60 protein-coding genes, 1 tRNA gene, 1 other RNA gene and 1 riboswitch (1 of these 63 only partly in view) are annotated in these 56,063 nt (G+C 41.2%); of the genes, 25 read left to right on the forward strand and 37 right to left on the reverse strand.

The window, feature by feature from the left end:
• The 4 genes from QZT69_RS07505 to QZT69_RS07520 form a co-directional block, all read right to left on the reverse strand.
• Nucleotides 1-717: the 5' portion of a histidine kinase gene (locus QZT69_RS07505; RefSeq protein ID WP_294672505.1), read on the reverse strand. Its footprint begins 2,199 nt before the window's first position; the window shows 717 of its 2,916 coding nt (coding positions 1-717); the start codon lies at nt 715-717; its stop codon lies off the left edge, out of view.
• The gene (locus tag QZT69_RS07510; protein ID WP_294672508.1) at nt 714-1,499 is read right to left on the reverse strand and encodes a response regulator; all 786 of its coding nucleotides are present in this window, start codon (nt 1,497-1,499) and stop codon (nt 714-716) included. The genes QZT69_RS07505 and QZT69_RS07510 overlap by 4 nt, the downstream gene beginning before the upstream one ends.
• A 216-nt stretch (nt 1,500-1,715) precedes the next feature.
• Nucleotides 1,716-2,465 carry an alpha/beta hydrolase gene (locus QZT69_RS07515; RefSeq protein ID WP_294672511.1) on the reverse strand — a complete coding sequence of 250 codons (750 nt, stop codon included), beginning with the start codon at nt 2,463-2,465 and terminating at the stop codon, nt 1,716-1,718.
• On the reverse strand, nt 2,465-3,760 hold the full coding sequence (locus tag QZT69_RS07520) for an aminopeptidase P N-terminal domain-containing protein (RefSeq protein ID WP_294672514.1): 1,296 nt from the start codon (nt 3,758-3,760) through the stop codon (nt 2,465-2,467). The genes QZT69_RS07515 and QZT69_RS07520 overlap by 1 nt, the downstream gene beginning before the upstream one ends.
• Before the next feature lie 184 nt (nt 3,761-3,944).
• On the opposite strand from QZT69_RS07520, the gene QZT69_RS07525 reads away from it, so the two are divergent.
• The 3 genes from QZT69_RS07525 (at nt 3,945) to QZT69_RS07535 (ending at nt 5,735) form a co-directional block, all read left to right on the forward strand.
• A complete protein-coding gene (locus tag QZT69_RS07525) occupies nt 3,945-4,265 on the forward strand; it encodes a hypothetical protein (protein ID WP_294672517.1) in 321 nt (106 codons plus the stop codon).
• Between the two features lie 96 nt (nt 4,266-4,361).
• On the forward strand, nt 4,362-5,006 hold the full coding sequence (locus QZT69_RS07530; RefSeq protein WP_294672519.1) for a hypothetical protein: 645 nt from the start codon (nt 4,362-4,364) through the stop codon (nt 5,004-5,006).
• A 57-nt stretch (nt 5,007-5,063) separates the two neighbouring features.
• The gene (locus tag QZT69_RS07535) at nt 5,064-5,735 is read left to right on the forward strand and encodes a hypothetical protein (protein ID WP_294672521.1); all 672 of its coding nucleotides are present in this window, start codon (nt 5,064-5,066) and stop codon (nt 5,733-5,735) included.
• On the opposite strand, the gene rnhA is transcribed toward QZT69_RS07535, so the two are convergent.
• From rnhA to QZT69_RS07580, 9 genes are all read right to left on the reverse strand, one after another.
• A complete protein-coding gene (rnhA, locus tag QZT69_RS07540; protein ID WP_294672523.1) occupies nt 5,732-6,205 on the reverse strand; it encodes a ribonuclease HI in 474 nt (157 codons plus the stop codon). The genes QZT69_RS07535 and rnhA overlap by 4 nt on opposite strands.
• Before the next feature lie 412 nt (nt 6,206-6,617).
• On the reverse strand, nt 6,618-10,340 hold the full coding sequence (locus QZT69_RS07545) for a PKD domain-containing protein (protein ID WP_294672526.1): 3,723 nt from the start codon (nt 10,338-10,340) through the stop codon (nt 6,618-6,620).
• A 111-nt stretch (nt 10,341-10,451) separates the two neighbouring features.
• Nucleotides 10,452-13,118, reverse strand: a complete 2,667-nt coding sequence (gene metH / locus QZT69_RS07550) for a methionine synthase (protein WP_294672529.1) — start codon at nt 13,116-13,118, stop codon at nt 10,452-10,454.
• Complete coding sequence (locus QZT69_RS07555) at nt 13,115-14,122, reverse strand: homocysteine S-methyltransferase family protein (protein WP_294672532.1); 1,008 nt, start codon at nt 14,120-14,122, stop codon at nt 13,115-13,117. The genes metH and QZT69_RS07555 overlap by 4 nt, the downstream gene beginning before the upstream one ends.
• A gap of 61 nt (nt 14,123-14,183) precedes the next feature.
• Nucleotides 14,184-14,297, reverse strand: a riboswitch (SAM riboswitch).
• Between the two features lie 211 nt (nt 14,298-14,508).
• Nucleotides 14,509-16,983, reverse strand: coding sequence for a DUF5686 and carboxypeptidase regulatory-like domain-containing protein (locus QZT69_RS07560; protein WP_294672535.1), 2,475 nt, complete (start codon nt 16,981-16,983; stop codon nt 14,509-14,511).
• A 96-nt stretch (nt 16,984-17,079) separates the two neighbouring features.
• Nucleotides 17,080-17,298: a hypothetical protein gene (locus QZT69_RS07565; protein ID WP_294672538.1), complete on the reverse strand. Its 219-nt coding sequence runs from the start codon at nt 17,296-17,298 to the stop codon at nt 17,080-17,082.
• A gap of 77 nt (nt 17,299-17,375) precedes the next feature.
• Nucleotides 17,376-17,924, reverse strand: a complete 549-nt coding sequence (gene lptC / locus QZT69_RS07570; protein ID WP_294672541.1) for an LPS export ABC transporter periplasmic protein LptC — start codon at nt 17,922-17,924, stop codon at nt 17,376-17,378.
• Nucleotides 17,925-19,283 carry a hypothetical protein gene (locus QZT69_RS07575; protein WP_294672545.1) on the reverse strand — a complete coding sequence of 453 codons (1,359 nt, stop codon included), beginning with the start codon at nt 19,281-19,283 and terminating at the stop codon, nt 17,925-17,927. It abuts the gene before it with no gap.
• Nucleotides 19,252-20,001, reverse strand: coding sequence for a type III pantothenate kinase (locus QZT69_RS07580; RefSeq protein WP_294672548.1), 750 nt, complete (start codon nt 19,999-20,001; stop codon nt 19,252-19,254). The genes QZT69_RS07575 and QZT69_RS07580 overlap by 32 nt, the downstream gene beginning before the upstream one ends.
• A gap of 92 nt (nt 20,002-20,093) precedes the next feature.
• Between QZT69_RS07580 and QZT69_RS07585 the strand changes: the two genes are divergently transcribed.
• Both QZT69_RS07585 and QZT69_RS19155 read left to right on the forward strand, forming a co-directional pair.
• Nucleotides 20,094-20,166, forward strand: a tRNA-Phe gene (locus tag QZT69_RS07585).
• A 186-nt stretch (nt 20,167-20,352) separates the two neighbouring features.
• Nucleotides 20,353-20,652 carry a GIY-YIG nuclease family protein gene (locus tag QZT69_RS19155; RefSeq protein ID WP_367242030.1) on the forward strand — a complete coding sequence of 100 codons (300 nt, stop codon included), beginning with the start codon at nt 20,353-20,355 and terminating at the stop codon, nt 20,650-20,652.
• Nucleotides 20,653-20,933: 281 nt separating this feature from the next.
• On the opposite strand, the gene QZT69_RS07590 is transcribed toward QZT69_RS19155, so the two are convergent.
• Nucleotides 20,934-22,016, reverse strand: coding sequence for a Gfo/Idh/MocA family oxidoreductase (locus QZT69_RS07590; RefSeq protein WP_294672552.1), 1,083 nt, complete (start codon nt 22,014-22,016; stop codon nt 20,934-20,936).
• A 92-nt stretch (nt 22,017-22,108) separates the two neighbouring features.
• On the opposite strand from QZT69_RS07590, the gene QZT69_RS07595 reads away from it, so the two are divergent.
• A complete protein-coding gene (locus QZT69_RS07595; RefSeq protein ID WP_294672555.1) occupies nt 22,109-22,489 on the forward strand; it encodes a helix-turn-helix domain-containing protein in 381 nt (126 codons plus the stop codon).
• A gap of 181 nt (nt 22,490-22,670) precedes the next feature.
• Here QZT69_RS07595 and QZT69_RS07600 read toward each other — a convergent pair whose 3' ends face one another.
• Complete coding sequence (locus tag QZT69_RS07600) at nt 22,671-23,366, reverse strand: LytTR family DNA-binding domain-containing protein (protein ID WP_294672557.1); 696 nt, start codon at nt 23,364-23,366, stop codon at nt 22,671-22,673.
• A gap of 2 nt (nt 23,367-23,368) precedes the next feature.
• Nucleotides 23,369-24,169: a sensor histidine kinase gene (locus QZT69_RS07605; protein WP_294672560.1), complete on the reverse strand. Its 801-nt coding sequence runs from the start codon at nt 24,167-24,169 to the stop codon at nt 23,369-23,371.
• Nucleotides 24,170-24,372: 203 nt separating this feature from the next.
• Between QZT69_RS07605 and QZT69_RS07610 the strand changes: the two genes are divergently transcribed.
• The 3 genes from QZT69_RS07610 to QZT69_RS07620 all read left to right on the forward strand — a co-directional run bounded on the left by QZT69_RS07610 (nt 24,373) and on the right by QZT69_RS07620 (nt 26,467).
• Complete coding sequence (locus QZT69_RS07610; protein WP_294672563.1) at nt 24,373-25,545, forward strand: metallophosphoesterase; 1,173 nt, start codon at nt 24,373-24,375, stop codon at nt 25,543-25,545.
• A 194-nt stretch (nt 25,546-25,739) separates the two neighbouring features.
• Nucleotides 25,740-26,156 (forward strand): hypothetical protein, encoded by a 417-nt coding sequence (locus QZT69_RS07615; protein ID WP_294672566.1) that lies wholly within the window; start codon nt 25,740-25,742, stop codon nt 26,154-26,156.
• Entirely contained in the window at nt 26,153-26,467 is a 315-nt protein-coding gene (locus QZT69_RS07620) for a hypothetical protein (RefSeq protein ID WP_294672568.1), read from the forward strand. The genes QZT69_RS07615 and QZT69_RS07620 overlap by 4 nt, the downstream gene beginning before the upstream one ends.
• A 202-nt stretch (nt 26,468-26,669) precedes the next feature.
• Here the strand turns inward: QZT69_RS07620 and QZT69_RS07625 are convergent, their stop codons facing one another.
• Nucleotides 26,670-27,005: a hypothetical protein gene (locus QZT69_RS07625; protein ID WP_294672572.1), complete on the reverse strand. Its 336-nt coding sequence runs from the start codon at nt 27,003-27,005 to the stop codon at nt 26,670-26,672.
• Nucleotides 27,006-27,224: 219 nt separating this feature from the next.
• On the opposite strand from QZT69_RS07625, the gene QZT69_RS07630 reads away from it, so the two are divergent.
• Entirely contained in the window at nt 27,225-27,815 is a 591-nt protein-coding gene (locus tag QZT69_RS07630) for a hypothetical protein (protein ID WP_294672574.1), read from the forward strand.
• Nucleotides 27,816-28,174: 359 nt separating this feature from the next.
• On the opposite strand, the gene QZT69_RS07635 is transcribed toward QZT69_RS07630, so the two are convergent.
• From QZT69_RS07635 to QZT69_RS07645, 3 genes are all read right to left on the reverse strand, one after another.
• Nucleotides 28,175-29,626: a hypothetical protein gene (locus QZT69_RS07635; RefSeq protein ID WP_294672577.1), complete on the reverse strand. Its 1,452-nt coding sequence runs from the start codon at nt 29,624-29,626 to the stop codon at nt 28,175-28,177.
• Nucleotides 29,627-29,683: 57 nt separating this feature from the next.
• Nucleotides 29,684-31,150, reverse strand: coding sequence for a hypothetical protein (locus QZT69_RS07640; RefSeq protein WP_294672579.1), 1,467 nt, complete (start codon nt 31,148-31,150; stop codon nt 29,684-29,686).
• A 91-nt stretch (nt 31,151-31,241) separates the two neighbouring features.
• Entirely contained in the window at nt 31,242-31,598 is a 357-nt protein-coding gene (locus QZT69_RS07645) for a four helix bundle protein (RefSeq protein ID WP_294672582.1), read from the reverse strand.
• Nucleotides 31,599-31,784: 186 nt separating this feature from the next.
• On the opposite strand from QZT69_RS07645, the gene QZT69_RS07650 reads away from it, so the two are divergent.
• Nucleotides 31,785-32,585, forward strand: coding sequence for a rhomboid family intramembrane serine protease (locus QZT69_RS07650; RefSeq protein ID WP_294672585.1), 801 nt, complete (start codon nt 31,785-31,787; stop codon nt 32,583-32,585).
• On the opposite strand, the gene QZT69_RS07655 is transcribed toward QZT69_RS07650, so the two are convergent.
• Nucleotides 32,533-33,039, reverse strand: a complete 507-nt coding sequence (locus QZT69_RS07655; protein ID WP_294672588.1) for a histidine phosphatase family protein — start codon at nt 33,037-33,039, stop codon at nt 32,533-32,535. The two genes, QZT69_RS07650 and QZT69_RS07655, sit on opposite strands and share 53 nt — an antisense overlap.
• A 108-nt stretch (nt 33,040-33,147) precedes the next feature.
• Between QZT69_RS07655 and QZT69_RS07660 the strand changes: the two genes are divergently transcribed.
• The 4 genes from QZT69_RS07660 to rnpB all read left to right on the forward strand — a co-directional run bounded on the left by QZT69_RS07660 (nt 33,148) and on the right by rnpB (nt 36,693).
• The gene (locus QZT69_RS07660) at nt 33,148-33,723 is read left to right on the forward strand and encodes an RNA polymerase sigma factor (RefSeq protein ID WP_294672591.1); all 576 of its coding nucleotides are present in this window, start codon (nt 33,148-33,150) and stop codon (nt 33,721-33,723) included.
• Nucleotides 33,720-34,982 (forward strand): outer membrane beta-barrel protein, encoded by a 1,263-nt coding sequence (locus QZT69_RS07665; protein WP_294672593.1) that lies wholly within the window; start codon nt 33,720-33,722, stop codon nt 34,980-34,982. Before QZT69_RS07660 ends, QZT69_RS07665 begins: the two co-directional genes overlap by 4 nt.
• Nucleotides 34,983-35,182: 200 nt before the next feature.
• Nucleotides 35,183-36,259: a T9SS type A sorting domain-containing protein gene (locus tag QZT69_RS07670; protein ID WP_294672596.1), complete on the forward strand. Its 1,077-nt coding sequence runs from the start codon at nt 35,183-35,185 to the stop codon at nt 36,257-36,259.
• A gap of 14 nt (nt 36,260-36,273) precedes the next feature.
• Nucleotides 36,274-36,693, forward strand: an RNA gene (rnpB, locus tag QZT69_RS07675) — RNase P RNA component class A.
• 548 nt (nt 36,694-37,241) lie between these two features.
• Here rnpB and QZT69_RS07680 read toward each other — a convergent pair.
• The gene (locus QZT69_RS07680; protein WP_294672599.1) at nt 37,242-38,099 is read right to left on the reverse strand and encodes a hypothetical protein; all 858 of its coding nucleotides are present in this window, start codon (nt 38,097-38,099) and stop codon (nt 37,242-37,244) included.
• 47 nt (nt 38,100-38,146) lie between these two features.
• Here QZT69_RS07680 and QZT69_RS07685 point away from each other — a divergent pair, with 47 nt between their 5' ends.
• Complete coding sequence (locus QZT69_RS07685; RefSeq protein ID WP_294672601.1) at nt 38,147-38,725, forward strand: hypothetical protein; 579 nt, start codon at nt 38,147-38,149, stop codon at nt 38,723-38,725.
• On the opposite strand, the gene QZT69_RS07690 is transcribed toward QZT69_RS07685, so the two are convergent.
• The 8 genes from QZT69_RS07690 to QZT69_RS07725 all read right to left on the reverse strand — a co-directional run bounded on the left by QZT69_RS07690 (nt 38,717) and on the right by QZT69_RS07725 (nt 44,742).
• Entirely contained in the window at nt 38,717-39,331 is a 615-nt protein-coding gene (locus QZT69_RS07690) for a deoxynucleoside kinase (protein ID WP_294672604.1), read from the reverse strand. The genes QZT69_RS07685 and QZT69_RS07690 overlap by 9 nt on opposite strands.
• A 174-nt stretch (nt 39,332-39,505) precedes the next feature.
• A complete protein-coding gene (locus tag QZT69_RS07695) occupies nt 39,506-40,318 on the reverse strand; it encodes a hypothetical protein (RefSeq protein WP_294672607.1) in 813 nt (270 codons plus the stop codon).
• A complete protein-coding gene (locus QZT69_RS07700; RefSeq protein ID WP_294672610.1) occupies nt 40,311-41,843 on the reverse strand; it encodes a GH3 auxin-responsive promoter family protein in 1,533 nt (510 codons plus the stop codon). The genes QZT69_RS07695 and QZT69_RS07700 overlap by 8 nt, the downstream gene beginning before the upstream one ends.
• 49 nt (nt 41,844-41,892) lie before the next feature.
• Complete coding sequence (locus QZT69_RS07705) at nt 41,893-42,033, reverse strand: hypothetical protein (RefSeq protein WP_294672613.1); 141 nt, start codon at nt 42,031-42,033, stop codon at nt 41,893-41,895.
• A 52-nt stretch (nt 42,034-42,085) separates the two neighbouring features.
• Nucleotides 42,086-42,796, reverse strand: a complete 711-nt coding sequence (locus tag QZT69_RS07710; protein ID WP_294672615.1) for a zinc metallopeptidase — start codon at nt 42,794-42,796, stop codon at nt 42,086-42,088.
• Between the two features lie 91 nt (nt 42,797-42,887).
• A complete protein-coding gene (locus tag QZT69_RS07715; RefSeq protein ID WP_294672618.1) occupies nt 42,888-43,619 on the reverse strand; it encodes a Bax inhibitor-1/YccA family protein in 732 nt (243 codons plus the stop codon).
• A gap of 1 nt (nt 43,620) precedes the next feature.
• Nucleotides 43,621-44,211 carry a GTP cyclohydrolase I FolE gene (gene folE / locus QZT69_RS07720; protein ID WP_294672621.1) on the reverse strand — a complete coding sequence of 197 codons (591 nt, stop codon included), beginning with the start codon at nt 44,209-44,211 and terminating at the stop codon, nt 43,621-43,623.
• Nucleotides 44,212-44,310: 99 nt separating this feature from the next.
• Complete coding sequence (locus QZT69_RS07725; RefSeq protein WP_294672624.1) at nt 44,311-44,742, reverse strand: 6-carboxytetrahydropterin synthase; 432 nt, start codon at nt 44,740-44,742, stop codon at nt 44,311-44,313.
• A gap of 165 nt (nt 44,743-44,907) precedes the next feature.
• Between QZT69_RS07725 and rfaD the strand changes: the two genes are divergently transcribed.
• From rfaD to QZT69_RS07745, 4 genes are all read left to right on the forward strand, one after another.
• Entirely contained in the window at nt 44,908-45,873 is a 966-nt protein-coding gene (gene rfaD / locus QZT69_RS07730) for an ADP-glyceromanno-heptose 6-epimerase (protein ID WP_294672626.1), read from the forward strand.
• Nucleotides 45,874-45,878: 5 nt separating this feature from the next.
• Complete coding sequence (locus tag QZT69_RS07735) at nt 45,879-46,262, forward strand: VOC family protein (RefSeq protein WP_294672629.1); 384 nt, start codon at nt 45,879-45,881, stop codon at nt 46,260-46,262.
• A gap of 143 nt (nt 46,263-46,405) precedes the next feature.
• On the forward strand, nt 46,406-47,386 hold the full coding sequence (locus QZT69_RS07740) for a T9SS type A sorting domain-containing protein (RefSeq protein ID WP_294672632.1): 981 nt from the start codon (nt 46,406-46,408) through the stop codon (nt 47,384-47,386).
• A 77-nt stretch (nt 47,387-47,463) separates the two neighbouring features.
• Nucleotides 47,464-48,267, forward strand: coding sequence for an energy transducer TonB (locus QZT69_RS07745; protein WP_294672634.1), 804 nt, complete (start codon nt 47,464-47,466; stop codon nt 48,265-48,267).
• A gap of 3 nt (nt 48,268-48,270) precedes the next feature.
• On the opposite strand, the gene QZT69_RS07750 is transcribed toward QZT69_RS07745, so the two are convergent.
• Nucleotides 48,271-48,705, reverse strand: a complete 435-nt coding sequence (locus QZT69_RS07750; protein WP_294672637.1) for a hypothetical protein — start codon at nt 48,703-48,705, stop codon at nt 48,271-48,273.
• Nucleotides 48,706-48,925: 220 nt separating this feature from the next.
• Between QZT69_RS07750 and QZT69_RS07755 the strand changes: the two genes are divergently transcribed.
• From QZT69_RS07755 to QZT69_RS07770, 4 genes are all read left to right on the forward strand, one after another.
• Nucleotides 48,926-50,668, forward strand: coding sequence for a tetratricopeptide repeat protein (locus QZT69_RS07755; protein WP_294672640.1), 1,743 nt, complete (start codon nt 48,926-48,928; stop codon nt 50,666-50,668).
• Entirely contained in the window at nt 50,665-51,399 is a 735-nt protein-coding gene (locus QZT69_RS07760; RefSeq protein WP_294672643.1) for a LytTR family transcriptional regulator DNA-binding domain-containing protein, read from the forward strand. The genes QZT69_RS07755 and QZT69_RS07760 overlap by 4 nt, the downstream gene beginning before the upstream one ends.
• 72 nt (nt 51,400-51,471) lie before the next feature.
• Nucleotides 51,472-51,927, forward strand: coding sequence for an SRPBCC family protein (locus QZT69_RS07765; protein WP_294672646.1), 456 nt, complete (start codon nt 51,472-51,474; stop codon nt 51,925-51,927).
• Between the two features lie 85 nt (nt 51,928-52,012).
• Nucleotides 52,013-52,531 carry an SRPBCC family protein gene (locus QZT69_RS07770; RefSeq protein ID WP_294672649.1) on the forward strand — a complete coding sequence of 173 codons (519 nt, stop codon included), beginning with the start codon at nt 52,013-52,015 and terminating at the stop codon, nt 52,529-52,531.
• On the opposite strand, the gene QZT69_RS07775 is transcribed toward QZT69_RS07770, so the two are convergent.
• Together QZT69_RS07775 and QZT69_RS07780 are read right to left on the reverse strand one after the other, a co-directional pair.
• On the reverse strand, nt 52,528-52,716 hold the full coding sequence (locus QZT69_RS07775) for a hypothetical protein (RefSeq protein ID WP_294672652.1): 189 nt from the start codon (nt 52,714-52,716) through the stop codon (nt 52,528-52,530). The genes QZT69_RS07770 and QZT69_RS07775 overlap by 4 nt on opposite strands.
• Complete coding sequence (locus tag QZT69_RS07780; RefSeq protein WP_294672655.1) at nt 52,703-53,173, reverse strand: peroxiredoxin; 471 nt, start codon at nt 53,171-53,173, stop codon at nt 52,703-52,705. The genes QZT69_RS07775 and QZT69_RS07780 overlap by 14 nt, the downstream gene beginning before the upstream one ends.
• A 409-nt stretch (nt 53,174-53,582) precedes the next feature.
• Between QZT69_RS07780 and QZT69_RS07785 the strand changes: the two genes are divergently transcribed.
• A complete protein-coding gene (locus QZT69_RS07785; protein WP_294672657.1) occupies nt 53,583-54,083 on the forward strand; it encodes a hypothetical protein in 501 nt (166 codons plus the stop codon).
• Between the two features lie 197 nt (nt 54,084-54,280).
• On the opposite strand, the gene rplI is transcribed toward QZT69_RS07785, so the two are convergent.
• From rplI to QZT69_RS07805, 4 genes are all read right to left on the reverse strand, one after another.
• On the reverse strand, nt 54,281-54,727 hold the full coding sequence (gene rplI, locus QZT69_RS07790) for a 50S ribosomal protein L9 (protein WP_294672660.1): 447 nt from the start codon (nt 54,725-54,727) through the stop codon (nt 54,281-54,283).
• Between the two features lie 31 nt (nt 54,728-54,758).
• A complete protein-coding gene (gene rpsR / locus QZT69_RS07795; protein ID WP_013685774.1) occupies nt 54,759-55,022 on the reverse strand; it encodes a 30S ribosomal protein S18 in 264 nt (87 codons plus the stop codon).
• 56 nt (nt 55,023-55,078) lie between these two features.
• The gene (gene rpsF / locus QZT69_RS07800; RefSeq protein WP_144333872.1) at nt 55,079-55,426 is read right to left on the reverse strand and encodes a 30S ribosomal protein S6; all 348 of its coding nucleotides are present in this window, start codon (nt 55,424-55,426) and stop codon (nt 55,079-55,081) included.
• Between the two features lie 122 nt (nt 55,427-55,548).
• Nucleotides 55,549-56,063: hypothetical protein (locus QZT69_RS07805; RefSeq protein ID WP_294672669.1), on the reverse strand; the 515-nt coding region annotated here is incomplete at its 5' end.

Genomic DNA, 56,063 nt, shown 5'->3' on the forward strand with positions numbered 1-56,063 from the left:
TGCTCCAATATAAAGATCTGTTGCCTGAACGGGAATCGAATCAAATTTTTTGAAGGTCATATCGGTTTTGAAAAGCCCTTCGAATGAAGTAGAAATGAAGACTTTGTTCTGAGCAAGTGCAATTCCGGAAATGCGACGGTCCCTGAACGCTTCTACACGATTAAAATTCGTGAGATCGTCAGTGAAATACAACCCGTCCCGAGTACCGATGTAAAGCTTTCCATGGATGATTTCCAAATCCCTGCAGGCAGATGCGTGGGGATTTTTCAAAGTGATTTTTGAAACATGCCCCTTTGAAAGAATATACAAACCGCTTCCTTCAGTGGAAGCAATGATTTTCCCCTGGTATTGAATAAAGTCCGTAACGATTACAGTTCGGTTATTATCTCCAAGTGAATAGGTCTGTGCTTTGTTGTTCTTGATTTCGGTAATTCCACCTTCATGACCGACCCAAATGGTTTTTTGAATAAACTGCAGGCAGGAGACACGGTTGTTGAACAAACCCTGTTCCAGTGAAAAGGTCGTAAATGTTTTTCCGTTGAATTTGGCCAATCCACCCAATGTTCCAACCCATAAATAGCCGTCGTCATCCTGTGTAATACACTGGACTTGTGATTGCGGGAGGCCTTGCCCGTTGGAGTATGTAATGAAAGAATAGTCTTGCGCCATTCCCAAAGTAGAAATGGCTGCAAAGACCATTAATGCGAGTAATCTCATCCTTCTTTCAGCATTTTCACAAAATCAGTCACTCGGTTTCTTGCCACGGGTATGCGCAATCCGTTTTTCAGCACCGCAAAATGACCGTCTTCATTAATGTATTCCGCAAGATTATTGAGATTAATGATATGCGATTTATGGATCCGGAAAAACTTGGCCGGATTCAGGATGTTTTCGTAAATCTTTAATGTTCTGGTGTCCAGGTAGCGTGTTCCGTCATTAAAATAGATCGTTGTACAGTTTCCGCTTGCCTCCAGATGAGAAATCGTATTGTCTTCCACGATTTTCAGCCCTTTGGTATGGCTGATTGCGATGCGGTTGTTCGGTTTGTTGCGAAGCAGTTGGTCGGACAGGTTGCGCAGACTTCGGAAATAAGTCACATAATTCTCCGGGTCTTGCCCGAATACATTATTTGCTTCCACCAGTTTTTCAACGGCAACCCGCAGGTCGTCAATATCGATTGGCTTCAGAAGGTAATAAACAGCACTTGCATTGAATGCACGGATCGCATAATCCTTAAAGGCCGTAACAAATACAACCAGGAAATTCTTTTCTTCTACTTCTTCCAGTAATTCAAATCCTTCTGCACCGCTCGGCATTCGGATATCCAAAAAGACCACGTCCGGTTTGCTGGCAGTGATCAGTGCTTTGGCTTGTTCTTTCCCGGAAGCTTCACCGATTACTTCGATTTCAGGACAGAAATCGTCCAGCATCATGATTAAATTTTTGCGTGCGTATTCTTCGTCATCAATGACCAAAGCACGAAGTCTTTTCGGTTCCATAATGTAGTTTGTTACGTGTTCTTACCGACAATTTACGAGTTCTTAGAAACTGAGTGATGGTTTTTAAACAGGATACACTCAAATTTAAACTGTTAAAATAAATAGCCTGTCAGTATAATCAAAAGTTATAACCGTTAAAATTATTTATTTTTTGCAGAATCAACTATTAAAACCAGGGGTGAAAATTTCTCACCTCTTTATTATTTTAATACCCGGTTAAAATATTGTTTGCAATAATTGAATGACTTCCTCGCGGTTCTCTTCATGGGACATATGTGCCGCATTTGGAAAAACAATGGAAGAGATTTTATGCTGTTTGCAAAACGAATCCAGCAATCCTACATTGACCAGTTTGTCGTTGTGCCCGCTGATGACTGTATACTTTTCAGGGTTCTTTTCCATCAGGTATGCGAGGTCGAAGCGGTTTTTCATTGCCAGGGCCGCCCATGCGATTGCCTTCGGGTCCATTTTGTCAGCAATTCGGATATAATGATCTATCGCGTCCTTCATCATTGCCGGATTGGAGAAGAGGTTCGGAATAGCTTCACGAATAAAAACAGGTGCTTTCGTGAGTACCAGGTTGGCAACCCGTTCGCGGTCCCGCTTTTTGTCTTCCGAGTCACTCCAGGGGTGTGAATGGAACAGGATCAGGTGTTCAATGCCGGGAATGAGCTTCGTCAATTCCATACCTACATATCCACCCATAGAATGTCCTATGATAATGGGGTGTTTCAGGTTTTCATGAAGAATGATTTGTTCCACTGCTTTGGCCATGGACAGGATGGAAGGAGCAGCGTTGAAATCTACGGGGCTCTTGCCGTGTCCGGGTAAATCAATGCAGACTGCTCTCACAGGGAGATGGGGGATTAATTCGTCCCACATACTGTAATCCTCCATGAAACCGTGCAAAAAAATTACAGGACTTCCATTTCCGGAAATCCTGTAATTCAATAATTGTTCGTTCATTATTTGCTGTTCATCAACGTTTCTATCTCATCCGCTTCAATAGGGATATTTCTCATTAAGTTAAAAGGTTCTCCGGAAGCCTGAACCACCAGGTTGTCCTCGATTCGGATTCCCAGCCCTTCTTCCGGGATATAGATTCCCGGTTCACAGGTAAATACCATGTTCGCTTCGATCGGGACATTCCATAAACCAACATCGTGCGTGTCCAATCCAAGGAAATGTGACGTTCCGTGCATGAAGTACTTTTTATATGCCGGCCAGTTCGGGTCCTGGTTCTTAATATCTGTTTGGTCCAGTAATTTCAATCCAAGCAACTCCGATTCCATCATGCGGCCCACTTCTTTTTGGTATTCAGCCAGCATCGTTCCCGGAACAAGCATTTTTTCAGCCTGTGATTTAACACGCAAAACAGCGTTGTAAACTTCTTTTTGTCTGGGAGTAAAACGTCCGTTAACCGGAATGCTTCTTGACATGTCCGAGGAGTAATTTGCATATTCCGCTCCTACATCCAACAGGATTACATCACCGTCCTGGCACTGCATGTTGTTTTCAATATAATGCAGCACACATGCATTTTTACCCGACGCAACAATCGGGGTGTAAGCCCATCCTTTGGAACGGTTGCGCAGGAACTCATGCGAAAACTCTGCTTCGATCTCGTATTCCCAAACGCCCGGTTTCACAAAGCCAAGAATTCTGCGAAATCCTTTTTCGGTAATATCACACGCTGTCTGCATCAAATCCAATTCGATCTTTTCTTTCACGGAACGGATCTGGTGCATGATTGGTGCGCTTTTGTGTACCTGGTGTGCCGGATAATCTTGTTTTACCTGGATGATGAAACGGTCTTCACGTGTCTGAACAGTTGTGTCGGCTCGTAAATGCTCGTTTGTGTTCAGGTAAATCCCTTCCGCTTCGGCCATTAACTGCTTAAAGATCGTTGGGAATTGCTGCAGCCAATAAACAGTTTTGATACCTGCTGTTTCAAATGCCTGGTCTTTATTTAGTTTAGCTCCTTCCCAAACTGCAATGTGATCGTTGGTCTCTTTCAGGAAAAGGACCTCGCGGTGCGCTTCATTACTTGCATCCGGAAATAGAACAAGGATACTTTCTTCCTGGTCCACTCCCGATAAATAGAAAATATCGCGGTGCTGTGTAAACGGAAGCGTACCATCTGCGCTAATGGGGTAAATATCATTCGAATTGAAAACAGCCAGGGTCTTTTTTGCCATTTTTGCCGTAAACTTTTTACGGTTTTCAATAAAGAGCTTATTGTCTATTGGGAAATACTTCATGTTCTTGATATGTGAGATCGTGAAATTACGAAAAATTCAAAAACGCAAAATTGAAAATTCAAACCCGGATGTACGGATATTTGAACCTTTTTGAACTCTTCGAACTTTTTTCATGCCGGGAAGTAGATCGTAAGTACTTTACGAACTACCGGGTGCAAATTTGTATCATCAAAGTTCAAACAGTATGAAAACAATATTCGACAGCATCTTACTAAACCGCATCCAATTTGAAAGTTCATCAACAGAAGTACAGCTGGATTGCTGCATCTATGAAAACGGAAATGCCTTTGAAAGCCAGATTTTTGTGAGTATGAGTGCATTCAACCAGTTAATGTGTGAATTAAGTGTTCGCGGAATAGACCTGGATATGGATGAGAATCTGGATACTATTGTTATCTCAGATTCCGAAGTCATTTATTCGATGGATTTAACAGCGAATACCGATAAGCCGATTTTCTTACCTTATTATTGTTTACCTGAACAGAATAAGTTGTTAAGAGCCTAGATGTGTGAGATTTTCAGAAATATCTTTGGAGTAAGAAAAAAAGTTGTATTTTCGAATTGTGTTCTTTGGAACATATTGGTTTGAAAAATAGTATCTATGAAAAAAGTTATTGCGCTTTTTGCGTTTGGGTCGGTCTTTTTAGCTGGCTGTCCGAAGCATGAAATTATTCCGGCACCGACACCAAAGGTGGAACTGGAATCAAGTTTTATTGGAATTGTAAATGGAAGTCAGTTGGAGTTGACACAAAATGTTGACGGATATTATTTGGATGCAACAAAAACAAAATTCATCCAGCCTTCACCTACACCTTCACTGGCTACTTATTACGCAAATATGAAGTCGTCCAATACATTGGTTTCGATTCGGGTAGGTTTGGGTTCACTTCAGTTTGACGGAAGTGCGAACAGTGATCCGAGTTTGTCTGTGTTTAACAACTTCTTTACCACGATGACTACTCCGACCTATGAAGCAAATGCTTACAATGGTTTTGAAGTGGTTTACCGGGATGGTTCAGGAAACGTTTGGAAATCTGATCCTGCATCAACTCCTCAGGACGTTGTTTTCACAGGAATTGTACAGGAATCTGACGGTTCGGGAGATTACTCGAAATTCACATGTACATTTAATTGTAATGTATATCGGAAAATACCGGACTTATCGACTCCGACTCCGCTTGATGACTCGGTAACGCTTATGCTGCCTATCGAAGACGCGGTTCTAAAGGGTTGGTTTAAAAGATAATTGATAATTTAAAGAAGCCATTTGTCAATCGACAGGTGGCTTTTTAGTTGATTCTGTATGCAGCAACTGAAAATTGGAATTATTGGGGATTTTAACTTTACCTTCAATACGCACCATGCAACAAATATGGCCTTAGACCATGCAGGTCGTTTTCTGGAAGTAGAGTTGTCTTATTACTGGATTAAGATCAACGAGATCATAAACATGAAGCCTCAGCAGTTATCAAATTATGATGGCTTTTGGTTTGCCCCGGGTCCATACCTCAATTTATTTTATCTCAATGGAGTAATCGATTTGCTGCTCCAACAGGAAGCACCTGTTTTTATTACCGGAGAAGGATATAAAGCCTTAATCGATGTATTGATTCACCGCAATAACCTCAGTGCAAACGGAGAAAAATTAATTTCGGATAACCTGGTAGACGGCAATCATTTCGAACGTGTTTACGTGGTGCCGCATTCTTCTGCACTCATCCATTTATATGAAACCCGTAATCCGGAAGAACTAACGGCTACACGTTATAGTTTGTACCCGCAGTTGATCGGAAGCCTTACGGAAACAGACCTGGATATTGAAGCTTACAACCAGTTTGAAGAGCCTGAAATTATTAGTTTGAAGAATCGCCGGTTTTTCCTGGCATGTGGATTCTGCCCGCAGATTAGTTCGACCCGGGAACTTCCTCATCCCTTAGTTTATACTTTTGTGAAATCCTGCTTTCTGAGCAATTAATCTTCGTGCCGTTGCACTTCTTCGAAGTATTGGTCGATCAGCAGGTTTTTTCCTAAAGCTGCTTCAACTGCCAATACATCGCAACGCTCATTTTCCGGATGTCCGTTGTGTCCTTTCACCCAGATAAATTCAATCTTGAAAGATTTGGCAACCGATAAGTAACGAAGCCACAGATCTTTGTTTTTTTTCTTGGCAAAGCCTTTTGCCTGCCAGCCGTAAACCCATCTTTTTTCGATAGCGTCTATTACATATTTGGAATCCGAATAAATTCGGACAGGAATTGTATTGGTTTTCAAACTTTCCAGGGCACAAACAACCGCAAGGAGTTCCATCCGGTTATTAGTTGTGAGCCGATAACCCTGGGAAATTTCCTTAACGGATTGCTTGTATTTCAATATGATTCCGTAGCCTCCCGGACCCGGATTCCCTCTGGCAGAGCCGTCTGTAAATATTTGAATGTATTCTGACACAAGGACAAAGTTATAAAAATCCGGCGTTTTAAAATTTCTAATAAATATTGTAGAAAAACCGATTTTAGCTAAATAGTTGTTAAAAATTCACCCTGGTGGATTTTTTAGGATTCCAATAGTCAGAACTGCTGAACAGGTCGATTATTCTTCCGAATGCACTAATTATACCGATAAATTGATGGTTTTTAATTCGGTAATAAGGTATTAACTTTCAAGAAATGTTGGAAATAGCAAAATTTGGGTTTTGAAATACATAATTTAATATGCAATTTTGTAATCGAAAAGGAGCTGATATCTTCAGTTTCTGATTCAGTGAATAGTGGTTAGGTTAGGTTAACGAAAAGCGGTCAGCAATGACCGCTTTTTGTTTTTTAAACCAGATACTATTTTTGAAGTTCAAACTAAAGTTTGTTTATTTGACAAGCTCAAGGAATCCGGCTTTTTCAATCGGATTGTTGTCCTTTAAAATACCGTTTAATTTATAGAAATAAACTCCTTCGCTGCAAGGATCTCCTCCCTGAGTTTTACCGTCCCAGAAAATCGTTCCTGTTACATTTTTTCCTTCGTGAACTACATTTCCCCAACGATTTACGATAAGGATGTCAAATGACTTGAAAATGTCTTTCTTGAAAGAGAAAACTTCATTCGTTCCGTCACCGTTAGGAGTGATGATATTCGGCATCTCGAAATCACCTGTAACGGTGATGACCGTCGTGTAAGTATCAAAACATCCGTTCGGATCTTCTACTGTTAATGTAACGGTGTATGATCCGGCAGAGTAATATGTAGGATAAATGGAAGCTCCCGAATTATTGATTACCTGGGGATTTGGGGCCATGTCCCAGGTCCAGGTAGAAATTCCACTTACACTGTTCGACTGGTCATCCAATTCAACGGTTGTACCTAAATCAATGTATGTTGGATTTACCACAAAGTAGGCATTCAATCCGATATCCGGAATAGTAATAGGATTCATCGGATAAACGACTTCACAGTTATTGCTGTCTGTAACAGTCAAAGTCGGATTATAGGTTGTTACATCATGATAGGTGTGCGTAAAGCTTGTAGAATCATTTACTGTTGTTCCGTCATCTAAAGTCCATAAGATGGTTTCCAGGAAGCTGGTTGCGCCTATAGTGAAATCAACATCCTGACCGCAACCACCCGCATTCTGTGTCCATGAAGGATTTGCTACCGGTCCGAAGATTGTCAGGTAATCAACATAGGTTGTATCTGAAGTACAGCCGAATTCATCGGTTATAGACAAAGTGAGGCTGTAAGTTCCCGGGAATACGTAAGTATTATTTGGATCTTCAAGCACGGAAGTTTTTCCATCCCCGAATATCCAGCTGTAATTGGTGATATCTCCATAAGTCAGGGAAGCATCTGTTAAATCAGCAAAAACAGGAGGACATAGGTAATCCCCGTTAGTGTTTGTTGCGGCCCCGCTGAATTGGTATTGCGGAATTGCCACCGGCGTAGAGATGGTTAATATCCTGGATGATGTGTCTTTACATCCGTTAGCGTCCGTCACAATTAATACATAGCCGTGTGTGAAACTGGAAGTGGAGTTGTTCAGATTTTCGTTGTAGGTATGTCCATAATCCGTTGTGGTACTTACCTGTGAACCATCAACAATCCATTGGTAAGTCAAAGGAGCGACACCGGAAGAACCATTCACCGTAGTAACATTTTCCTGGTTACAGATCACGGAATCAATTGTAAAGAGTGCCGTTGGTTTCGTTACGGTAACTGAAGTACTGGCTGGTGCAGAAACACAACCGAATTGGTCAGTAGCAACTAGAGTCGCTGTGAATGTTCCTTCGGTTGTATAAGTGTGGCTTACAGCTGTTCCTACGCTATTGGTTGTTTGTGTTGTACCATCATCATTAAAAGTAAACAGGAAAGAAGATAAAGCAACTCCGTTATTCTGTAAAGTCGATCCATTGGTGAAGTTCACCACGAAAGGAGCACAACCGGCATTGTCATCCGGGGTGATTTGAGCCAAAGGAAGTGCTAAGGCGATCATCGGGTTGAATGTAGCATTATCGGCACATCCCACGTTATTTGTTGCTGTTAAAGTAATGGTGTATGTTCCGAAACCCGGATAAGCATAACTCGGATTCGTTCCTGTGAGTATTTGTCCGTCTCCCATGCTCCAGGAATAAGTCCCGAATGGGTGATCTACCCAGGTTGTGGAGTTCTGGCCAAGTGTAAATGAAGAATTTACACAAACGGAGTCGTTTGATGGTGGTAATATTCCTGCTGTAACTGTCGATATATGTACCACCTGGGTGGTACTGTCCGCACATCCGGTAGTGTAATTGTAAATTACCTGTTCGATGGTATATGAACCATAGTTCGCATAATTGTGTGAAGTTGATCCCAGGTCGGCATCGTCGAAATCAGGATCGTCAAAAGTGGTTGTTGATCCGTCTCCCCATTTCCAGATCATTGTGCAATCATCCGAAAGTTTTCCAATGATGGATTGATCATTCACAGCTACGTTTACCGGTAAACTTGCCGGGTTGCAGTACAATGTTTGGGCCGGTTGGAATCTGCTGATAGGTGCTTTGATATAAACGGCATCCGGAATGGTAAGTGTGTCGCTGCAGCCACGGAAAGTAACAATCAAAGTCACATCAAAATAACCCGTGTCCTGGGAATAGGAATGGTCCGGGTTTTCAAGGGTAGAAGTCCCGCCGTCGCCAAAATTCCACAGATAAGTGACCTCATCGGGAGTGTGCGGGGTTAATACCTGCGATAAATTGTTGAAGTGAATGGATCTTTTAGCACATTCCGGGCTTTGATCAATGGTGAAGTTGACAAGGTCTACTTTACCTACTTCTATGTATGCGGGAATAGTAACAGTTCCCTGGCATCCCGATTGGGTGGTGATTGTTAAGGAAACATCGTAAACTCCAAGGTTGTATGTATGTGCAGGAGGATTTTGTCCCACAAAAGTGGTTCCGTCGCCAAATGTCCATAACCAGTTCGTAATAGGGACTATTGTTGAAGAAGTGTCGATGAATGTAACTGTAAGAGGTTCACATCCAGCTGTGTCTGTGCTGGTGAAACCTGCAAGTGGAGGGCTTAAGGTAACTGCATTTAAACTAATGGTTCCCGGACAGCCGTTCGCGCCGGTCATGGTTAGTGTTACCGTGTAGCTACCGTTGTTTGTATAATTATGTACCGGTGGATTTTGCCCGTTAAAAGTGGTTCCGTCGCCGAAATTCCATTGGAAATTCGTTCCGGCTGGACTTGTATTTGTAAAAGTAACTCCCTGCGGAGCACATCCTGTAGTTGGATTTGCGGTAAACGAAGGAATCGGAGTAGGTAATATGGTGATTTGTTTCGACGTAGATCCGGAACAGCCCAGACTTGTATTTTGTGCGTTTAAGCCAATAGTATATGTTCCAGGAGTTGAAAAAGTAACGGTGTTGTTTTGAGAGTTAGAGCTGGAAGGATTACCTCCCCCAAAAGTCCAGCCCCAGGAATTGGCACCTACTGTTGAATTATCCGTAATGGATACGGGGGTATTCTGACAAGCTGTAGCCGGAGCGTTTATACCGGCCTGGAAATTCGAAATAACGATTGGTTTGATCATCGTGTCTTTACACCCGAAACTATTGGTCGCAATAAGCGAGACGTTGTATGTGCCCGCAGTGGTATAATTGACTGCCGCAGGATTTTGAAGGGTTGACGTTTGACTATTCCCGAAATTCCAGTTGTAGGAAACAGCTCCGGTAGTAGTGTTTCCGAAAGTTACGCTTACCGGAAGACTGCAGCCGTTTGCTGTGGTCGTGAAATTCGAAACCGGCTTCGGGTTTACTGTCACATAGGCGGACTTTAACTCAAAATCGGCCTGACCGTTCGAAGCCTGAACGGTAAGTGTTACGGTATATGTTCCGGGAGCACTGTATACGTGGTCCGGATTCTGCTGGACAGATGCATTTCCGTCTCCGAAATCCCATTGATAGGAAGTGATAGGCGAACTTCCTGCCGTAGATTGACTGGTGAAATGGATACTTTGTTCCAAACACACAGTAAGTGGTGATGCAGTGAATTGAGCGGTAGGTGGTGTTTGAGATAATCCAAATGTGGAAATCATCAGGCAAAAAAGTAGTACGCGCATAATTAAGCTTAGTTTCAAGGTTCACACAAATGTGAGATTAGCATACCTTAGTTGTTAATTTACTAACAATTAGGCGGTAGAATCGTTAATCTTCCTTGTAAAGATGCTAAATTAATCAATAAGGTTGCTCGATAACCAGCGTTTCATTTCATTTACATCCATCTTTTTTCTCGAAGAAATGTTATCTACCTGATCTATAGTTATTTTTCCCAGCCCGAAATACTTGGAGTCGGGATGTGCGAAATACCACCCCGAAACGGATGCTGCCGGCCACATAGCTAAGGTCTCGGTTAAAGAAACACCACTTAGTTCTTCCGCATTTAAAAGTTTGAAAAGGTTTGGTTTTTCAGTGTGGTCGGGGCATGCCGGATAACCCGGTGCAGGACGTATTCCTTTGTATTCTTCGGCAATCAATGCGTCGTTGTCCAACGTTTCGTCATTCGCATAACCCCAGGTTTCTCGTCTTACTTTTGCATGCAGGTATTCGGCGAAAGCTTCTGCTAAACGATCAGCAAGTGCTTTGATCATAATGGAATTGTAATCGTCGTGATCTGCTTCGAAGCGTTTCACATGTTCATCGATTCCGTGACCGGCTGTAACGACAAAGGCTCCAAGATAATCAATCATCCCACTTTCTTTCGGCGCAATGAAATCGGCTAATGAAAGATTGGGTTGTCCGGCTGCTTTTTTCGTCTGCTGGCGCAATGAATGTTGAATTCCCAATACCGAAGTGCGTTGCTCGTCTGAGTAAATCTCAATATCGTCATCTATACTGTTTGCCGGGAAGATACCGTAAGCTGCCTTAGCAGTCAGCCATTTTTCGTCCACAATCTGCTTCAGCATTTTCTGAGCGTCCTCGTAAAGCTGCGTAGCTTCTTTTCCAACAACCTCGTCTTTCAAAATGCGCGGATATTTTCCATGCAGTTCCCAGGTTTGGAAGAAAGGTGTCCAGTCAATATAGGGAACTAATTCCGCCAAGTCCTGTTGTTCAATAACCCGGACTCCTAATTGACGGGGTTTTTTGATGGTCTCGGAATTGAATTCCAAAACCAGTTTATTCTTTAATGCATCTGCATAGCTCAATACCTGCTTTGCTCCGCGGTGTTTTTCATGGTGCTCACGGACTCTTGCATAATCTGCCTGTACGTCTTTGACAAACTGTTCTTTCTTGTGTCCCAGCAATTGTTCTACTACGGTTACCGAACGGGAAGCATCCAATACGTGGACAGTTTGACCTTTATGGTAATTCTGTTCGATCTTAACGGCTGTGTGTACTTTGGAAGTTGTAGCTCCTCCGATCAAAAGAGGAATGGAAAGGTTTGCGCGTTCCATTTCTTTGGCAACGTGTACCATTTCGTCCAGGGATGGCGTGATTAATCCGCTTAGTCCGATTACATGGGCGTTTTCATCGATTGCTGCCTGGATAATCTTTTCAGCAGGGACCATTACGCCGAGATCCACGATTTCGTAATTATTGCAGCTTAAGACCACAGCAACAATGTTTTTACCGATGTCGTGCACATCTCCTTTTACGGTTGCCATGATCACTTTTCCTGCCGATGAGGATTTTCCATCTTTCTCAGCATCGATAAACGGAAGAAGATAAGCGACGGCTTTTTTCATGACGCGGGCAGATTTTACTACCTGGGGAAGGAACATTTTTCCGCTGCCGAATAAATCACCCACGATGTTCATTCCGTCCATCAGCGGACCTTCGATGACCATGATTGGCCGGGGAAACTGGTGCCGGCATTCTTCAACGTCTTCATCGATGAAATCCACAATTCCCTTTACCAATGCATGCGCTAAACGTTCGTTCACCGGGGCGTTTCGCCACTCCAGGGAAACTTCTTTCTTCTTGTCTTCTCCTTTGAAGTTTTCTGCGAAATCCAGCAGACGTTCCGTGGCATCTTCTCTTCTGTTGAGAAGCACGTCTTCTACGTATTCCAATAATTGCTTGTCAATATCGTCATAAACTTCCAGCATGGATGGGTTCACGATTCCCATATCCATTCCATGCTTTATGGCATGGTAAAGGAATGCCGAATGCATGGCTTCACGAACCGGGTTATTTCCCCGGAAAGAAAAGGAAACATTGGAAACTCCGCCGGAAACATGTGCTCCCGGAAGATTTTCACGAATCCATTTGGCAGCCCGGAAGAAATCCAGGGCGTTGTTATTGTGTTCTTCCATTCCGGTTGCTACCGGGAAGATATTCGGGTCGAAAATAATGTCTTCAGGTGCGAATTTGACCACGTCTACCAAAATGCGGTAAGAACGCTCACAAATCTCTATACGTCTTTCGTAGCTGTCGGCCTGACCTTGTTCATCGAATGCCATGACTACCGTTGCCGCACCGTACCGTTTGATCAGTTTTGCCTGGCGGATGAAATTTTCTTCACCCTCTTTCAGGGAAATGGAGTTCACGATCCCTTTTCCTTGAATACATTGTAACCCGGCTTCGATAATTTCCCATTTGGAACTATCGACCATGATCGGAACGCTTGAAATATCTGGTTCAGCAGCAATGAGATTCAGGAATTTCACCATGGCTTCTTTCCCGTCGATCATTCCTTCGTCCATGTTAATGTCGATCACCTGCGCACCACCTTCCACTTGTTCGCGTGCTACAGAAAGTGCCGCTTCGTAATCGTTTTCCTTGATCATTCGAAGAAAAGCCCGCGATCCTGTCACGTTGGTTCGTTCACCGATGTTTGTAAAGTTACTTTCAGGTGTGATGGTAATGGCTTCTAAGCCCGATAAGCGTAAATGGTTCATGCGTTTGCTGTTTCGCTGATTTTTCTGGGTGAGTATTTAGCGGCAATTTCAGCCATCTTACGAATGTGGTCGGGAGTTGTTCCGCAGCACCCCCCGATAATATTGATCAATCCTTCCTGCAGGAATTCTTCAATTTGAGAACCCATCATTTCAGGAGTTTCGTCATACTGACCGAATTCGTTTGGCAATCCTGCGTTCGGGTGTGCACTTACGGCAAATGGAGCCTGGTTTGACAATACCTGTAAGTAAGGTCTCATGGCATCTGCTCCCAAAGCGCAATTCAAACCAATGCTCAAGAGCGGCATGTGGGAAACAGAAACCAGGAATGCTTCGGTAGTCTGACCGGTTAATGTTCGTCCGCTTTGGTCAGTGATCGTTCCTGAGATCATGATAGGGATTTGAATACCTCTTTCCTCGCTCAATTCATCAATGGCGAACATCGCAGCTTTGGAATTCAGGGTATCTGTAATGGTTTCTACTAACAGGAAATCTGCTCCACCGTCCATTAATCCTGTAGCCTGTTCTTTGAATGCAACAACCAGTTCGTTAAAGGTAATTGCTCTGAATCCCGGATCGTTTACATCCGGAGACATGGAAGCCAATTTTGTTGTTGGTCCCATAGAACCTGCTACGAAGCGTGGTTTATCCGGATTTTTAGCTGTGAATTCATCACATACCTCGCGTGCAATTTTTGCTCCGTGGTAGTTAATATCGTAGACCGCTTTTTCCAAATGATAATCTGCCTGTGCAACCGATGTTGCTCCAAAAGTGTTGGTTTCGATAATATCTGCTCCTGCTTCCAGGTATTGAGCGTGAATTTCTTTAATGACGTCGGGGCGTGTCAGAACAAGGATGTCGTTATCGCCTTTCAATTTGTGCGGATGATCTTCAAACCATCCTTTACGGAAATCGTCTTCCTCCAGGTTGTAACGCTGGATCATGGTTCCCATCGCTCCGTCAAGGATGAGAATTCGTTCTTTTAGTAATTGCTTGATGTCTTTCATAGCTTTATTTATACTTTGCAAACTATGAAGTAGGGGAAGTAGTTTCGAAAAACTACTGGTATACTTATCTTTTCCAGACGATGACGTCAGGATCGGATTTGGCACCTTCTCGCTTTAAAAACGGCAGGTTGCCAAGGTTTCACAGGGCCTGTCCCTCCACCTTTCTTCATAAGTTATCTCAAAGATCTGCGACAAAGATAACCAGTAGATTTGATTTTCACAAGTGTGTTTAACCACATAGGTGCATAGGTCACATAGATTTTCTTATTGTTTGCAATTAGGTACAGGACTTAAATCGTATTCAAAATAAGGTGAGTAGTTTAAGTGTGAAATGGTTTTTTCCTATGTTTCTATCTGTGCTATGTGGTTTATAACCAGAAATGTACTTAGAAGTTGAACTTCATATTCCGGTCATCCAGAACGGCAAATGAAATTTTCCCGGTCCATCTTGGTGAAATGTTGTTTCCGTCTGAGAATACACCGTATAAACCAATGCGCAGTCTCCGCTTCGAGAATTTAAAATTACGCTCAATACCGGCCAGTACCTCATAGTGCCTCCAGTTATACTCGGCAACGTATAAAGCTCCACACCCGAAAACCAGTCCGATTCCCGTTTTCTTCATGAAGGGGATTTTATTCATGATCGAACCGTTATCGTGGTGGATAAAGTGCGCTTCGATATAGTAATCGCGAGAGGGAAGGGAGGAATCCTGGTCCTGGAAAGAGTATAAAGGATTGGAGAACCAAATAGGATCACTGCGCCGCTGGTACTTGAAATCAGCATCCTTCAGGTTTTTGGAGCTCAGGAATTTTCCCGATTTGATGTGGTAGGAGGATGTTCCCAGGGTTCCCAGCTGGAAATTCTGGTAAATCCCTATTAATCCGTATTCATGGTCCACGTCACTGCCGAATATTTTGGGAATTCCCCGCTCGTAAGTAGCATAAACGGTTGGCCATTTGGAGCCGAGTACCACTTTCCGATGAGGCTCGCGCATGTATTTTTGGCCAGGGGTGTAACTAATGGTTATCTGTCCGATCAATGCCTGGTATCCCTCGAAAGGTTTGAAATCATCGTTTGGAATAACACTGTCCAGGAATCCCAGTTTTTTGTAGCCGTTGATGGACCTGCGTTCCGTAAATTCGAAATCAATATCGGCATAAAGACCATTGAGATACTCTTGTGTGTGGCCAATGCTGAGTGAAGTGGCCTCAATGAAATTACTTCGTTTATAGATCTGGGTAATCGCATCGTAGGAGATGACGGCATCAAAATCGTGATCGAATCCGCCCCTGATCCTGGCCTGCCTGAATGGGTCGTAGAGGTAATTACCGTTGATGTTTCCTTTGATATCGTGGTTTAGGAAACCATAAGAAAGTTCGGTGCCGACATCCAAGGTGCGCTGATCGTTCCATTTTTTGAAATAACTGAATCCAGGTGCAACACGCGGACCGGCAGGATATAAAGGCCTTGCCATAGCAGCAAGTGAACTGATAGACCACTGGGTCTTTTTCGGGCGGTTGCGGTGTTCGACCCCAAACCAGAGTACCTTCAGAAAAGTAACTTTGTTAAATACCTTATCAATCGAATCCAGGTATTCCTTCCGGTTCAAAGCATCGTGAATGCTGTCTCTGACAATGATAAACCGTTGCTCTTCAGGGGTTAATGAAACGGCACGTTGTTCTTTCCAGAAACTGGTATCCTTTTCATAAGCTTCTTCGGTTGTGACAGCCAATTCATTATTAAAAAATTTCGGGGTAAAATTCGGTTTGAAGTTGTAATTGGTGAATTTGGCAACCGTTTTACAGGCAGAACTCTGGTCTTTGTATTTTACTCCGTAATCCAATACCTGTTCGCGCAACACACACATCGAATCTCCCGGAAGGTCAAATTCCTGGTGGATGGAAAAATAATCGTACATGAAAAGATTTCCTTTTTCCATGGTAAGATCCAGTTTTTGGATCAGCCAGAGGGAATCTACAACATAAATGTATCCGGTGAGTGTTGAAGTAGAACTCATGCGGGGAAGGATCTTGATCTTATGGATCTTTCTGCCGTTCTCTTCGTATTGTGCTTCCAGCCTGTAGCGGTAGGAAAGGATTCCGGGAGTAGAGATCGGACTCATAACCGGAGTGCTGTGCAAATCTTCCAGGTAAAGCAGGTTTTGAAAGAAATTGAAATTCGATTTGACCGTTGTGGTGTAATACAGTGTTCGTTCATCACCTCTTAATTCATACGCATTCCGGATCTCTTTCACTTTATTTGGAGGCGCATAATGGCGTGTCACCTGGATTTCCGCAAAATTCATATTCCCGGCCAGCTTTTCCATTTTCCGCTTCTCTTCTTCGAATGGATCTGCTTCCTGGCGGTCATTTTTCTTTTCCGTCTCGGATTTCTCTTTGCGTGTGATCGCTTCCGTAGCTTTGATATAAACATCGGTGGAATGGGCGTAAGACCACGGATTGATCTGGTCGCGTTTCTTCACAACCTCGAGCATGATGTCTCTTCCGGGATTGCTGCGTTTGGTGACAATTTCTACATCGTCCAGTTCGCTGATCTTGATCGGGAACAGCTGAATATCTTTTACAGCGCCCTTGTTGGAAATAACCACGTAGGTTTCACGTTCCTGGTAACCGGTGGCATTGACAATCAGAAAATATTCCCCGTCGAAAAGCTGCAGCGAGAATTTTCCGTTCTCATCCGTTTGTGTACGCAGATCTGTATTATTCTTGACATACACATTCGCGAACGGAATAGGAAGCTTTTTTTCATCCAGCACCGTACCGCTCAGATTCCATTGAGCAAACGAAATTGCGGGAATGCAGATCAAAAAGAATAGGAAGACGACCTTCAAAAGCTTCATGTAGACCGGAGTGTTTTTTAGTGAAGCGAAAATAAGGATATTTGGATGCTAATTCTCTGAAAATTAGTTAAAAACCGGGGTTTTTGGGATGAGTGGTTACTTCTGCTTTTGACTATTCAAAAAATCCTGGTGTTTTTCCATGCGTTTTCGCATGTATCTTCTCAGGAAATAAGTTCCCAAAGCCATGAATGCAAAAGCATAATAAACCGCCCAGCTACTGAAACTTTCTTTCAGGCACATTACTGTTACCATGATAATGATGATAATTCCTACCGCCAGCCAAAATAGCTCCATAATGCGATTGTATAGTTTCATGTCTTTATTATATTTAATTATAGCTCGCTCACGAGTAATCTTCAGGTCACATTTATCGAAAAGCAGTGCTTTCTCTTCTACTTTTGAATGGAAATACGACCCTGTGGTTCCAAAAACTCATACCAGGAAAAATCTTGTCTGGCACGGATACCTTTTCCGTAAATGAGTTCAGTGGGACTTTTGATCATAACCATTTTGTCTGTAAAGATAAGACTATCTTTTTGATCCCAGTAAAGTGCTTCCGTATACATGGTTTGTTTGCGTTCCGGGTTGTGAAGCTGCACAGAATCAAGTACGCGCATGGTTCCTTTCGTTTCATTGATCTCACCGTAAAGCCCGGTAAGGGTAGATTCCGGATTTCCGTCGTTGTCAAAGAATTCTACTTTGATCCCCTCTTTGAACTTGGTAACCTGTTCCGGTTTGGAATAAGCTTCTGCCAAAGGTGCATACAGCCTGAATTGAGGAAAGCCACCCTCGGTTTGCAGTACGTATAATTCCTCTGTTTTTTGTTCGGGATCTGTTGATTTAAAAGTAATCTGCTTGATCTTGTCAATATCGTTCACACAGGAACCCAACATCATTGCACCGGCAAAGCAAAAATGGAATAATGTCAGTCCGACCTTCATTTAGTCCAGTTTGTACTTTTTAAACCATTTCTCGTAAGAAGAAGGAGCAATGATAATCCCGAAATTGATCGAATAGAATTTTTCCTTCAGGTCAGCTGCATTTCCAGTACCTGTTGAACCATATTGGAAACTGAAATTCAAAGACGAATTGGTCTTTTGGCTCAGGAATGGGAACCCGAATCCGATCGTTGCCGAAGCAGCTTTTAATTGTCTTCCGTTCATGGAGTTTGGCAATAGGCCATATTGACCTCCGATGCGGTATTTGATTTTAGAAAAGTATTTTATACCCTTTGTTTTTTTGGTCGCATCAATACTTGGAATGAACTGCAACCCAATGCGTGACATATAAGTATTGGAGAAAGTCTGACTTGTTGTTGAGTGGGTTTCGAACTTTTCAGCGTAATCCTTCCACTGCATCATATCTACTTCCGCAAATACACCCAATTGGTATTTCATGCGGTCAGCCATCTTTGTGTCCGGAGTGAAAGTATACCCGGCACCGAAAGTTTGCTTGCTGGGAAAAGTGATCTTTCCTTTGCTATTGTCAACATAGGTGACTGTATCGAGAAACGAAAGTTCGTTGGTTACATCCTGCGCATAGTATAAACCATAGTCGCGGAATGAATTAATGGAAATTTTCGGAGTGTAAACTGCTGATAAGAATAATTGTTTGCGTTTATCGACATCGAGGAAACGCTGGTAACTTGCACCAAAAGAATAGTGAACAGACTTTAAACGGAAAGTTGTTTGGTCCACACCCCCGGCAGGAGCACTTGCATCAAATACACTGCTTCTCTGATTGGTTACTGAACCGAATAAATACCCCAGGTTAAATCCTACGCTTAAATAAGACCGCTCATTCTTGATGATGGAATAGGCCAATCCTACAAAAAGCAGGTTTGTTGAACCGAAACCTTTGTAATTGTAAGTTACGGAATCATCGTATGCATATGAACGCTGCGCCAAATCATAGCCTTTCCGGCTGTAAGGTTTTAATCCCAAAGCAATTCCGAAATATTTCCCGATGGGAATGGCCATTGTAATGTTTGAAATCCCGGTTGTTTTTCCCTGGAAACTTCCCGCATTGTTGCTGTAAGTCGAAAATTTAGAGGAAATACCCACTGAAAACAAGGGTTGCCCGAAAGACATTAACGAATAACTGGAAGGATTGTACGTATTGATCAACGTGGAGTCAAAACAAATAGCGGAAATATTTCCCATTCCTCCGTATTGTGCTTCGGGAAGAGCACCTTCTTCACCGATTCCAGTTGTACTGTAAGGTGATGATGAGGTGGTTTGTGCCCACAGTGTGAAACACGAAATAGTACTAAATACTAGAAGAATGAAATGTTTGGGCATGTAAGAGTGCTATTAATAATCCTTTTAAGGTCAAATTCTCGTCGGCAAATATGCCATATTTATTACCTAATTCAAAATATTGACTGTCGCCACCAGTGAGAAAAATTGTTAATTCGGGGTAAAGTCTTCGATATTCTTCGATAAAACCCACCATTTCCAAATGCATTCCGTTCATTACACCGCTCCGCATTGCGTCAAGTGTGTTTTTCCCAATGAACGGTCCTTGTATCCGGTCTTCGATCAGGGGTAATTTTCCTGTAAACTGGTTCATTGAACGATACCTTAATTCAATTCCGGGAGAAATGCTTCCGCCTTCATAAATCTTCGGATAACGGACAAAATCGTATTTGATACAGGTTCCAACATCAATCACTAACGCATTTTTCTCAGAAATATTGGCTGCAGCTATAGCATTTGCCAGCCGATCAATTCCTAATGTATGCGGAGATTCATAATTGTTTACAAGTGGAACAGGTAACTGATTCGTGAACAAAATGGCATTCGGAAGCAGTCCTTTGATCCATTTGGTGTTCTTATCCGATCTCACGGAGCTGATAATTCCACGAATATTTTTGTGTTTGATCAAATAGGACTTGAGCTTATCAAGTTCATCATTTGAAAATGCACGAACTTCCTGGATGTTAGAATCTTGGAACAATGCAGTCTTGATGCGGGTGTTTCCTGCATCAACAACAATTGATTTAATTCCTTGCTCCATCCGGAACAAAGATAGGATTGATTTAGAAAAAATTTCACTTTTTTTTAGGAGTAATGAATTCTATTACTATCTTTGCCCTCGCAATTGAGAACGGTGATGTAGCTCAGTTGGTAGAGCAAAGGACTGAAAATCCTTGTGTCGGGGGTTCGATTCCCTCCATCACCACAACCACAGAAGTAGAAAGAGGCTGTCCATTCGGATGGCCTCTTTCAATTCGTGGTAGTGTGGTGATGAGGTCCGTAGTGACTGACGAAGGAAAGTCTGCTACGGATAAAATCGAAACCTCTTTTCCTTTTCTTAAGAAATTTTCTTATTTTAAAGTTATGACACAACCATTACCCTATTGCACATATGTTCTTTTTAGTGAGAAAGACGTCATGTTTTATAATCGGTTATTCATCAAATCTGGCAAATAGGATTGTGAAGCACAATTCCGGAGGGATGAAAAGCACCTGCAACAGACGACCTTTAAAATTAATCTTTTGTGAATTTTACTTGTTTGAAAAGGATGCGAGAAACCGGGAGATGTATTTCAAAACTACAGCCGGAAAGAAGGCCTTGAAATTCATGTTACGATCAACATTGCATACCTTGGGATATGCTGAAAAAGTGGCGTTTATTTTTTCAGAACAAGAAACAGACCGAATGTAGTTCCTGGTTCGAAGCTAGGATTGAGCTTCCTTCTTTTAAGAGCCTGTCCCGGCAATTCGGGAAGGAATGAGGAGGAGGATAAATCAAAATTTTCCGCAACCACTGATTTTATTAAGGTTTCCTAAAATTCACAGCGGTTTGATCCCCTTTGCTTAAAAGGCTTTTTATTCAGTTTTTTTGGTAGTATTGATCAACTAACGTGACGAAAACTATTTGCTAATCAGAATTTGTTTAAGGCTGCTGAATCCTTACTATCTCGCCCAGAGTTTAAGCCTATTATGTTAACTTTTTGATGATTGCTCAATATCATTTATTAGCTTTCCTAATACAACCGCGTCCTGAAAAGAAGGCGCTGTTTTCGTTTTATTTCTTATATCAGTAGCTACTCTTTTGTAAACCTGCACCACATTTCTAATTACCGGATCATCCGGCAGCCCCTCAACCATTTCATTTGGAATAAGCAAGGCTTGTAATTCCTTGTCTTTCCCTTTGGCTCCTCGAATTGTCAACGGAACAAACTGACCATGTCCAAGTGGTCCTGTAACCTGTATATCGCCTTCAGTTCCATTAATCTCCCACAATAGATTTGTGCCTCTTGAAACTCCACCCCGGTAGTGAATAGAAATTGCAGCCCCATTTTTTAATTGGCCTATTACCATAATCTGATCTTCAGTGGTCTTGGACTTTATTTCACCACTATCAGTAAGTTTTACGGTAGTGAAATTGGTTATCATTTTTGCAGTCAAAGTATCAAAGCCGCCTAAAACTTTAGTAATACCGGCCAATGTATGGCCCAATGGAATGGTTAGCATCGTAGCGCCGTTCTTTTTATCATACAAATAGTAATCAGCGGCAATTGCTTCATCTGACCAGGGACCTCCCGACCCTATGAGAGTAGTTGATAAAATTCGGCCTATATAGCCATCTTTAATAAGACGTTCCAGGTAAATCACCTCCGGTGAAACAACCATTTGTGTCCCTACTGCTGCAACTACGTTTTTCCTGGCTGCTATAGCTGCTAATTGCTCTGTTTCTGCAAATCCATTGCCTAAGGGGTGTTCGCAGTACACATGTTTACCCGCCTCAAGTGCTGCTTTTACAAGGTTATAATGGTAAGGGACCTTTACTGTAATGACAACAAGCTCTATCTCGGCTGATGCAATTAAGGCATCCGCATTTTCATATGCGATCGGGATTTGTAACACATCTGCAGCTTTTACAGCGCTTTCATAAGTAGAATTGGCTACTCCGATTATCTCAAAGGTATCAGACAAATGGCATAGTGCAGGAAGGTGAGACTTTGAAGCCCACTGGCTGTTGGGGTTAAGACCGATAATGCCCACTTTGATTTTTTCTGGTTTCATTTGTTTTCATTAAATTGATTGTAAAATTACAAGCGACATCCTATTTTTGCTAGGTATACAACCCATTGTATGTACCTACAATTTTGTAAGTAATGACAACTAAAAAAGAAAATACTACCAATAGCATCAATCGAAATTTCCTTTCAGATTGCAATCTTACATACGCTGTACAGCTCATGGGCGGACGATGGAAACTACCCATTTTAATACGTTTAAGTAACGATAAAAAACGATTTGGAGAACTTAAAAGGATGATCCCGAACATTACTGAAAGGATGCTGACGCTACAGTTACGGGAGCTGGAGCGTGATGGATTAGTAACACGGACCGTATATCATGAAGTACCTCCTCGTGTTGAATATGAATTAACCCCTTTAAGCAGTACGCTCATCCCAATATGCCTGCAATTGGACGAATGGGGGGCAAAACATAAAGATGTCCATTTAGGAATTTCGTCAACTTTAATTCCTTAAACAGATACATGCTTGAGAATGGGGAATTATTGGTTCGACTTTTGAACCGCCTTCTCCACCACTACAGAAGTAGAAAGAGGCTGTCCATACGGATAAAATCGAAACCTCTGTTCCTTTTCTTAAGAATTCTTCTTCTTTTAAAGTTATGACACAACCATTAGAACCGACAGGAAGACAGAAACTATTTCAACAATTGAGTAATATTAAACTTATAGATTTTGCCAATTGGAATGGAATAATTTTCAATCAAAATAACATTTCCTTCAATACTTTTAATATGTTTTGGAGCAACTGCAAATGATTTATGAACTTGTAAAAAGTCATTCTTAGGCAATTTTTCCAATAAAGCAGATAGTTTTTCCCGGATGGTTATAGTTTCGGTTGTGGTTACTATTTTGGTGTAATTCCCTGTTGCTTCGATGTATAAAATAGCAGCTGTTTCCAATTGAAAGTGCTTTTTGTTGTTTTGCACAAAAATACGATTGGAAGTATTAGTGTTCTCAGATAGCATTTTCTTTTCACTCGCAGCGTTTCCAAGAGTTTTACTAATGGCTTTTAAGAAACGTTCAAAACCAAAGGGCTTGAGCAGAAAATCCGAAATATTGTGTTCGTATCCTTCTAAAGCGAATTGATTATAAGCAGTGGTTACGATCACCTTAGGCGGGCTTTGTAATGTTTTTAGAAATTCAAAACCTTTTAAAACAGGCATATTCAAATCCAAAAAAATCAAATCGACTTCGTTTTTATTCAGATATTCAAAAGCTTCTAAAGCATCATAACAGTTTTTCATTAATTGCATATTGGGTAGTAAATCGCAATATCCTTTAATGATGTCGTGAGCAATGTGTTCATCATCAATGATTAAATACCTTATCATAATTATTTCAAAATTAGTTGAACTTGGTACACATGCTCTCTTATTGAAAAAGTCAATTCATGCAGATTGGGATAGATTAATTCTAATCTTCTCTTTAGATTTTTTAAGCCAATTCCTGATGAATTTTCAGCCTTTTCATAATTGTTTTCAATAGTAAACCTGATTTCGTTTTGAGATGTGGTCAAACTCATTTTTATATACGCATCTTTTCTTAAATTTTCTACACCGTGCTTAAATGCATTTTCTAAAAGAATGATAAACAATAACGGAACTACTTTCTTATTTTCATAAACATCACAATCAAAATCAACGCTGATCTCTTTATGGTAACGCATTTTGTGCAGTTCAATATAGTTTTTCAAAAAGCTAATTTCTTCTTTAAGCATAACGGTTTCTTTTTCACCTTCATAAATGCTGTAGCGCATCATATCTGAAAGTTTCAATATCAATTCTTGTGCTTTTTGAGCATCTTTAGCTACCAAACCATACAAATTGTTGAGCATATTGAAAAAGAAATGTGGACTAACCTGATTTTTCAAAAATAATAGTTCGGCTTTTGTTTTTTCGTTTTTCAATTTGGAGATGAAAACAATCTGACGAACCAACCAAAAAATCCCCAAGCTGAGTAGAAATAAGTAGTAAGCGACAACAAGAAACGCAACCTTTGGAGGGTAGCCTCCTAAAAATAGTATGGATTGATTTTTAGTAAAAATTACTTCATAAGTAGTAATCAAGATAGGAATGATTGCTATTACCAAAAGAGCAATCACAATCCATTTTATACTTCTTTTTATTACTTCCATGCTGCAATATTACAATTATAAATCGCCCTTTGTAATAAGGTTGACAAACAACCATCAAGGTGTTTTGAACGGATTAAAAGGAGTGATAAAAGCATTCTGAATGACTTTAAACACTTTTTATAGAACAGAGAATGACGTTTGTCCCAATAGTTTTGAGGAGAAAATCATCAATAATAAGTTTGTCGAAATTAAGAGCAAATATTATGAAAAAAAGAGTATTCAGATATGTAAAACATATCATTGTAACCTTTGCAATTCTCATTGCTGTGGTAATATCATTTGGATTGTATCACGGTGCCAGTTTTCGCTATGCAGAAAATCCGGAAATGATGAATTGGGATAAGGATGGTCCTTACGTTTTTATTGAAAACGACAGTGTTTTTAGGGTAAACTACATTAGAGGAAATCAAGATAAAGGGTTTTATCTCGAGCAAAAAGAATATGCTTCCAATTCTCAAATTCCTGCAAATTGTTATTTCCCACTAGATAGTACCTATTTTGAATTTACCATTAATAATAAACTGGAAGTTCCTAAAAATACCTATAACGACAAGGCTAAAATTATAGCCATTTCTGATATTGAAAGTGGTTTTAAAACCTTTCGTGATTTTTTGATTGCTAATAAAGTGATTGACAAAAAACTAAACTGGACATTTGGAAACGGACATTTGGTGCTGCTTGGAGATTTTGTAGATAGAGATTTTTCGACCACACAAGTACTTTGGTTTATTTATAAATTGGAGCAAGATGCAAAGCAAAAACGCGGAACGGTTCATTACATTTTAGGAAACCACGAATTAAAAAATATGCAGGGAAATTTTGAAAACACTGCGTTGAAATATTATCACGTTTCTTCGATTTTAAGAAAACAGCAAACCGACTTATATGGTTCCAATTCGTTTCTTGGCAGATGGATGTCGAGTAAAAATTCAATCGAAAAAATTAATGGAATTCTCTTTGCGCACGGTGGAATACATCCGGATTTGGTGAAATACGAAACGAATTTAGATGAAATTAATCAAATTATTCGTAGTAATTATTACAAACCATACTACCCAAATCCACAAAAAAACCTGGATCAATTATTAATTTCATCTCACAAAGGAATTGCGTGGTATAGAGGTTACTTTAAAGACGATTTGACCCAAGAAGAAGTGGGACATGGATTAAATAAGTTTAATGCTAAATCAATTGTGGTAGGACACACACTTCAAGCAAAAGTTAACAAACAGTACAACGGAAAAGTAATTGGCATTGATGTAAAACATCCAAAGGATTACTCTAAAAGTATTCCCAACCCAAAATCAGAGGGGCTATTAATCGAAGGCAACCAATATTACAGAGTTTTGCATACTGGAGAGAAGAAGAAAATATAGAATGGAAGTAGAATAAAACAACCACTAATAATGGCTGGTAAAGTGCTTCGTATCAATAGTAGTGCTAAAAATCCACCACTACGAAAAGCCGCAAACCGTTAAAAGTTCCCAATCAGCATTTAAACTGACGATCGTCATTTTTGAAATGTACTTTCTCTAATATTTTCGGAAGTACACCCAAAAAGATGAAAGTGATGGAGAAGCAATTAAAAATAGTCAGAATACTTGCAATTTGTTTACTGTTGTTCACAGCGGTCAGCGCTTTGACTGCCGGAATCCTTTTTATCTCGGACCCTTCCGGACAAAAAATGGGGATGTCGACAACGTACCTGGCAAGTTCTCCGTTTTCAACTTATCTTCTTCCGGGGTGGGTCCTTTTAATTGTCAACGGACTCATGAATGTACTGGCTGCCATTGCTTGCATTATCAGATCAAAGCACTATCAGCTGTTCGTGATCTTACAGGGAATACTACTTTCCGGATGGATTATCATCCAGGTGATCCTGGTTAAAGATCTGAATGTTCTTCATTATTCCATGTTTTCAATTGGTGTGTTATTGATCTGTTGCGGCATCATTCTTCAAAAACTCCATAAAAATAAGAACCTATGAAAAGCATATTGATGATCTTTTTGGCTCTGCATGGCTCAATACATCTAATGGGATTTGTGAAAGCATTCAACATTCTTCCTGTAAAACAGTTAAACCTGCCCATCTCGAAACTTTTTGGTTTGCTGTGGTTGACTGCATGCGTTCTCTGCTTTACCTGTGTATTCTTAATGCTTGTAAAAGCCAGTGAATGGTGGGCAATCGGATTGGCTGCAATCCTGATGTCTCAAATCCTGGTTATCCGCTTCTGGAAAGATGCAAAATTCGGAACCATTGCGAATTTGGCAATTGCAATAATCTTACTCACGGTTTAGAGCATTAATTTGAATTAATTCAATTTCTCCGATCTTCCTGGTGGTTCCATTTGCGTTCGCTCTTCTTCCACAAAAGGAAAAAAGTATTCAGCGGTAGTTGGATGCTTTTTGCTTTTTGTCTTCAATACCTGTTATCACAACTTGTCTTGACATTCCGAATCACTGCGAATGAATAAACCACAAGAGCGCATTTAAGGCTGGTTCAATAAACAAAATCCTTCTCTGCAAAAAGAATACTTAACACAATGCTTATAGCCGCTGCGCCCAGGAAGAAAACAATTAATGCGCCGATCCTCCGCGAACTGACTTTGCCAATTCGGAAAAGCAGGTAACCGATCACCAGGTTCCCCAATGCCCACAACACATTTGTCAGCGGTGAAGAAAGCCCTATTCCGGGTTCATCCGCAAAAGGAGTTGGAAAAGCATCTCCTGAAATACCGTTAAACAGGTGCGGAATAGCATTAGCAAGGAAGAATCCGGCAAAGAAACCAGCAATGTAATGATACCAGCGCATTCCAGGTGTATATGTATGTTCCATTGTTCAACTATTTGAAAACCTAAAATAGGCTTTTCCATATTCCGGAACGTATACTCTTCTTCCGGAAAGTTACAGGAATCACAGGTGGTTGATACTGGATTTTGCACGATCTTTGTCCCAATCTTTCCTGCGTTATCCTTGTAATCTGCAGGAGACTAATCCGTCATTCAATTTGCACAACATCCCGATTATTACTAAGTTCATTCCAAACAAATCGCTATGAAAATTTGGAGGACCTGTATTTTTCTGCTTATACTAAGTGCCTGTAATTCTCCTGAACCGGCTAAAACAGTCTCTTTCGAAACAGTCGACGAGATCAAAAAAGAAGACGCTGTGGAATATGCGGCGAAAGAACAGGAAATAGGAACTTTTGTACTTCCGAATGAAGTGGTGGTGCTGAGTTTCAAAACCAAAAAGAAGAAACAGGTGTTCCTTTGCCGGGATAAAGACAATCGTTACCTGGTATATCGTTTCGGAAGCAAATCCAAAGTAGAATTGCAATTTCCGGGGAAACTTGATGAAACCAGCTTTCAGAAATTTGAATATTCCTCTTATTTCCGGGGTGGCGGAGTGGAAAACCTGGCAATGAACCTGGATTATTTGTCCTTTACCAACAGCGGTTACCGTTACGTTATTTACAAAACTTACGCCTCCGAATCAGTAGGGTACGAAGACGAGGTCGGTATTCGGGTTATCCATCTGAAGACCCAAAAAGAAACCAGCATAGAAGGCGATTTCAACACCTTCGAAGGTGGCTTCCCGGAAGAGGTCATGGAAAAAGTGACCCAAAGCGAAACACTTTATGATTGAATCCGAATATTCCCAATTACCTTTCCTCAGCATCCATTCGTAATTCTTAACGAACACTTCATGAGGACATAACCCCACTGCAAAAACCACGTTCTAACTTTGTACCAACAAAACAGAATTAGAAATCATGAAAGCGTACAAATTAAGAATCATGACCTTTTTAGACCGCACCTTCTGGCTTTGGCTGGGAATTGGTTCGATGATCATTTATTTTAGATACAGATAAGTTCTACTCAGCTTCGCAAATTTGCCAGTTTGCCAAATGGCAAACCGTGATTGTACGGTTAGTTGCGGACGCTTCTCTGAAATCCGTCTGCTTGCCTCTCTTAAGGACTAAAACTGCAGCATCAAGAAAAACTTCATTTTCCAATCTTCCCAAGCGTCAACTCAAACATCAGCTTATACGAATACGCATAAGTTTTCGCGCCGCTTGCACCATCACCAGCCAAACCATTTCGCGCTACATTCGGAGTAGTGAAATCAACCGCATAATCAGTCGTTTTCGGAAGGGCAAACCCGAATTCGAAAGCAAGTGCAAACCGTTTTCCATTCTTGAGTGCGTAATTACCTCCAACCGAGGTTACCAGCCGGTCATACTGCGTAGACTGGATAGTCTGCCGCTCAAAATCATAGACCCGGTACTTGTTGTAATTGAAATCAGTATGCGATCCCAGCTGCATATTGAATTGGTCCGAAAACTTAAAATCCAGCCCGATCCCGATGTTAGTAACTGATTTGTAAGCCTCACCGTAAGACAGAAAAGCCTGGTTGCCGAAAATGTTCGTGATCAGTACATCGTTAATAATTTCCGGATAATGCTCTGTTTCGGTCGATGCACGGTGGATGAGGTAATAATGCTGAGCCAGGAAAGTCTCCGCATTCAGATGAAGCCAGCATCTCGACCAAAGACGTGCGCTGAAACCATAACTGAAAGAGGTTGCAGTCTTATGCTGTACTTTGCTCTTTTTAGCGCGGTCAATCACCGCAAAATCAAACGGTAGCACATCATTCATGTTTAGAGTCGAGATTTCCCGGTAAAAATTCCCCCGTCCCAGAATGTTGATAGAAGGAAGTGTTACTGCAAGTCCAAACCGGAATTTCGGATAATGTACCAGTATCGAAGGTTTAAAGATCGCCTTTACATCCCAGTAATTAAACGACATCGTAGAAGCAAAGCGCGTTATTTCGGAAGAAGAGGTGTCGGGCGGAAGCACCGTCATCGAATAATTGTTGTAGTACTTAGTGGTTTTGTAAGCGCCCATGTGAGAAAGCCCTGCGGATAAGTGCGGATTGATGTCGTAAGAAATACTCAGTCCGGCCCAATATTCACCGGTGTGGATCTCATAGGCATACGAAGAAACAAAAGTCTCATTACCCGGAAGCTCAAGAACATCATATTGACCGGAATTATAAAGGTCCAGTTTGTTATTGTAAACATTTCGCGAGATCACCTGATAACCCGCGCGCCATTTGGGGTGTTTCCGGAAAACAAAAATTCCGGCCATCATGTTTGGAACCGTGGCATAATCCGTGCTTTCCAAATCCTGTTCCGGACCAAGTGCGTTTTTTTGCTTGAAAGTACGGTATTGGTATGCGTTAATAGAAAAAGAAAGACTGGGAGTTTGAACCAATGACATAGCGGCTGCGTTGTAATAAACCATCGAATGATCATCCTGACCGCTTACTACGGCACCTCCCAAAGCAGTTGCCTTAATCCCGAATTGATCTGTCCAGTAATGAAAATCCTGCGCAGAGGAAAGGAAGCTCAAAAATCCCGTAACCAAAAGCAGTAAGGTCCTAATCCCGTTCATATCACTAAATTACAAATTCGATAATTCAATTCGCAATTTGGCATTCGTAATTCGTAATTATTTCAGCGTTTCAAGCAGTTTCCCCAAAGTCAATTCAACCATTAAACGGAATGAGTAAGCCCTGGTCTGCACACCAATACCACTGTCGCCCATCAATCCATTCCGGTCTGCGTTGGGTGTTGTAAAATCGATCACATAATCTGTAGTCTTCGGAAGTGCAAAGCCAAATTCAAACACAATGGAAGCACGTTTCCCGCCTTTCAGGTCCAGGTTTCCTCCTAAAGCGAATACAAGCCTGTTGTATTGGGAAGATTGGATGTGTTGTTGGGTGAACAAGTAAACCGGGTTCCTGTTATAATTGAAATCCGTGTGTCCGCCGAATTGGAAAGCTGCCCGTTTGGTTAACTGGATATCAAAGCCAATCCCGATATTCGTTACCGGTCGTGCCCCCTCACCATAAGCAAGGAATTTCTGTCCGCCAAATAATTCCACGATGGTTGAATCACTGATGAATTCCGGGTAACGCTCTGCAGTGGTCGGGTCATCGTGGATCAGGTAATACTTCTGCTGTAAGAATGTTTCTGCAGTAATATTCAGCCAAAGTTTTTCACTCAATTGTGCAGCAATACCTAAGCTGAATGAAGCAGGATTTCTTACTTTAACCTTAGCCCTTGTGGCTTTGGATGCAATTGAAATGTCTACCGGAAGCAGCCCTTCCCCGTCGAGGTTGAGTGTATAGTATTCCCGGAAAAAAGTCCCTCTTCCTACAATATTGAAAGTTGGAAGCGTAGCCGCGAAACCCACCCTGAATTTCGGATAATGAAGCAATACCGAAGGTTTGAACATCGCTTTTACATCCCAGTAATTAAAAGAAATATTAGACGAAAACCGGGTGTCCTGGGAAGAAGAAGTGTCCTGGGGAAGTACCGTAACCGAATAGTCGTTGTAATAACGCACACTCTTGAATCCTCCCATATGAGTTAACCCAACGGATACATGCGGGGCGACATCGTAAGAAAGACCAAAACCCACCCAATATTCGATATTGCGGATTTCCTGTGCATACTTGGAAATGAATTTTTCTTCACCCGGAGCATCAATGGCGTCATATCTCCCGGAATGGAACGAATAAAGCTTGCTATTGTGCACGTTTTTGGAAAGCAGCATATACCCCACATGCCATTTCGGAAATTTTTTCGGGGACATAATTCCGGCAATCATATTCGGAACCACGGAAAACTCCGTACTTTGAATATCCTGTTTGGGCCCAAGCGAGTTTTCCTGGATGAACTTTCTGATCTGGTAGGCATTCATAGAGAAAGACAAAGCCCTTTTTTCTACAAGGGTCATAGCGGCTGCGTTGTAATACACCATCGAATAATCATCCAGTCCGCCCACAGCCGCACCTCCCAAAGCAGTAGCCTTGATCCCGAACTGATCATTCCAGTAATGGTTATCTTGTCCTGATGAAATAAACGGAAGGAGGGTTAGGCCCAGAAGGGATAGGATAATTTTTCTCTTCATCTTTCTAAGATACACATAACGAATTACCAATTTCTATTTACAAATTACTAATTTTTACGATGTGGGTTTTGATTTAATATATTTTATGAATCTACTTTAATTTGGCTTCCATCGTTTTAATAATAGCAGTAAGAATTTTAAGAAGTTCCTTACAGGATTTAATCATATTGGTTGAAAGTTCCACGTTCAAATAGTTAGTGGCTTCCAGTAACTTTAACCAATAAAGGGTTTCATTAGTCTCTTTTCTTGATATTTTGAGTTTATGAATAAAATCTTTTGATGATTGTCCGCCAATAGCTTCTGTAATATTTGCTCCAATTGATGTGCCGGATCGTAATAGTTGTTTTGATAGAATGAATTCTTTTTGTTCCGATGTCAGGTATTTATAAGTCGCAATAATTTCAACCGCAAAGTCAAAACTTTTCTTTTCAATAATATTTTCTTTCATCTGAATAGTGTTTCCATTTAAGATAATAAAAAATATGAATTGATTATCAGTAATTGGGAAATCCCGTGTAGCTTAATTGGTAATTAGTAATTAGGCATTGGTAATTACCAAAATGTCATTTTGTCAGGCTTTTATTTCCGGTTTGCTTTTTGACGAAAGCCCCCTGTGAAAACACAATCAAAAATTATGGGTTCAGCCGCAGAAGCATTGATCTACCCGGTGCTTCTATTGCTTCTTTGCTGGACGATCTGGCTGTTGGAAACAACTCCCGGAGGAAGCGATTTGGTGCAATGGGGGATCCGCCCAAGGCAATGGAGTAGTTGGAAAGGAGTCTTTTTCATGCCATTATTACATGATCCCTCAAATGTGAAACACATTCTGAATAATTCACTTCCGACTTTGCTGCTGCTGGCAGCGGTTATTTATTACTACCGCGAAATTGCGCTGAAAGTTTTCCTGATTTCCTGGATAGGAACAGGATTGATAGTTTGGTGGGTTGCCAAAGACAACGGTTCCTATCACATAGGGATGAGCGGCGTGATTTATGCACTCTTCGGGTTTTTGTTTATTTCCGGATTTTTCAGACGCATATTGGCTTTACAGGGTATTTCGCTGGCTGTCATCTTTGTATACGGAAGTATGATTTGGGGAATCTTCCCGATAGAGCCGTCAATCTCCTGGGAGGGACATTTCGGAGGTTTTATTGTAGGTGTGTTATTAGCTGTTGCTTACCGTAACAGAGGACCGGTACGTGCTAAGTTCCAATATGAGATCGAAAAAGAATTGGGTATCGAACCACCCGATCTGGAGGGAATGTGGCGCAGGAACCAGGAAGAAATTGCCCATCGCCAATACATCGAGCAGTTAATGCGTGAACAGGAAGCTGTTTATGGTCCGCGACCACCGATCCGGGTTATTTACCATATTAATCCGGTCAGGAAATCACCGGATGAGGGAGGAACACTTCCGGACGATACTGAAAAATAATTCCGGCAGTGTCCTCGCTTAAATAGTCCCAGCTCTCGAAAGGAATAGTCAGCGAGATCATTTCAGAAGTACGAAGCGAAATCATTTCCCCCGAAAGATAACAGGCAAGCTGTGAAATTCCGTCATTATGTCCTACAATTGTAACAACAGGTTCATTCGTTCCATGGGCGATAACAGCCCGTATAATATCCATGTAGGAAGCATCATACAATTCCCGTGTCAGTTCGTAATTGCATCGTTCCGTAAGGTGCTGGCAAATAATTGAACGCGTTTGCTGGGTTCTAACAGCACTGGAGCAAACAATTTTCCCGAGCGAGATATGATGCGCCTGTAAATAATTGCCAAGAATGTTTGCCTGTGAGATACCTTTGTCAAGAAGTTCACGTCCGAAATCGTGTCCGGTTGGCGATATTTGCTGGGTTTTGGCGTGCCGAATCAGATTTAATGTCAACATTTTTAATTAATTTCCAACCAAATGTAAAGATAGGACGTTATGTGTAAAAAGCAAGATTCAACTTTCAACATTTTGACTTGTTATTAACCAATTTTTGAACCCAAATAAATGCAAGTAACCAAACAGATATTGTTGGGGTCCGCTGAAAATGACAGGCGCGCGCAAAAGGTGCTCTATGAGTATTGCTATAGGCAGTTTATCCGCCTTTGCATGCGCTATTATTCCAATCATGAAGACGCGCGGCATGCATTGAATAACGGGTTTTTAAAAATTGTGAATGGCTTGCAAAATGTAGATTTGGATGAGTTGAACTTTGCAGCTTGGGCGAAAAGGATCATTGTTAATACGCTGATTGATGAATATCGAAAGAATAAAAATCACAATCAGGCCATTATTGCGAAAGAAACGGAATCGGAACTGGCAAACTCGGCCGAAAGAGTCGAGAATTTAGGATCTCTTGAATTGAATTATCAGGAAATTCTGGATCTGCTGAAAACGATCCCGCCTATTTCGGCGCATGTATTCACATTGTATGTGATTGACGGCTATAACCACAAAGAAATCGGCGATTTACTCGAGATTTCCGAAGGAACATCCAAATGGCATTTGTCTACGGCACGAAAACTGCTTAGAGACAGATTGGAATTGATGGAAAACAGGTTTGAAAAACGCTTTGTAATATGAAATATTCAGATCGACATATCAGCGACGAAGAGCTGGATCAGTTGTTCAGAGATGCACATGCCTCTGAAGGACAGGAGGCGCTCTTTGTTCCGGAGTTTTGGTCTGAAATGGAAGCAATGCTGCCTGCCGAAACTAAAAAGAAACGAGGTTTTTATTGGATTCCACTAACTGCTGCAGTGATTTTAATCGGAACATTATTCATTTACCCTTTGAATCCGGTAAAAATCGAACACATTGCACACAAGCAGAATGAGGATAAGATCGGTAGCAGTTCAGCAGCGACTGAACCGTACCTGGTGAATGAAAAAGAAACATCCGTAATTACGGATAATTCAGCCGCTCAATCACCTGAACAAGTATCGGGCAAATCGCAAATCAACACAACTTTCAGAACTCCGAAAAAGTATCTGGGTGCCGCTGACTTGAGAAACCAAAGGAACACAGCTGTTGTGGAAGAAAAACCACAAAACCCTGAAGAAGAAAATAGAATTCCTCAAAACCCGGAAAATACTACCGTAGTAACAAATCCGGATCCTAATTCTGTTTCTGATCCTCATTCTAATTCTGATTCTCGCTCTGTTTCTGATGCTGAAGACGACTTTGTACGTCTCGAACCTCGTTACGAAAACACCCCTCACGAAGAAATTACCCCTTTACCTGAGTTGAAATCTCGCGAATCCAATGAATGGTATGCGGAGCTGGGACCAACCTTCGGACAATCACCTTATTTGTCTCCGAATCAAAAACGAAATTTGGTTAGTGGAGCAGTGTTCGGAGGCGGTTATACCAAAAGAATTGATAATGCATTCGTAAGTTTTGGTTTACAGGCACGTTTGGAAGGTTTCGGGGGACTTGAATACCGGGAAACAAACTTTACTCCGAATATGGTCAGAACAGTTTCCGTGAAACAGTTATACTCTCTGGAGATTCCCCTGAAATTTGGTTATACATTCAGACGTTCTGAATTTGCATTGGGAATTGTGCCGGGTATCCAGTTGTTTATTCACGGTAAAGAAAGAATTACCGAAAATCAGGTGGTAAAACGCGAAGAGACATTTACAGGAAAAGTGGAGCATTCCAATTCATTAACAATGGAATTCGGTCTTCAATATTATTACAACTTCAATCCGAAATGGAGTGTGGGAGCAAAGCTAAATGCCGATATCCTGCGACCTTTCCACACGGATTATTATTTGGGTAAATCAACCGGACTTCCTGTAAACGGTCAGATCCTTCTGCGAAGACGTTTTGCTAAGTAGATCCCATCCGGCTTTCTATTCGGAAAGATTGGATTCAGGTAGAGAACCAAGTTTTTTGAAGAAATAAATGGCCTTACTGTGTTTGACTAATCAAAAGCTGTTACTTCTCCTAAATTATTTTTGCACTAATCCGTCAGCCGACGGATTCAGTTATCAAAAGCTACGCTTTTTCTCCTATATTTGTTCAAACTACTTTGAAAATGAAATATTTACTACTTCCGCTTATTGCCGTAAGCTCAATTTCTTTTGGTCAGATCACTTTAACGGATCAGCATTTTGCAGGACCGAGTGAAACCTATATTTTTAGTACGCTAACTGATCCTGCTATTGACTATGCCACAACCGGCGCAAATTATACCTGGGATTTTTCAGCAATGGTTCCTCAAAGTCAAAGAAATTTAATAACCCGGCCAAGCAGCCAGATTTCCGGTTTGTCTGTTATTCAATTCGGAAGTTTTGCTCCGGCCCAATACAAAGCCACTTATTTTAACGCTTCAACAGATTTGCCTTTGGATCAGGCGTCCGCTTTTTTACCAATACCAATTGAGGAATTGAATGCATTTACACGGAAAACTACGAGTGCGATTAGCTCGATCGGTTATGAAATTGTCAGCGGCGGACAAGGTTTGGGGTTTCGTTCGGATACCATAGAAACACGCTATGTACTTCCGCTGAATTACGGAGATAATTACGAATCCCGGGGTTATACGAACCTGGATTTGAACCCGATCTACGATGCAAAATGGAGACAGCACCGCCATCGTGTTTCAACCGTAGATGGGTGGGGAACTGTAAAGACTCCTTACGGCCAGTTTGATGCTTTACGTATTCATCATGTAATCGATGAATTTGATTCCATTTATTTTAGTTTCCAGGGAACCGGGATGTGGATTCCGATACCTGTTCCGTTGACACATGAATACGAGTGGAGATCGACTTCCGATAAAGAATCGGTCATGAAAATCCGTACCAATGAAATCCTGGGAAATGAAACGGTAACAGCAATTGAATACCGTGATAATTTTAATGGACTTGGGTTGACTGAAAGTGAATTGGAAGTCGCTTTTTACCCGAATCCGGCGGTAAATGAACTACACGTTTCAACCGAAGAAAAAGCGGAAAACTTTGTGATTGTTGATCAGTCAGGAAGGATTTGGAAGCAGGTTTCAGGTTTGTCTAAAGACCAGGTAATTGATGTTTCTGATCTGGCTTCCGGGGCATATTCCCTGGTTGTTTTGTTTTCAAATGGCTATACGACCTTAAAATTCATGAAATAAGCGTAAATTTGCATTTAGCAAGCCGACTGTCGCCCTGGCTTCACGTTAGTGAACGTCAGGGAGGAAAGTCCGGGCAGCATAGAGTAACCGTGCTTCCTAACGGGAAGGATCCATTCGGGAAACTGATTGGGTACAGAAAGTGCAGCAGAAAATAGGTAGCCTATCTTCGTTTTTCGGAGTAGGTGATAGTGAAAAGGGGAGGTAAGAGCTCACCGTTCCGGTGGTGACATTCGGAAGCTAGGCAAACCTCACGGGCTGAAAGATCATGTAAACCAGGCGAGTAGGGCTGCTCGTTCTCTTCGCGGCTTAGCCGAGATGCCTGGAGGGTAGATCGATAGACGCTGACGGTGACGTCAGTGCCAGATAAATGACAGTCAGTTCGATCCGCGTGGCGGACCGGATGTACAGAACCCGGCTTATGGCTTGCTTTTCTTAAAATTCTGCTTGTACGCATGTTTATGCGCCTTCAGAACGGTTTCAATAGTACCACCTTGCATTGGTTTTCCACATAGAATGGTGTGGTATTCAACTCCGTCAAACTTGAATTTCAGGAAAGTAACGGACAAGCCCAAAAGGGAAAACGAACGCGCTTTTTTGATACAGATAAATTCAAGTACAAATGATCGCTCGGATAAAAGCTTAACGATGACCACATTGTTTTTGATGTAGCCTGTGGCTAAGGTCACCCGAATGATCTTCACCCAGATAGTAAAAATGATTGCCAAACCGATGAAAGTTGCCAACGGAATTGAAAAATGATCAGTCATTTGGATCGAAAGCCCTATAAACAGTGAACTTATTAAAAGATATGAAAGGACAAATAGCCCAAAGGCTTGTTTCCGATTATCCGGATTGAGCAGTATTCGATCCGTATTAATTAGCACGGTAGAATTCATAATAGCAGTAAGAAGTTTGACTAAAAATAAATTAAATTTAAAATAGTACCTAAATTTTAACAATTTAATTTGATTACTTAGTTGAACTAATGAATTTCCAGTGCACGGATAATGAAATTAGGCTGAATGGTTTTGAAAGTTGAAAGCTGGTTCCTGTTCGAAGCGATCTGATGTTGGAAACGGCAGTAAAATTCCACGAATTGTTGTGAAGCAATCTTGTTTCTACTGTATTTGTAAAGGCTCACACTTGTGAAATTAGTGATAAAACGCTGTTTTTCTACCAGGTAATGGAAGCACCTGGATTTATCGTAATGAATATCCTTATTAGAGTGCTCAGCAACCTGGCTTAAAGTAGAAATCAGGTACTTCGGATTTAAAGGACCTTTATTGGCGGTTAAGGAAGCAAATTTTGTTCTGGCCAGTTTCATCAGGTAGGATATCCGGTTGGATTCGATAGTAACCTCAGGATGAATACTGTCTTTTCCGAATTTTGACCAATTTAATGAAGTGCAATTTGCTGCGGAATCTTTTTCAGTGATCAGTATCAACGGATCATGACATACCGGGACCCAAAAACCATGATTATTGTTGAACTGGCGGTCCATGTTCCGAAAAAAACTACGGTCGCGCAATTGACTGAATAAACTCTGGTTATATAAGCTTTCACGCAGACTGTCGGAAGATAGCAGTAAAACGTCGATACCGGTATTGAATTTATTCTTTTGGATTGTCCGGGCAATTTCCGCACTGGTTTGGTAAACAACCTGAACAGAAATCTTTTTGGAAGCTTCAAATTCTTTGATAAACATACTGTCAGCCGGACAATAAACATCCGTATAGACTATGACCTTTTCATGAGCACTCGGTTTTGCTTCGTCAAGCACACAGGAATGAAGGCCCACAAAAAGCCCTGTAAAAAGGACGTAAATCTTCCAATTCAACATGGGGCAAAGATAGTGGTATTTCGTACTTTTGTAAAAAAAAGATTCCAGTGTCGAAAAGCAATTTAAATAAACAGGAAAAGTTAAAGATCAATACACTTTTGAGTGATCTGCAGAGCAAGGATGAAGTGAAGATCGCGAGTGCCATTAAAGCATTTGCAGTTCACGGTCATGCCACAGTTATAGAACCGATCATTGAAGTATGGAGATCTGGTTTGTCTGCTGAAAATGAAGTATTGGTGATCGATTTACTCCAAAGCTTGAAAGATACTTCGGCAATTGAACCTCTGATGGAGGCCTTTAACGATCCCGAAAATGTGGATTTGCGCAGAAAACTGGTGAGCGCTTTCTGGAATTCCAAATTGGATTTCTCGGATTACCTGGCAGATTTCGTGCTGTTTGGGATCGAAGGTGATTTTTTAGACGCGTTGGAGGTGATCACACTGATAGAAAATTTTGAGACAGTTGCTCCTGAATCGGCTATTTTGGAGTCGCAGTTATTGCTGACCGAATATTTCGGGCAGACAGAATACAGGAATGACCAGAAAGATGCGATCTTAACTGATTTGGCAATGCTTCTGAAAGATTTCTCGGAGTTGGACGGAACGGACGATCTATTCTTAGAATAAACCGTTTATTTCCGCATCAATGGATTGGATGATCTTACCCAAATCTTCCTGGTTTTCCGGGAAGCGGTTGTTATCCACATCAATGATCAGTAATTTTCCGCTGTCGTAGGTAGAAATCCACGCCTCGTAACGCTCATTCAAACGCTTTAGATAATCCAAACGGATACTTTCTTCATATTCTCTTCCGCGCTGCTGGATCTGATTTACCAATGTAGGAACAGAAGCCCGAAGGTAAATCAATAAGTCAGGAGCGGAAACAAAAGAGTCCATCAGGTTAAATAAGGAAAAATAGTTTTCAAAATCGCGGGTAGTCATCAGACCCATGGAATGTAAATTCGGTGCAAAAATGAAAGCATCCTCATAAATAGTTCTGTCCTGGATCACATGAGTAGTGCTGTTTTTGATCTCCTGGATTTGTGTAAAGCGGGAGTTCAGGTAATAGATCTGCAAATTGAAAGACCAGCGCTGCATATCTTCGTAGAAATCATTCAGGTACGGATTCATTTCGACATCCTCAAAATGAGTCTCCCAGTTGTAATGTTTTGCCAACATTTTTGTGAGGGTTGTCTTTCCGGACCCTATATTTCCAGCTACTGCAATATGCATAATTTATGAGTTTTTTGGGGTGACTAAAATACAAATTCCGCCTACATAAATCGCTCTTTGTTCAAAAAAAAGTAGGTGTACGATGCATCGTGTGCATACTTTTGTGTGATTGCATGAATTGAGTTGGTAAATGGCAGTTTAAGGGCGAAAAATTTTTCGCTCTTAAACGTTCAATTATTGAATAATCTTAAAACAATAAAGCATCATCTCTGTCTGAACATACAACCGGTCACCCGAAACTTCCATTTTCAGGATCTTTGAATCAAGTATTGCATCTCCGGCAAAGAAAAAAGAAACAAATTTCGAATTGATGTCAACCGTTTGGATATTCTTTCCTTCTGCTATTAAAAAATAATCCTGGATCGGGTAGATTGGTTTGTGAGGAGTGAGTGTGGCAACATCCATGAAATTCCCGAATTGATCGAACCAGGCAACCTGGTTTTCTTCGTCGAACAGGTATAGACGGTTGTCAATTTCCTGCATGTTTACAATGGATTTCATATTTAGTAATCCTTTTACATTTTGAACTTGCTGGCCCTGTCCGTTGCGAAGAGTAATCAATTCGATTCTGGAGTTCGGTTCATCGTAGATCCAGATGCGGTCTGTTTGAATGGATGCACTCATACTCGCGGCGAGGCTTATATTCAGATCACTGAGATTAATGCAGTCGCCTTGCAAAGCAAGGGCATTGTCCAAAAAACAGATACTCTGCTGGTCTTCGGAGAAAAGTGCAATTTTCAAGGGGTTTTGAGCATCGATCTTTTGGATGTTTCCCAATGATTTGATGCTTTCCTGCAGCATGAGCTGACCTTTGGCATCGCGTTTCTGAATACTTTGGTTTTGATAGACGATACTTTGATGCATCGGATCGATGTCCCAGATTGCAGTGGAGTCCAGTTCCAGGTGCCAGAGTTCTTTCCATGTTTGCTGGCTAAACCCGAAGCAGGGAATAGCAAGCATCAAACAGGAAAAGAAAAATCTATACATATTGAATGGTTTCAAACTCGGCTTCCTGCAAGATTTGTTCCACGATTTCGCGTGAATTCATCAGGCGCGGTACCTTGTGCTGTCCACCTAATTTACCTTTTTTTTGCAGCCAGGCATCAAAACTCCCTGATTTTAAAACGTGGAGCAAAGGTTTTCCCAGGGCCATGTTTTTAGTTCGTTTGGCATCATAATCGGAATTGATTGCCCGCAGGGATTCGTCCAAAAGGAACATGAAGCGATTGATATCATTGGGTTTTCGTTCAAATTCGATCAGCCATTCGTGCTTACTTTGTGTATTTCCGTCCATGTAAATAGGAGCAACGGTATATTCACGGATAATTGCATCTGTTTTGGAAGAAGCTTCCGCAATGGCATGATCGGCATTGTTTACAATGACTTCCTCTCCCACAGAATTAATGAAATGTTTCGTTCTTCCGGATAGTTTGAAACGGTATGGTGTTTTTGAGGTGAAACAGATGGTGTCTCCAACAATATAACGCCAAAGACCTGCGTTGGTCGATATTACCAGTGCATATTCTTCACCCGGTTCCACCTCATCGAGTTTGCAAATGACTTTGGAATCGGTACCTTCAAAAGCATGCATCGGGATGAACTCGTAGTAGATCCCATAATCAAGCATCAACAAGAGTTCATTGGAACCATCCACATCCTGTATCCCGAAAAAACCTTCGGAAGCATTGTAGGTTTCCACGTAATGCATGTCATCAAACGGGATTAATTCCCGGAAAGCTTCCCGGTACGGTTCAAAGCTCACGCCGCCATGCATAAAAAGTTCCAGGTTCGGCCAAACTTCCCGCAGATTCGATTTACCGGTGATCTCCAATATTTTTTTAGCCAAAACCATTGTCCAGCTGGGAACTCCGGCAATAATGTACACATCTTCTTCGATAGTACTGCGCGCCATGAGTTCAATTTTTTCCTCCCATTCGGTCATAAGAGCAATTTCTTTGGAAGGAGTTCTCCGGATTTCCGCCCACCAGGGCAGATTTTTCAAAATAATGGCAGAAAGATCACCCAGGTATGCATCATCGGCTACAGGAAGGACTTGTGCACTTCCGCCTATGATCAAATGTTTTCCTTTATAGAGTTTCCTGTTTGGAAAGTTTTCGTAGTAAAGTGCCAGCAGGTCTTTTCCGCCTTTGTAGTGACAATCTTCCAGTGACTCTTTTGTTACCGGAATGAATTTACTGCGTTCGGAAGTAGTACCGGAACTTTTTGCGAACCATTTGGTGTCCTGAGACCAAAGCAGGTATTGTTCTCCTTCCATCAAACGATCGATCCATGGTTTCAGGGATTCGTAATTGTTTAAGGGAACTAATTCTTTAAAATCAGAATAAGACCGGATTTGATGGAAATGGTATTGCTTGCCGTAAACAGTTTGTGTTCCCTGTTCAATCAATTTTTCGAAGAGTTCATGCTGGACATCTTCCGGGTATTTTCGAAACAGCTCGATCTGGTGTAAGCGCTTCTTAATGACCCATGCAAAAATCGAATTGAACGGCATAAGCTGATATTCAGTGAAATAAAAAAAGGAGGAAATCTTCCTCCTTATACTATCCGAATGCGTAAATAGATCCGATGATTGCTAAAAGGATCACAGTATACACAAACCCAATTCCTACAGTTGAACTTTCGAAGAAAGTATCATTCTTATCGTGGTGATCTGAATGATGTTCTGAATGGTGTTCTGACATAACTTCAATTTTTTTTTCAAATTTAAGATTTTGTTTGATAAAAGGAAGCAAATTACTCGTTGTTTACACCAATTAATCGCAAAATGTAGTAAAACATGGTTACAATTGCTCCCAGAGAAGCCACCACGTAGGTTGAAGCTGCCAGGTTCAATGCTGTTTTGGAACGTTCGTACTCCACTTTAGTAGCCGTTCCAGAACGTTCAATCCAGTTGAGAGCCCTCTTCGATGCATCGAATTCCACCGGAAGTGTTACAATACTAAATAAAGCAATCACACCGTAAGCAATGACAATTGCCCAAAGTACCCACTTGATAGGGAAAGATTCAAAAAGTACGGCACCACCGATAAATGTCAGCATCATCAGGATGTTTAAGAACAAACCCGAGGCGTGCTGCAGGGGAACCAGTTTTGAACGCCATTGCAAAGGTGCATAAGCTTTTGCATGCTGAACGGCATGTCCGCATTCATGAGCCGCAATGGCTGCGGAAGCGGCGTTTGTACCGTGATAAACTTCTTCCGAAAGGTTAACGGTTTTGTTTGCAGGATTGTAATGATCGGTTAATTCTCCGGGAATGCAGGTTACACGTACATCGTAGATGTTGTAGTCGCGAAGCATACGCTCAGCTACTTCACGGCCGCTTAAACGACTTTGGGAGGGAATTTTGCTGAATTCCTGGAATTTGCTTTTTAATCGCCAGCTCACAATTAGTCCAATTCCCATGAAGACTAAACCAATGAGCATCGCAGGTCCTAAAGGTATCATTCGATTTGAAATTTTCCATAAAGTTAGGGACAAAAAAACGGGCTATACTTGAATTTTAACCCGTTTTAACTTAAAGAATGTTATGCGGAGATCACTCCCTGCTTCCGAATAAACGAAGTAATGAAAGGAATAAATTCACGAATAGGACGTAAAGTGTAAATCCGCCCAGCAAAGCCAATTTGTTTTTGTCATCAGCAGAAATCTCCGAATCGTGTGCAAACTTTTTCAATTGCTGCATGTGGTATGCCGTTAAACCGGTGAAAACAACTACGCCAAGTACTGAGATGAAAAAGCTTAATGTTTCCCAACCGATAAACATATTTACAATTCCTGCGATGAACATACCCCAAAAGGCCATCATCAGGATGCTTCCGAATTTAGTAAGGTCCGCTTTTGTGACATATCCCATAATGGCCATCACTCCGAAAGTTCCGGCCGTAACGCCAAAGATAACGGCAATGGATGTCGCGGTATATATCACGAAAATGGTAGAAAGTGAGAATCCGATCAAGACACTATAAAGAGAAAATAATCCGAACAATAAGGGAAAAGATAATCGGTTAACCATAGTCTGCATTAATAAAGCGACACCGATCGGAGAAAACACTACCACATAGAAAAGTGCGGATGGTTTCATGCCTTTAGGAGTTTGAGTTAGGAAATACTCTTTAATAAAATCGATATTTCCGTATTGAAAAGCAATAACACCCGATACGATCAATGCAAAGAACATAAATCCATACACTTTTGCGAAGAACTGTCTTGCCGCTGCTTGTTTTTCAGCTGTGTCAAAGCTGTAGTCGTCGATAATTTGATTATTCATATTAATGTAATTTAGCCTGTACTAAGTTAATAAACTCTTTTCTCGTAGAGTCGTTGCTTAAGAATAATCCGGTAAATGCGCTGGAAGTCGTAACGGAGTTTTGTTTCTGCACACCGCGCATCTGCATACACATGTGCTGGCATTCCAAAACGACTGCAACCCCTTTTGGTTTCAGGGTTTCCTGGATACAATCACGGATTTCGATGGTTAAACGCTCCTGGACCTGCAATCTGCGGCTAAAAGCGTCAACTACACGGGGGATTTTGCTCAAACCTACAATTGTTCCGTTCGGAATGTATGCAATGTGTGCTTTCCCGAAGAATGGCAGCATGTGGTGCTCACACATGGAATAAACTTCGATGTCTTTAACGATCACCATTTCGGAATATTCTTCGTTGAATAAGGCACTCTTCAGGATTTCCTCCGGTTTGATATCGTATCCCTGGGTAAGGAATTGTAAAGCTTTTGCTACGCGTTCGGGAGTTTTCAATAGCCCTTCTCTTTCCGGGTTTTCACCTATTTGGGAAAGAATGGATTTGTAAATGGTTGAAATGTTTGCTGTCGTGTCGTCGTTGTAATGAAATTCGCTCATGCTCAATGTTTGTTTGCTAAAATGTTCAAATGTTCAAATGTTCAAATGTTCAAATGTTCAAATTGAACTGCTTAAACTTTTTGAACCCTTTGAACTTGTTTAATAAGGTTGTTTCCCGCCAAAATACTCTACGAAATTGTTTTCTGTTTCTACCAGTTTGATTTTGCAAAGCTCACCACCGGCTTCTTTGATCGGAGCATCAATGATCTTCCAGATCTCAATAGCCAGGTTTTCCGTGGAAGCCAGCTTTCCTTTTAAGAACGGAACATCCAGGTTCAGGTTTTTATGATCCAGTTCTTCGATAACCAGCTCTTTGATTATTACACTCAGCTCTTTCAAATTGATGACAAAACCTGTTTCGGGATTGGGCTCGCCCTTTACGGTTACGAATAATTCGAAATTGTGTCCGTGCCAGTTCTTATTGCTGCACTTACCGAAAACTTCTTCGTTTTTTTCATCGGACCATTCCTCGCGCCACAATTTGTGCGCTGCATTGAAATGTTCTCTACGGGTAATGTATACTGTTTCCAAGTCTTGAAAATATGAGTACAAAGGTAAAAGTTAAAAGTGAGAAGTCGAAAAGGAATTATCAATTATTAATTATCAAGATCGGATTTTCCTCTTGATAATTAAATCATTCATAATTGATCATTAAACTTGACGACTTTGAATTAACTTTGTACAAAATTGAGTCATATGATCGTCATTACAGGAGCCGCGGGATTTATCGGAAGCTGCATCGTTGGAACACTAAACAGCAAGGGAATCAATAATTTGATTTTGGTGGATGATTTTTCCAAAACGGAAAAAGCAGCCAACCTGGAAGGAAAGCTTTTTGTTGCGATGGTTCAGCGTGCTGATTTCGATCAATGGATGAAAGAGTTCGGGGATGAAGTCACTTGTATGCTGCATATCGGGGCGCGTACGGATACTACGGAATTCGACAAGGCGATCTTTGATGAGCTGAATGTTGAATATTCCAAAATGATCTGGAACCATTGTGTGAATTACCGGATTCCGCTTGTATATGCAAGTTCTGCAGCTACATACGGTTTGGGTGAACTGGGGTATGATGACGACGAATCGAAAATGCCGCTTTTACAGCCTTTGAATCCTTACGGCTGGTCGAAACAGTGGTTTGACATGTGGGCTCTGGAGCAGACAGAAACTCCGCCGCATTGGTACGGATTGAAGTTCTTCAATGTTTACGGCCCCAACGAATACCACAAGGCGCGTATGGCATCGGTGATCTTCCATACATTCAACCAGGTGAAAGAGCATGGTTCCATGAAACTGTTCCGCTCCCACAATCCGAATTACACAGATGGCGGTCAGATGCGCGATTTTGTTTATGTAAAAGATTTGGTTTCCGTAATCGAATTTTTGATGAAAGGAACAGCAAAATCGGGGATCTATAATTTAGGTTCCGGAAAAGCGCGTACTTTCCTTGATTTAGCTGAAAACACTTTCAAAGCCCTGGGAAAAGAACCGAATATTTCTTTCATTGATACTCCGGAAGATATCCGCGATAAGTACCAGTATTTCACGGAAGCCAATATGCAGAAATTAATTGATCAGGGATATGATATTCCGTTCCATACCCTGGAAGAAGGAATCGAAGATTACGTGAAGAATTACCTGATCGGAACGAAATACATTTAAACAGTGTGCTGAAGTCCGTTCACCATATCGCCATTATTTGTTCGGATTATCAAAAGTCGAAGGCATTTTATACGCAAATACTGGGATGTGAGATTCTTGCCGAGAATTACCGGGAAGAACGCAGCTCTTATAAATTGGATTTGATGCTGAATGGCGTTTACTGTATCGAACTGTTTTCTTTTCCGGATCCGCCAAAACGTGTTTCCCGCCCTGAAGCCAGTGGATTAAGGCATTTGGCTTTTTCGGTAGAGAATCTGGATGGTGCGATCGCTAAACTGGCCGGTAAAGGAGTTGTTTGTGAACCGGTAAGAATCGATGAATTTACTGGCAAACGCTTTACGTTTTTTGCAGATCCGGACGGCCTGCCGATTGAGCTGGTGGAACAATAATGTTCAGTAATCCTGGTGAAATTAAAAAAGCAAGTGGTTTGTTAAGGAAGAAACGTATTTACACGCTTTTAGCCTAAATGTAACTGTTTCAGTATGTCAGATGTTTGGCTGAATAACTAGCTTTGCACTGAAGAAAAATTACAATGAAACCGATATTAACACTTGCGTTATGCTGCGTCCTGCAGTGTACTTTCTATGCACAAACTATTTCCAACTGGAACTTTAATTCGGGAACAGCTTCCTGGGGATGTAATCCTGAAACAAATCCCGAATCCGTTTACGGTGGTTCTTCCGGGACAAATGTGGTTGCAGAAGTAGATGCTGTAGCTGGCCTTTGCCAGACCATTAACGGGTTTACAGTTGGTGCTCTGTACCGCGTTTCCTTTCTTTGTTCCCGAAGAACCAGCTGCGGTCCAACTGTTCAATCAATGAATGTAACAATTGGGGGCGTGACTAAAAGTATTTCCAGGAATGGTACTGCTTTTTCGATGGTCACTGAATTTGTAGATTTTGTGCCTACAGCCAACGTTCAGACACTTACTTTTACCGGAACAACTACTGAAACATGTAATCTGCTTGTTGACAATATTCAGATCTCACTTAGTTCGGGCCTTCCGGTGGAGCTCAGTTCCTTTACAGCAGGTTGTTCGGGAAATGGTGTGCTTTTAAAATGGACCACTGAAAGTGAAACACGCTCGGATTATTTTACCATGGAAGGTTCTGCTGATGGTACTACCTGGAGTGAACTAGGAAAAGTGGATGCACAGTTCAGTTCTCAAACCAGAACGAATTACGCTTATCAGGCTGACTACTCTGCAGATGGAATTAACTACTACCGTTTGCGTCTCACGGATATAGACGGGACTGAAGAAGTGTTGTCCGTTGTAAGTTTGATTTGTGAGAACAACCAGGTGTTGATTTACCCGAATCCCACGACAGGAATACTATATGTGAATGCTTCCGTGAATGAATTTGCAGGGGTTTTTGATTCCTCGGGAAGAAAAGTGACTGAGCATTTGAGTGTATTGAATGAAGATCGGTTCGAGGTAGATCTTTCCGGTTTTGCGGCGGGTGTTTATTATTTGCATGTCGGGGATGAAAAATACAAAGTGGTCAAGGAGTGATATTGGGGGATGATTCCAACTGTCAATTTTCTTGAGTTGACGCATAAAATAGTTAGTTTCGCAAAAAAATAATCACCATGAAATATGTTCTGACCGCCTTATTTATTCTTGTCAATGTTGTTCTTTTTGCGCAGCACAAGCGTGATACTATTTACATGAATGAAGATTGGGAGGTTACCAAAAGTCGTGATTCGGCTAAGTACTACAGGATCATTAAGGAGGATAAGAATCTCTATTTTGTAACGGATTACTTTCTGAAATCTGATTCGGTTCAGATGACAGGTGCATTTAAGGATTACGCACAGAAAGTAAAAGAAGGCGAATTTGTTTATTATAGTGAGCAAGGACTTGTAACGATTAGATCAAATCACAAAAACGGAAAGTTCCATGGAGTGTACAGCAAGTACTATCCAACAGGAGAGCTTTATTACACGGAAAACTATGAAAATGACATAGCACAGGAATTTATCGTGTATTATCCGAATGGTGCTGTTCGGCGTAAGGAAGTTTATTCGGCTGGAAAGGTAAAGTTTAAAGCCTGCTATTTGGAAAATGGGAAGAAGACCAAATATTTTCCTTATTCCATTCCTGCAAAAGCCAAAGGAGGCATGGAAGCGGTCAAAAAATACCTCAAAAGGAATATTTATTATCCCGATGACGCTGTTGATAAGAATATAGAAGGAAAAGTGTACATCAAGTTTATTATCTCGGTAACCGGTGATGTTAAAGACGTAAAAATCAGGAAATCTTCCGGAAACGATCTTTTAGACGAGGAAGCAGTGCGTGTGATCACGGAAATGCCAAAGTGGAGTCCTGCCCATCTTGACGGGAAACTTGTAGAAAGCACTTTTTCAATTCCAATTTCTTTCAAATTGGATTAATGACTATTCCGCCCGGAACAAAATCTCTACGTATATCATTTCCATTCCGATCATCGTTTCTTCGACCTGGTAGAAAGCAATGCTGGTTTGTTCTGAAATGGCTTCGTATTCCAATTCATCCGAAATCAAAGGTTGCTGCACTCGCTCCGAAGAGTTGATCTGCATACTGCCTAAGAATTGATAGGTTATGATGAACGACTGTTTCCCATTTTCCCGGATCAACTTTAAAAAAGTGTCCTTTTTGTAGTCAATACCCAGCCGGTTCAGCAGATCCTTGATCTCCGGGGTAAAAATCTCGTCGTAATATTTGAAAAAAGACCGGAATTCCTGCACATGGTACTCGGAATATCCACAAAGGGTATTCGAGTAGATTTTCCGGGTGATTTTACTCGGTACTTCGAACACCCAATGTTTGAACGCTATAGTTTCTGTAAGCATCATTTTAGATTACAGATTTGATTTGGTGATTAAATTGTTTTCGGACACTGAATGACAGAAAGCAGTTAAACGCAATTTGCCTTGGAAAATAAGGGGAATGGTTAATTGATTCTTCATATTCAGTTTGGGATGCGAAAATCGTAAACGCTTAAGTGGAACTCAAAAAAAAAGGGTGTTTACCGGATTTTTTCGAGTAAATGATGTTAAATTTGATGTAAAGATGACTCGGTTTTTCCTTCCCTTGATTTTTGCCTTTACGGCCTGCAGTATTTTTGCCCAAAAGAATATTGCCGGGATTGATTCGCTTAATTTCAAAGGGGAGGCACTCTATGCCAACGATATAGAACAATCAATTGCGATCAGTACAAAGGCATTGAAATTAGCGAAAGAAGCGGAGTATCAATCCGGCGAGGCTTTTGCTTATATGAACCTGGCTGTTGCCAATGATATTAAAGGAAATTCGGCTGTTGCAACTTCTTATTTTCACCAGGCAATCCGTTTGTTTGAATTGGAGAAAGACGAGGAGAACCTTTCTTATTGTTATTCCCAGCTCGGAGTGTGTTATTTTTCCCAGTACCAATATGAAAACGCCGATTTTTATTACCGAAAGGCCATTGAACTTTGTAAAAAGAACAATTTGGAGATTGATCTGGCTGATGTCCTGGTGAACCAGGGAATTACTTTTACTTACCAAAACAAACCGAAAGCTGCGGAAACAAATTTCCTGGAAGCCATTGAGATCTATAAAAGGAAGGATTACCCGGAAGGACTGGGAGCTGCTTATAATTCACTGGCGAAAATCTATTACGATGAGCGGGATCTTCACAAAGCGATTGCTTACTTCGAAAAATCTGCAGCGAATTTCAAAGAATACCGGAGCGACTTTAATTTGATTTCTTCCTACAACGGAACAGCGAATTGTTACATTGACTTAAAAGACTATCAAAAAGCTGAGGAATATGCGCTCAAGAGCCTCAAATTATCACAGCAGACCGGCGCCATGGAGCGGGAAGTGTTCGTACATGAGACTTTGTCTCGCATTTATTTTGCGCTGGGTGATTATAAAAAAGCTTACGAAAGCCTGAATGCATATACCGTGCTGAGTGATACTATTTTTACACAGGAGAAAAGTGATGCCCTGGCAGAAATGCAGGCACGTTTTGAGGTCAAGGAAATTAAATTGAAACAGCAGGCCGAACAGGAGAACCACCAATTGCAGCTGATCATACTGCTGGCGATCATTTTCATCGTTGTGGTGGTGTCAGCGTTGTTGTTTTTCCTCTTCCGGAATAAGAAACGGATCAATGCTTTGCTGGAACAAAAATACCTGATGACGCAGGCAAACCTGGAGCAAAAAGAATTCATGATGGCGGAGGTGCATCACCGCGTGAAGAACAATTTACAAATCATTTCAGCCATTCTGGACCTGCAGTCGCGGGAGTTGAAGGATCCTGAATCCATACAGCTCATAGATGCAAGTATGAACAGGATTAATGCCATTTCCATGATCCATCAGAAACTCTATCAATCCGAGAACATCAGAGCGGTACAGATCGGACCTTACCTGGCGGAATTGGTAAATGACCTGATTACGCATTTCAAGCGAGAAGTTAACAAGGAAATCTACCTGAATTCGGAGTGTGACAACCTGAACCTGGATATTGAAACCGCATTACCCATCGGTTTGATCGTTGCAGAGCTGGTCATGAATTCCTGCAAGTACGCATTCGATAAACAAGAGAATCCGCAAATCAGTCTTTCTCTGAAAATGCAGGATGAAAAGCTGGTGCTTATTGTTGCGGATAACGGAAACGGAAAGTCCAACATGAACGAGGGAACTCATTTCGGGGCAAAACTGATCCGGTCTATGGCACGGAAACTCAAGGCAGAATTCAGTGAGACCAGTAGTGAAAAAGGTTTAAGAACAGAATTAGTGATCACGAAATACAATCTATTGTCATGACAAAACCAAGGATTTTTATTGTGGAGGATGAACCGATCATTGCGGCCTTTTTGGAGCAGTGCCTGGTAGATGAGGGGTTTGAATGTTTGGGAGTGGCGGATAGTTTTGACCAGGCAAAACAGGAGTTATTGCATTTAAGGCCTGATCTGATCCTGCTCGACATTAACCTGGGTGATGGGCCTGACGGGATAGACCTTGCGCATTTTATGAATCAGCAGATCAACAAACCTTTCCTGTTCGTGACTTCCAATACGGATTCGCAAACACTGGAACGCGTGAAATTGACCAATCCCAGCGGATTTATCATGAAACCGTTCAAGAAACACGATTTGATCACTCAAATTGATTTGGCATGGCATGCTTACCAGGTCCGGTCTGTCAATACACAGGTAGATTTTACGAGTTCTGTTCTGGCCAGTACACACTTCTTCATCAAGGACAAACAAAAACTGGTGAAGCTGGCATACTCGGACATTACCTATGCGGAAGCATGCGATAATTATTCGATTTTGCATACGAAAGACTCAAAATTCGTGGTTAGCTACAGCTTAAAACACGTGGAAGCAAAACTTCCGGTACACGAGTTTCTGCGGGTGCATCGTTCTTACATGGTTAATATCAGCCAGATTTCACAGATTAACCCGAAATCACTGCTTTTGATCGACGGAAAAGAAATTCCGGTAAGCGAGGCGCATCGTTCCGAACTATTGAAACGGGTGAATTTATTTTAACAAGCAAACCCAATACGCTAATTTGGACGTATGTTTTATGCACGAATCACAAATGCATATTAAATTTAGGGCATGTATCAGCTTAAACGTAAACAGTTTGTAAAAACAGATCTCGAGACTTGTTGGAAATTCTTTTGTGCACCTGCTAATCTGCAGGTCATTACTCCGGATTACATGGGATTTAAAGTTCTGACCGAAGTTCCTGATGAAATGTATCACGGGTTGATTATCGGCTACAAAGTTTCTCCTGTTCTAAAGATCCCGATGAAGTGGGTTACTGAGATTACCTATGTCCGGGACAAAAGCTATTTTGTAGATGAACAACGGCAGGGACCATACAGGATGTGGCACCACGAACACCATTTCAAAGAAGTGGAAGGCGGAGTCGAAATGACGGATATCGTCAGCTATTCATTGCCATTCGGGGTTCTTGGGCGATTTGTTCATTGGCTCTTCGTGAAGAAGCAGCTCGAAAGCATCTTTGATTACAGGGTCCGGAAAGTGAATGCCCTTTTTCCGCCGGCTTAAACATACGGAATTGTTAAAGCGTGTGAATCTTTTTTGAAAGCAGGGCCGACTTTTTTACATTTAGTTGAACCCGAAATTCAACAGGATGTATCAGCTCAAAAGAACACAATTCATTCATGCGGACCTCCAAACCTGCTGGAATTATTTTTCCTCGCCGGCCAATCTGCGTGTGATTACACCGAATTACGTCGATTTCAAAGTGCACACAACCGTTCCTGAAAACCTGTATGAGGGATTGATCATTCGGTACACCATCCGCCCGATTTTAGGTGTTCCCCTGAGTTGGATCAGCGAGATCAAAACCATCCGGGAAGGTGATTATTTCATAGACGAACAGCGCAGAGGTCCCTACGGCATGTGGCACCACGAGCATCATTTCAAAGAAGTGGAAGGCGGGGTCGAAATGACCGATCTGATCGCTTATTGTATGCCTTTCGGTTTCATCGGCCGGTTTTTCCACTGGCTCTTCATCCGCAAACAGCTGGAAAGCATTTTCGATTACCGGTTCCGGAAAGTGGAGGAATTGTTTAATGCAAACGATTACGTAGAATCAGCGTTGAGTGAATCACTGGCTCCCAAAATTGCCCGGACGAGGAAATATTAATACTCCTTCTTCGAAACATCTGCTTTAGCAGGTTCAGGACATTGCTTTTTATCCAAGTCAGTGATGGTCTCGGTTCCGGGTTCTATTTGCGGCTCAGAGCAGGATGTCTCTTCCTCCCTTGCGCAGGAAGTGATCAACAAGCCAGTACCAACCAGGAGTGGAAGCAGGATATCAAGCTTCTTCATCAATAATGGATTTTACAGCGTTCATAGATTCTTCAATGTGTCCGGCAGCATTCGTCAGGGAATTGTAAATATTGCGGACAATCCTTTTTTTATCGACAATATACGTCACACGGCCCGGGATCAATCCGAATAGATTTCCGGGAACTCCGAATTGTTTGCGGACCTTTTTCTCCGTGTCGGCAAGCAAAGTAAACGTAAGGCGGTGTTTCGCTGCGAATTCCGCATGTTTTTTAGGGGAGTCACTGGAAATCCCGATGACTTCACATCCCAAATCCTTGAAATCCTCGTAACTATCGCGAAAAGAGCAAGCCTCCGCTGTACATCCCGGCGTATCATCCTTCGGATAGAAATAAATAACCAAAACCTGCTTGCCCAATACGTTTTTGATGTCGAAATCCGCGTTGTTCTGATCTTTGAGTATGAATTCCGGGCATTTGTCTCCTATTGCTATTGCCATGACTTTGTAATTGATTGATGGACAAAGATGCGAATCGCCCGCGGATTACGCAAATTGCGCAGATTTTTTGTGTAGTGAACTTTGGTGCCTGCGTCATCAGCGCGATCTTCTAGAGACAAAAAAAAGTAATCATGTTGCACAGATATGAGTAATTAATCTTTTTTTTTGTATACTTGTTGGAGTAAAATACAGTCACTTTCATTTAGCCGTAAGTGAAATTTAAAAATGAACGGGTTTAATAATTTGTTGAATGAGATCTTATTTGATTTTGTTTTTGGTATTCGTTGGTTCTATCAGTTCTGGTTGCGTCACGTACAATCTTTCTTCCGGCAAAAAGTATCGCAACTACTTTCCTGTCAAGGATATGCATGTCGTTTCTTCCAAGGAATTGGATAGTTGTAAATTCAGTATGGAAAGATTCATGAATCCCGATAATCCAGGAGTGGTTCAATTCATTCTTCCTGAGAATATTCATCAGATTGTTGAGAAGACACAGCAAGATTTGTTGTTGATTTTTAATTTTCCAAACTGTAGTGGGGCGGATAAAGAGGTTGAAATTGCCAAGTTTGCTGAGGAAAATAAGATTCCTTACCTATTGATTTCTGATACCTACAGTCCTCAAAGGATGAAAGACCTTTATCATAAGCATGATCTTAAGAATCGAAACTATTATATTCTTCCTACTAAGAAGAAAAAGGACAAGTTCTTATTAAAAAAAAGAAGCGAATTCATGAAAGAAGTAAGTCCCGATAATTATGCAATATACAAGGATGACTTGATTTTTGCTTCCCTTATGAAAGTTTCAGCGAACAAAACAGTTAAGGTAAATCCAATCATAGTTGGTGGATACAGGTATAAAGAGTTTTTAATCGATTGGATCAGGACAGAGTACGGAATTAAAACCGAATAGTCGAGTTAATAAGCAAAAGCACAAAGCCCGCAAAGAAACTTTAAAAATAATCGGAAGATTACTTCGTGTGCTTATCAATAAAGTGCATAGAATAAAAAACACCTCGTGCTCCTGGTGCGCTTCGTGGTCAAAATTTGAGAAACAAAAAATCCCGCTAATCAATGACTAACGGGATTTCAATATGAGGTCGGAAAAAATTATTCTCCTACAACTTCAAATTTGAATACAGGCTTCACACCTTTGTGTAAGTTCGCCTCAGCTTCGAACGTTCCAACTTCTTTAATTGGCTCGTCTTTAATTTTCAAAGCTTTACGGTCGATGTCAAATCCTGCAGCTTTCAATGCTTCAGACAATTGAACAGTGTTTACAGAACCGAAGATCTTACCGTTCTCACCCACTTTCGTGCTGATTTTCACAGTAACATCAGCCAATTTAGCTGCAATTGCTTCCGCTTCAGCAACGATTTTAGACTCTTTGTGAGAGCGTTGCTTCATCATATCCTCGTGCGCTTTTTTCGCAGAAGGAGTAGCCAAAGAAGCGTAACCCTGAGGGATCAGGAAGTTACGTCCGTAACCTGGCTTCACGGTTACAACTTCGTCCTTGTAACCTAATTTATCGATATTTTTCTTAAGAATTACTTCCATGATTTCTTGTCTTTAAAATTAAACGTTAAGACTATTTCAACATATCGCCAACGTAAGGCAAGATAGCCAGGTGACGAGCACGTTTGATAGCTTTATTAACTCTCTTCTGGTATTTAGCAGAAGTTCCGGTAATACGGCGAGGAAGAATTTTTCCTTGCTCGTTCACCAAACGCAACAAGAAAGTAGCGTCTTTGAAATCGATGAATTTAATCCCGCTTTTTTTGAAACGGCAGTATTTATCTTTTTTGATCTCGATGTTGATCGGAGTCAAATAGCGAATATCGTTTTGTGACATGTTCTTAAATTTTTAAGGTAAATAATTGCGCCTGCGCTGTAGCTTCTGCGTAAGCGTTAAGCTTCAACCGGAGCTCCGCTCATTTTCTTGCGACGTTTCTCAGCGTAAGCAACATGGTCCTTGTCCATTTTCACGGTTAAGAATCGCATGATGCGCTCGTCACGTTTCATAGCCAATTCCAACTCAGCGATTACTGAACCTTCAGCATCGAATTGGAACAAGAAATAGAAACCAGTTGATTTCTTTTGGATCGGGTAAGCCAATTTTTTTAGGCCCCAGCTCTCAGAATGCGTTAATTTACCACCCATGGCAGCCAAATCGCTTTCGTACTTTTGCACTGCTTCCTTTGCCTGGTCTTCAGACAAAACGGGAGTAAGAATGAAAACAGTTTCGTAAGAATTCATAATTAAACTTATTTGTTATTTATACTAAATTACCGCCAAGACACACTTAGCGGGGTGCAAAGGTAGGAATAAAATCTTAAAAAGAAAGAACACGTCCAAATAAATGACTGAAAATACTATGATTAGCTCATTAGTTCGTTGACTTTTGCCAAGGCGTCTTTGAAACTCATAGGAACTGATTTCGCAGAAATATAACTTTTAGCACAATGATTTATAATCGAGTTTATGTAGAATAACTCGTGGTCGTCCTTTTCCGATAGCGAATCTCTAATTTCATTCAAAATAATGGAAAGTTGCTGATAGTGTGTTTCATTTTTTGAAATATTGTACAGGTAAGAATAGAAAAACTCACTTAAGTAATGGAATCTAAATTTATCAGTCTGGGAATCTTTCTTATAAATGAAGTTGAAAAGATCTTTGATATAAAGAAGACTTTCATCTAAAACTATATTGTAGTTTTTGTAGTCGATTTGATTTATGGAACCAACCCATATGAAATGTTCATTTAAGTTTTCATTAAGAAATTTTATTGCAAAGGGATCATTCATAACAATCAATACCATTAATGCATTTTTTATAAAATCTTTCTGTTCGAGAGCTAAATACTCTTTTGCTTTTTGAATGCAAAGTCTGTCTC

The sequence above is a fragment of the uncultured Fluviicola sp. genome (assembly GCF_902168135.1).
Lineage (GTDB): Bacteria > Bacteroidota > Bacteroidia > Flavobacteriales_D > Crocinitomicaceae > Fluviicola.

Coding starts and splice junctions, on each gene's coding strand:
- QZT69_RS07510 (WP_294672508.1), bottom strand. CDS start 1,499: ATGGAACCGAAAAGACTTCGTGCTTTGGTCATTGATGACGAAGAATAC.
- QZT69_RS07515 (WP_294672511.1), bottom strand. CDS start 2,465: ATGAACGAACAATTATTGAATTACAGGATTTCCGGAAATGGAAGTCCT.
- QZT69_RS07520 (WP_294672514.1), bottom strand. CDS start 3,760: ATGAAGTATTTCCCAATAGACAATAAGCTCTTTATTGAAAACCGTAAA.
- QZT69_RS07525 (WP_294672517.1), top strand. CDS start 3,945: ATGAAAACAATATTCGACAGCATCTTACTAAACCGCATCCAATTTGAA.
- QZT69_RS07530 (WP_294672519.1), top strand. CDS start 4,362: ATGAAAAAAGTTATTGCGCTTTTTGCGTTTGGGTCGGTCTTTTTAGCT.
- QZT69_RS07535 (WP_294672521.1), top strand. CDS start 5,064: ATGCAGCAACTGAAAATTGGAATTATTGGGGATTTTAACTTTACCTTC.
- QZT69_RS07545 (WP_294672526.1), bottom strand. CDS start 10,340: ATGCGCGTACTACTTTTTTGCCTGATGATTTCCACATTTGGATTATCT.
- metH (WP_294672529.1), bottom strand. CDS start 13,118: ATGAACCATTTACGCTTATCGGGCTTAGAAGCCATTACCATCACACCT.
- QZT69_RS07555 (WP_294672532.1), bottom strand. CDS start 14,122: ATGAAAGACATCAAGCAATTACTAAAAGAACGAATTCTCATCCTTGAC.
- QZT69_RS07560 (WP_294672535.1), bottom strand. CDS start 16,983: ATGAAGCTTTTGAAGGTCGTCTTCCTATTCTTTTTGATCTGCATTCCC.
- QZT69_RS07565 (WP_294672538.1), bottom strand. CDS start 17,298: ATGAAACTATACAATCGCATTATGGAGCTATTTTGGCTGGCGGTAGGA.
- lptC (WP_294672541.1), bottom strand. CDS start 17,924: ATGAAGGTCGGACTGACATTATTCCATTTTTGCTTTGCCGGTGCAATG.
- QZT69_RS07575 (WP_294672545.1), bottom strand. CDS start 19,283: ATGCCCAAACATTTCATTCTTCTAGTATTTAGTACTATTTCGTGTTTC.
- QZT69_RS07580 (WP_294672548.1), bottom strand. CDS start 20,001: ATGGAGCAAGGAATTAAATCAATTGTTGTTGATGCAGGAAACACCCGC.
- QZT69_RS19155 (WP_367242030.1), top strand. CDS start 20,353: ATGTTCTTTTTAGTGAGAAAGACGTCATGTTTTATAATCGGTTATTCA.
- QZT69_RS07590 (WP_294672552.1), bottom strand. CDS start 22,016: ATGAAACCAGAAAAAATCAAAGTGGGCATTATCGGTCTTAACCCCAAC.
- QZT69_RS07595 (WP_294672555.1), top strand. CDS start 22,109: ATGACAACTAAAAAAGAAAATACTACCAATAGCATCAATCGAAATTTC.
- QZT69_RS07600 (WP_294672557.1), bottom strand. CDS start 23,366: ATGATAAGGTATTTAATCATTGATGATGAACACATTGCTCACGACATC.
- QZT69_RS07605 (WP_294672560.1), bottom strand. CDS start 24,169: ATGGAAGTAATAAAAAGAAGTATAAAATGGATTGTGATTGCTCTTTTG.
- QZT69_RS07610 (WP_294672563.1), top strand. CDS start 24,373: ATGAAAAAAAGAGTATTCAGATATGTAAAACATATCATTGTAACCTTT.
- QZT69_RS07615 (WP_294672566.1), top strand. CDS start 25,740: ATGGAGAAGCAATTAAAAATAGTCAGAATACTTGCAATTTGTTTACTG.
- QZT69_RS07620 (WP_294672568.1), top strand. CDS start 26,153: ATGAAAAGCATATTGATGATCTTTTTGGCTCTGCATGGCTCAATACAT.
- QZT69_RS07625 (WP_294672572.1), bottom strand. CDS start 27,005: ATGGAACATACATATACACCTGGAATGCGCTGGTATCATTACATTGCT.
- QZT69_RS07630 (WP_294672574.1), top strand. CDS start 27,225: ATGAAAATTTGGAGGACCTGTATTTTTCTGCTTATACTAAGTGCCTGT.
- QZT69_RS07635 (WP_294672577.1), bottom strand. CDS start 29,626: ATGAACGGGATTAGGACCTTACTGCTTTTGGTTACGGGATTTTTGAGC.
- QZT69_RS07640 (WP_294672579.1), bottom strand. CDS start 31,150: ATGAAGAGAAAAATTATCCTATCCCTTCTGGGCCTAACCCTCCTTCCG.
- QZT69_RS07645 (WP_294672582.1), bottom strand. CDS start 31,598: ATGAAAGAAAATATTATTGAAAAGAAAAGTTTTGACTTTGCGGTTGAA.
- QZT69_RS07650 (WP_294672585.1), top strand. CDS start 31,785: ATGGGTTCAGCCGCAGAAGCATTGATCTACCCGGTGCTTCTATTGCTT.
- QZT69_RS07655 (WP_294672588.1), bottom strand. CDS start 33,039: ATGTTGACATTAAATCTGATTCGGCACGCCAAAACCCAGCAAATATCG.
- QZT69_RS07660 (WP_294672591.1), top strand. CDS start 33,148: ATGCAAGTAACCAAACAGATATTGTTGGGGTCCGCTGAAAATGACAGG.
- QZT69_RS07665 (WP_294672593.1), top strand. CDS start 33,720: ATGAAATATTCAGATCGACATATCAGCGACGAAGAGCTGGATCAGTTG.
- QZT69_RS07670 (WP_294672596.1), top strand. CDS start 35,183: ATGAAATATTTACTACTTCCGCTTATTGCCGTAAGCTCAATTTCTTTT.
- QZT69_RS07680 (WP_294672599.1), bottom strand. CDS start 38,099: ATGTTGAATTGGAAGATTTACGTCCTTTTTACAGGGCTTTTTGTGGGC.
- QZT69_RS07690 (WP_294672604.1), bottom strand. CDS start 39,331: ATGCATATTGCAGTAGCTGGAAATATAGGGTCCGGAAAGACAACCCTC.
- QZT69_RS07695 (WP_294672607.1), bottom strand. CDS start 40,318: ATGTATAGATTTTTCTTTTCCTGTTTGATGCTTGCTATTCCCTGCTTC.
- QZT69_RS07700 (WP_294672610.1), bottom strand. CDS start 41,843: ATGCCGTTCAATTCGATTTTTGCATGGGTCATTAAGAAGCGCTTACAC.
- QZT69_RS07705 (WP_294672613.1), bottom strand. CDS start 42,033: ATGTCAGAACACCATTCAGAACATCATTCAGATCACCACGATAAGAAT.
- QZT69_RS07710 (WP_294672615.1), bottom strand. CDS start 42,796: ATGATACCTTTAGGACCTGCGATGCTCATTGGTTTAGTCTTCATGGGA.
- QZT69_RS07715 (WP_294672618.1), bottom strand. CDS start 43,619: ATGAATAATCAAATTATCGACGACTACAGCTTTGACACAGCTGAAAAA.
- folE (WP_294672621.1), bottom strand. CDS start 44,211: ATGAGCGAATTTCATTACAACGACGACACGACAGCAAACATTTCAACC.
- rfaD (WP_294672626.1), top strand. CDS start 44,908: ATGATCGTCATTACAGGAGCCGCGGGATTTATCGGAAGCTGCATCGTT.
- QZT69_RS07740 (WP_294672632.1), top strand. CDS start 46,406: ATGAAACCGATATTAACACTTGCGTTATGCTGCGTCCTGCAGTGTACT.
- QZT69_RS07745 (WP_294672634.1), top strand. CDS start 47,464: ATGAAATATGTTCTGACCGCCTTATTTATTCTTGTCAATGTTGTTCTT.
- QZT69_RS07750 (WP_294672637.1), bottom strand. CDS start 48,705: ATGCTTACAGAAACTATAGCGTTCAAACATTGGGTGTTCGAAGTACCG.
- QZT69_RS07755 (WP_294672640.1), top strand. CDS start 48,926: ATGACTCGGTTTTTCCTTCCCTTGATTTTTGCCTTTACGGCCTGCAGT.
- QZT69_RS07760 (WP_294672643.1), top strand. CDS start 50,665: ATGACAAAACCAAGGATTTTTATTGTGGAGGATGAACCGATCATTGCG.
- QZT69_RS07765 (WP_294672646.1), top strand. CDS start 51,472: ATGTATCAGCTTAAACGTAAACAGTTTGTAAAAACAGATCTCGAGACT.
- QZT69_RS07770 (WP_294672649.1), top strand. CDS start 52,013: ATGTATCAGCTCAAAAGAACACAATTCATTCATGCGGACCTCCAAACC.
- QZT69_RS07775 (WP_294672652.1), bottom strand. CDS start 52,716: ATGAAGAAGCTTGATATCCTGCTTCCACTCCTGGTTGGTACTGGCTTG.
- QZT69_RS07780 (WP_294672655.1), bottom strand. CDS start 53,173: ATGGCAATAGCAATAGGAGACAAATGCCCGGAATTCATACTCAAAGAT.
- QZT69_RS07785 (WP_294672657.1), top strand. CDS start 53,583: ATGGAAAGATTCATGAATCCCGATAATCCAGGAGTGGTTCAATTCATT.
- rplI (WP_294672660.1), bottom strand. CDS start 54,727: ATGGAAGTAATTCTTAAGAAAAATATCGATAAATTAGGTTACAAGGAC.
- rpsR (WP_013685774.1), bottom strand. CDS start 55,022: ATGTCACAAAACGATATTCGCTATTTGACTCCGATCAACATCGAGATC.
- rpsF (WP_144333872.1), bottom strand. CDS start 55,426: ATGAATTCTTACGAAACTGTTTTCATTCTTACTCCCGTTTTGTCTGAA.